General features: G+C 67.6%; 46 protein-coding genes and 1 tRNA gene (2 of these 47 running past the window's edge). 24 read left to right on the forward strand and 23 right to left on the reverse strand.

Features of this window, described 5'->3' with window-relative positions:
• On the forward strand, window positions 1-787 hold the 3' portion of the coding sequence (locus J2S75_RS11545) for a 2-isopropylmalate synthase (RefSeq protein WP_307019999.1). Its footprint begins 779 nt before the window's first position; 787 of the gene's 1,566 nt are visible here — the last part of the coding sequence; its start codon lies off the left edge, out of view; it ends in the stop codon at window positions 785-787.
• Between the two features lie 148 nt (window positions 788-935).
• Here the strand turns inward: J2S75_RS11545 and J2S75_RS11550 are convergent, their stop codons facing one another.
• The 4 genes from J2S75_RS11550 to pabB all read right to left on the reverse strand — a co-directional run bounded on the left by J2S75_RS11550 (window position 936) and on the right by pabB (window position 6,120).
• A complete protein-coding gene (locus J2S75_RS11550) occupies window positions 936-3,149 on the reverse strand; it encodes a DUF6600 domain-containing protein (protein ID WP_307020000.1) in 2,214 nt (737 codons plus the stop codon).
• Window positions 3,150-3,344: 195 nt separating this feature from the next.
• Window positions 3,345-4,127: an aminotransferase class IV gene (locus J2S75_RS11555; protein ID WP_307020001.1), complete on the reverse strand. Its 783-nt coding sequence runs from the start codon at window positions 4,125-4,127 to the stop codon at window positions 3,345-3,347.
• A complete protein-coding gene (locus J2S75_RS11560) occupies window positions 4,124-4,708 on the reverse strand; it encodes an anthranilate synthase component II (protein WP_307020002.1) in 585 nt (194 codons plus the stop codon). Before J2S75_RS11560 ends, J2S75_RS11555 begins: the two co-directional genes overlap by 4 nt.
• Entirely contained in the window at window positions 4,705-6,120 is a 1,416-nt protein-coding gene (gene pabB / locus J2S75_RS11565; protein WP_307020003.1) for an aminodeoxychorismate synthase component I, read from the reverse strand. The genes J2S75_RS11560 and pabB overlap by 4 nt, the downstream gene beginning before the upstream one ends.
• A gap of 214 nt (window positions 6,121-6,334) precedes the next feature.
• Between pabB and J2S75_RS11570 the strand changes: the two genes are divergently transcribed.
• The 7 genes from J2S75_RS11570 (at window position 6,335) to J2S75_RS11600 (ending at window position 11,363) form a co-directional block, all read left to right on the forward strand.
• On the forward strand, window positions 6,335-7,321 hold the full coding sequence (locus J2S75_RS11570) for a tripartite tricarboxylate transporter substrate binding protein BugD (RefSeq protein WP_307020004.1): 987 nt from the start codon (window positions 6,335-6,337) through the stop codon (window positions 7,319-7,321).
• A gap of 141 nt (window positions 7,322-7,462) precedes the next feature.
• Complete coding sequence (locus J2S75_RS11575; RefSeq protein ID WP_307020005.1) at window positions 7,463-7,954, forward strand: tripartite tricarboxylate transporter TctB family protein; 492 nt, start codon at window positions 7,463-7,465, stop codon at window positions 7,952-7,954.
• A gap of 12 nt (window positions 7,955-7,966) precedes the next feature.
• Window positions 7,967-9,466, forward strand: a complete 1,500-nt coding sequence (locus J2S75_RS11580) for a tripartite tricarboxylate transporter permease (RefSeq protein WP_307020006.1) — start codon at window positions 7,967-7,969, stop codon at window positions 9,464-9,466.
• Window positions 9,467-9,579: 113 nt separating this feature from the next.
• Window positions 9,580-9,655 (forward strand) — tRNA-Lys (locus tag J2S75_RS11585).
• A gap of 216 nt (window positions 9,656-9,871) precedes the next feature.
• Complete coding sequence (locus J2S75_RS11590) at window positions 9,872-10,084, forward strand: hypothetical protein (protein ID WP_307020007.1); 213 nt, start codon at window positions 9,872-9,874, stop codon at window positions 10,082-10,084.
• A gap of 95 nt (window positions 10,085-10,179) precedes the next feature.
• Window positions 10,180-10,416 carry a hypothetical protein gene (locus J2S75_RS11595; RefSeq protein ID WP_307020008.1) on the forward strand — a complete coding sequence of 79 codons (237 nt, stop codon included), beginning with the start codon at window positions 10,180-10,182 and terminating at the stop codon, window positions 10,414-10,416.
• Window positions 10,417-10,466: 50 nt separating this feature from the next.
• Window positions 10,467-11,363, forward strand: a complete 897-nt coding sequence (locus J2S75_RS11600) for a transglutaminase family protein (protein ID WP_307020009.1) — start codon at window positions 10,467-10,469, stop codon at window positions 11,361-11,363.
• Window positions 11,364-11,416: 53 nt separating this feature from the next.
• Here the strand turns inward: J2S75_RS11600 and J2S75_RS11605 are convergent, their stop codons facing one another.
• Window positions 11,417-12,514, reverse strand: a complete 1,098-nt coding sequence (locus tag J2S75_RS11605; RefSeq protein ID WP_307020010.1) for an alkene reductase — start codon at window positions 12,512-12,514, stop codon at window positions 11,417-11,419.
• Window positions 12,515-12,712: 198 nt separating this feature from the next.
• On the opposite strand from J2S75_RS11605, the gene pncB reads away from it, so the two are divergent.
• The 7 genes from pncB to J2S75_RS11640 all read left to right on the forward strand — a co-directional run bounded on the left by pncB (window position 12,713) and on the right by J2S75_RS11640 (window position 24,179).
• The gene (pncB, locus tag J2S75_RS11610; RefSeq protein ID WP_307020011.1) at window positions 12,713-14,005 is read left to right on the forward strand and encodes a nicotinate phosphoribosyltransferase; all 1,293 of its coding nucleotides are present in this window, start codon (window positions 12,713-12,715) and stop codon (window positions 14,003-14,005) included.
• 583 nt (window positions 14,006-14,588) lie between these two features.
• Window positions 14,589-15,662 (forward strand): SH3 domain-containing protein, encoded by a 1,074-nt coding sequence (locus J2S75_RS11615; RefSeq protein WP_307020012.1) that lies wholly within the window; start codon window positions 14,589-14,591, stop codon window positions 15,660-15,662.
• 128 nt (window positions 15,663-15,790) lie between these two features.
• A complete protein-coding gene (locus tag J2S75_RS11620) occupies window positions 15,791-16,798 on the forward strand; it encodes a Gfo/Idh/MocA family protein (RefSeq protein ID WP_307020013.1) in 1,008 nt (335 codons plus the stop codon).
• Between the two features lie 11 nt (window positions 16,799-16,809).
• Window positions 16,810-17,964, forward strand: a complete 1,155-nt coding sequence (locus tag J2S75_RS11625) for a DegT/DnrJ/EryC1/StrS family aminotransferase (RefSeq protein ID WP_307020014.1) — start codon at window positions 16,810-16,812, stop codon at window positions 17,962-17,964.
• Window positions 17,965-18,052: 88 nt separating this feature from the next.
• Entirely contained in the window at window positions 18,053-19,588 is a 1,536-nt protein-coding gene (gene murJ / locus J2S75_RS11630) for a murein biosynthesis integral membrane protein MurJ (RefSeq protein ID WP_307020015.1), read from the forward strand.
• A gap of 154 nt (window positions 19,589-19,742) precedes the next feature.
• Window positions 19,743-20,987: an efflux RND transporter periplasmic adaptor subunit gene (locus tag J2S75_RS11635; RefSeq protein WP_307020016.1), complete on the forward strand. Its 1,245-nt coding sequence runs from the start codon at window positions 19,743-19,745 to the stop codon at window positions 20,985-20,987.
• 15 nt (window positions 20,988-21,002) lie between these two features.
• Window positions 21,003-24,179: an efflux RND transporter permease subunit gene (locus J2S75_RS11640; protein WP_307020017.1), complete on the forward strand. Its 3,177-nt coding sequence runs from the start codon at window positions 21,003-21,005 to the stop codon at window positions 24,177-24,179.
• Window positions 24,180-24,679: 500 nt separating this feature from the next.
• Here the strand turns inward: J2S75_RS11640 and J2S75_RS11645 are convergent, their stop codons facing one another.
• Window positions 24,680-30,334, reverse strand: a complete 5,655-nt coding sequence (locus tag J2S75_RS11645; protein WP_307020018.1) for an apolipoprotein A-IV repeat region-like domain-containing protein — start codon at window positions 30,332-30,334, stop codon at window positions 24,680-24,682.
• Window positions 30,335-30,719: 385 nt separating this feature from the next.
• Here J2S75_RS11645 and J2S75_RS11650 point away from each other — a divergent pair, with 385 nt between their 5' ends.
• Window positions 30,720-31,040 carry a 2Fe-2S iron-sulfur cluster-binding protein gene (locus J2S75_RS11650; protein WP_307020019.1) on the forward strand — a complete coding sequence of 107 codons (321 nt, stop codon included), beginning with the start codon at window positions 30,720-30,722 and terminating at the stop codon, window positions 31,038-31,040.
• On the opposite strand, the gene J2S75_RS11655 is transcribed toward J2S75_RS11650, so the two are convergent.
• The 3 genes from J2S75_RS11655 to J2S75_RS11665 are packed head-to-tail and all read right to left on the reverse strand — an operon-like array spanning window position 31,031 to window position 34,098.
• Window positions 31,031-32,092, reverse strand: coding sequence for a YcjF family protein (locus J2S75_RS11655; RefSeq protein WP_307020020.1), 1,062 nt, complete (start codon window positions 32,090-32,092; stop codon window positions 31,031-31,033). The genes J2S75_RS11650 and J2S75_RS11655 overlap by 10 nt on opposite strands.
• Window positions 32,093-32,113: 21 nt before the next feature.
• Window positions 32,114-33,577, reverse strand: coding sequence for a YcjX family GTP-binding protein (locus tag J2S75_RS11660; protein WP_307020021.1), 1,464 nt, complete (start codon window positions 33,575-33,577; stop codon window positions 32,114-32,116).
• 2 nt (window positions 33,578-33,579) lie between these two features.
• Complete coding sequence (locus J2S75_RS11665) at window positions 33,580-34,098, reverse strand: SixA phosphatase family protein (RefSeq protein WP_307020022.1); 519 nt, start codon at window positions 34,096-34,098, stop codon at window positions 33,580-33,582.
• 177 nt (window positions 34,099-34,275) lie between these two features.
• Here J2S75_RS11665 and J2S75_RS11670 point away from each other — a divergent pair, with 177 nt between their 5' ends.
• Both J2S75_RS11670 and dksA read left to right on the forward strand, forming a co-directional pair.
• Window positions 34,276-35,142, forward strand: a complete 867-nt coding sequence (locus J2S75_RS11670) for a MipA/OmpV family protein (protein ID WP_307020023.1) — start codon at window positions 34,276-34,278, stop codon at window positions 35,140-35,142.
• Between the two features lie 221 nt (window positions 35,143-35,363).
• Window positions 35,364-35,780, forward strand: coding sequence for an RNA polymerase-binding protein DksA (gene dksA / locus J2S75_RS11675; protein ID WP_126280180.1), 417 nt, complete (start codon window positions 35,364-35,366; stop codon window positions 35,778-35,780).
• A gap of 110 nt (window positions 35,781-35,890) precedes the next feature.
• Here dksA and J2S75_RS11680 read toward each other — a convergent pair whose 3' ends face one another.
• Window positions 35,891-37,312 carry a flagellar biosynthetic protein FliO gene (locus tag J2S75_RS11680; RefSeq protein ID WP_307020025.1) on the reverse strand — a complete coding sequence of 474 codons (1,422 nt, stop codon included), beginning with the start codon at window positions 37,310-37,312 and terminating at the stop codon, window positions 35,891-35,893.
• A 258-nt stretch (window positions 37,313-37,570) separates the two neighbouring features.
• Here J2S75_RS11680 and cckA point away from each other — a divergent pair, with 258 nt between their 5' ends.
• From cckA to J2S75_RS11695, 3 genes are all read left to right on the forward strand, one after another.
• Window positions 37,571-40,096, forward strand: coding sequence for a cell cycle histidine kinase CckA (gene cckA, locus J2S75_RS11685; protein ID WP_307020079.1), 2,526 nt, complete (start codon window positions 37,571-37,573; stop codon window positions 40,094-40,096).
• Between the two features lie 31 nt (window positions 40,097-40,127).
• Complete coding sequence (pgi, locus tag J2S75_RS11690; protein ID WP_307020026.1) at window positions 40,128-41,771, forward strand: glucose-6-phosphate isomerase; 1,644 nt, start codon at window positions 40,128-40,130, stop codon at window positions 41,769-41,771.
• A gap of 115 nt (window positions 41,772-41,886) precedes the next feature.
• The gene (locus J2S75_RS11695; RefSeq protein WP_307020027.1) at window positions 41,887-43,515 is read left to right on the forward strand and encodes an alpha-D-glucose phosphate-specific phosphoglucomutase; all 1,629 of its coding nucleotides are present in this window, start codon (window positions 41,887-41,889) and stop codon (window positions 43,513-43,515) included.
• Between the two features lie 11 nt (window positions 43,516-43,526).
• Here the strand turns inward: J2S75_RS11695 and J2S75_RS11700 are convergent, their stop codons facing one another.
• The 7 genes from J2S75_RS11700 to J2S75_RS11730 form a co-directional block, all read right to left on the reverse strand.
• On the reverse strand, window positions 43,527-43,958 hold the full coding sequence (locus J2S75_RS11700; RefSeq protein ID WP_307020028.1) for a MarR family winged helix-turn-helix transcriptional regulator: 432 nt from the start codon (window positions 43,956-43,958) through the stop codon (window positions 43,527-43,529).
• Between the two features lie 357 nt (window positions 43,959-44,315).
• The gene (gene dps, locus J2S75_RS11705; protein ID WP_307020029.1) at window positions 44,316-44,804 is read right to left on the reverse strand and encodes a DNA starvation/stationary phase protection protein Dps; all 489 of its coding nucleotides are present in this window, start codon (window positions 44,802-44,804) and stop codon (window positions 44,316-44,318) included.
• Window positions 44,805-44,885: 81 nt separating this feature from the next.
• Window positions 44,886-45,842 carry an agmatinase gene (gene speB, locus J2S75_RS11710; RefSeq protein ID WP_307020030.1) on the reverse strand — a complete coding sequence of 319 codons (957 nt, stop codon included), beginning with the start codon at window positions 45,840-45,842 and terminating at the stop codon, window positions 44,886-44,888.
• Window positions 45,842-46,798 carry an agmatinase gene (gene speB / locus J2S75_RS11715; protein ID WP_307020031.1) on the reverse strand — a complete coding sequence of 319 codons (957 nt, stop codon included), beginning with the start codon at window positions 46,796-46,798 and terminating at the stop codon, window positions 45,842-45,844. The genes speB (J2S75_RS11710) and speB (J2S75_RS11715) overlap by 1 nt, the downstream gene beginning before the upstream one ends.
• 30 nt (window positions 46,799-46,828) lie before the next feature.
• Entirely contained in the window at window positions 46,829-47,605 is a 777-nt protein-coding gene (locus J2S75_RS11720) for a creatininase (RefSeq protein WP_307020032.1), read from the reverse strand.
• Window positions 47,606-47,636: 31 nt separating this feature from the next.
• The gene (locus tag J2S75_RS11725; RefSeq protein ID WP_307020033.1) at window positions 47,637-48,377 is read right to left on the reverse strand and encodes an SDR family NAD(P)-dependent oxidoreductase; all 741 of its coding nucleotides are present in this window, start codon (window positions 48,375-48,377) and stop codon (window positions 47,637-47,639) included.
• Window positions 48,371-49,129: an SDR family NAD(P)-dependent oxidoreductase gene (locus J2S75_RS11730; protein ID WP_307020034.1), complete on the reverse strand. Its 759-nt coding sequence runs from the start codon at window positions 49,127-49,129 to the stop codon at window positions 48,371-48,373. The genes J2S75_RS11725 and J2S75_RS11730 overlap by 7 nt, the downstream gene beginning before the upstream one ends.
• 139 nt (window positions 49,130-49,268) lie before the next feature.
• On the opposite strand from J2S75_RS11730, the gene J2S75_RS11735 reads away from it, so the two are divergent.
• Window positions 49,269-50,180, forward strand: coding sequence for a LysR family transcriptional regulator (locus tag J2S75_RS11735; RefSeq protein WP_307020035.1), 912 nt, complete (start codon window positions 49,269-49,271; stop codon window positions 50,178-50,180).
• Here the strand turns inward: J2S75_RS11735 and J2S75_RS11740 are convergent.
• The 5 genes from J2S75_RS11740 to J2S75_RS11760 form a co-directional block, all read right to left on the reverse strand.
• A complete protein-coding gene (locus J2S75_RS11740; protein WP_307020036.1) occupies window positions 50,177-51,250 on the reverse strand; it encodes a serine/threonine protein kinase in 1,074 nt (357 codons plus the stop codon). The two genes, J2S75_RS11735 and J2S75_RS11740, sit on opposite strands and share 4 nt — an antisense overlap.
• Window positions 51,247-52,680, reverse strand: coding sequence for a methylenetetrahydrofolate--tRNA-(uracil(54)-C(5))-methyltransferase (FADH(2)-oxidizing) TrmFO (trmFO, locus tag J2S75_RS11745; protein ID WP_307020037.1), 1,434 nt, complete (start codon window positions 52,678-52,680; stop codon window positions 51,247-51,249). Before trmFO ends, J2S75_RS11740 begins: the two co-directional genes overlap by 4 nt.
• A 151-nt stretch (window positions 52,681-52,831) precedes the next feature.
• A complete protein-coding gene (locus tag J2S75_RS11750; protein ID WP_244376008.1) occupies window positions 52,832-52,993 on the reverse strand; it encodes a DUF1127 domain-containing protein in 162 nt (53 codons plus the stop codon).
• A 273-nt stretch (window positions 52,994-53,266) separates the two neighbouring features.
• Window positions 53,267-54,559, reverse strand: coding sequence for an O-acetylhomoserine aminocarboxypropyltransferase (locus tag J2S75_RS11755; RefSeq protein ID WP_307020038.1), 1,293 nt, complete (start codon window positions 54,557-54,559; stop codon window positions 53,267-53,269).
• 145 nt (window positions 54,560-54,704) lie between these two features.
• The gene (locus J2S75_RS11760; protein ID WP_307020039.1) at window positions 54,705-55,145 is read right to left on the reverse strand and encodes a CoA-binding protein; all 441 of its coding nucleotides are present in this window, start codon (window positions 55,143-55,145) and stop codon (window positions 54,705-54,707) included.
• Window positions 55,146-55,412: 267 nt separating this feature from the next.
• On the opposite strand from J2S75_RS11760, the gene rplM reads away from it, so the two are divergent.
• On the forward strand, window positions 55,413-55,874 hold the full coding sequence (gene rplM / locus J2S75_RS11765) for a 50S ribosomal protein L13 (RefSeq protein WP_307020040.1): 462 nt from the start codon (window positions 55,413-55,415) through the stop codon (window positions 55,872-55,874).
• Window positions 55,875-55,876: 2 nt separating this feature from the next.
• Complete coding sequence (rpsI, locus tag J2S75_RS11770; protein ID WP_307020041.1) at window positions 55,877-56,353, forward strand: 30S ribosomal protein S9; 477 nt, start codon at window positions 55,877-55,879, stop codon at window positions 56,351-56,353.
• A gap of 130 nt (window positions 56,354-56,483) precedes the next feature.
• Here rpsI and glnA read toward each other — a convergent pair whose 3' ends face one another.
• Window positions 56,484-57,382, reverse strand: partial view of a type I glutamate--ammonia ligase gene (glnA, locus tag J2S75_RS11775; protein WP_307020042.1) — the 3' portion only. Its footprint extends 511 nt past the window's final position; 899 of the gene's 1,410 nt are visible here — the last part of the coding sequence; the start codon falls outside the window, past its right edge — the gene reads right to left on this strand; the stop codon is at window positions 56,484-56,486.

Below are 57,382 nucleotides of genomic sequence, written 5' to 3' on the forward strand. Positions count from 1 at the left end.
TGTGCTGCCCTATGCCACCGGCATCGAGAGCACCATGCTGACCCGCGCCTCCAAGCTGGTCTCGGCCGTCACCTCCTTCCCGGTGCAGTACAACAAGGCGATCGTCGGCCGGAACGCCTTCGCGCATGAGAGCGGCATCCATCAGGATGGCATGCTCAAGAACAACACCACCTATGAGATCATGACCCCCGACAGCGTCGGCGTGTCCAAGACCTCGCTTGTCATGGGCAAGCATTCCGGCCGCGCCGCCTTCCGCGACAAGCTGAAGGCGCTGGGCTACGAGCTGGGCGAGAACGCGCTGAACGACGCTTTCAGCCGCTTCAAGGAACTCGCCGACCGCAAGAAGGTGGTCTATGACGAGGACATCGAGGCGCTGGTCGATCACGAGATCGCCGCCGCCCATGACCGCATGAAGCTGGTGTCGCTCAGCGTCATCGCCGGCAGCCACGGCCCGCAGCGCGCCACCATGAAGATGAAGGTGGACGGCATCCTCGTCACCGAGGAATGCGAGGGCAATGGCCCGGTGGATGCGGTGTTCAACTGCATCAAGGCCATCGTCCCGCATGAGGCCAAGCTCGCGCTCTATCAGGTCCATGCCGTGACCGAGGGCACGGACGCGCAGGCCGAAGTGTCGGTGCGGCTGGAGGACGGCGACAAGGCGGTGACCGGGCGCGGTTCCGACCCCGACACGCTGGTCGCGTCGGCGCAGGCCTACATCATCGCGCTGAACAAGCTGGCGACCAAGCGCGGCAGTCTGAACGCGCAGGCGCAGCCGGCGGCGGAGTGAGCGGGCGCCGAAGGGCGTGATTTAAGGAAAGAGCCCCGGCACCGCCGGGGCTCTTTTGTTTGGAAGGCGTGCTTGTCGGGGCCGGCAGTCCCGGCAAGGTCCGCTGGCTCTTGCCGGGAATGTCCGTCGTCCCGGTCGAGGCTCGCGCTTACTGCGCGCCGGGCGGCACGGGCGGCTGACCGGGACCGCCGGGGCCACCCGGACCGCCCGCCCCGCCGCCGGGCGGGCGCGGCTGACCCTGCGGCGGACGCGCGGGCTGGTTCGGCCCGGGCTGGCCCTGCGGGGGACGGGCCTGCTGTGCCCCCGGCTGCTGCGGCGGCTTCTGCTGACGCTGCTGCATCTGCTGTTGCCTCTGCTCCTGCCGCTGCTGCTGAGCGTCCTGCTTCTGCTGGCGCTCCTGCTGGCGGGCGCGCTGCTGCTCCTGCTGGGCCTCCTGCTTCTGCTCCTGCTGGGCCTCCTGCTTCTGCTGCCGCTGCTGCTGGTTCTGCTGCTGTCTGGCGCGCTGCTGCTCCTGCTGGGCGTCCTGCTTCTGCTGGCGCTCCTGCTGCTGACGCTCGCGCACCTCCTGGTTCCGCTTCGCCCGGTCGGCATTGTTCTGCGGCGCCGGATTGGGAGCCGGTCTCGCCGCCGCCGGCGGTTGACCGGGAACGGGGCGTGGGGCGCCCGGCGGGCTTTGCACCGCGCCGGGGGCAGCCGGAGCATTGGGCGCGGCACCGGGCGCAGCGGGGCCCGGCTGGCCGGGGCCAGCATCGGGACCACTGTTCGGCCCGCCCGGCCGGGGCGGTGTCGTTGCCGGCGCAACCGGGCCGCCGGGCCGGCCGGGGCCAACATCGGGGCCATTGTTCGGCCCGCCCGGCCGGGGCGGTGTCGTTCCCGGCGCAACCGGGCCGCCGGGCCGGCCGGGGCCGGCATCGGGGCCATTGTTCGGCCCGCCCGGCCGGGGCGGCGTGGTTCCGGGCGCAGCGGGGCCCGGCTGGCCGGGGCCATTGTTCGGCCCGCCCGGCCGGGGCGGCGTGGTTCCGGGCGCAGCGGGGCCCGGCTGGCCGGGGCCAGCGTCGGGGCCGTCATTCGGACCACCCGGACGGGGCGGAGTCGTTCCGGGCGCACCAGGTCCGCCGGGCCGGCCGGGGCCAACACCGGGCGCACCAGGACCGCCGGGACGTGGGCCGGGCTGGTTTTCCACCCGGTCGACCACACGCTGCGCCTTGGCGCGCTGCTGCGCGCGCAGCTTCTCATAGACGGCGCGGCGCTGCTCCAGCGCCTCGCGCTGCTGACGCTGGAAAGCCTCGGCGCGCCCATCCGCCTGCCGCCGCTCCTCCAGCAGCCGGTCGGCCCGTTCGCGCTCCAGAAGCTGCACCTGCTGACGGAAGCGGTCGGGGTTCTCGAAGCGGCGTTCGCGCAGATCGCGCCGGTTGTCGGGGGTCAGCACGTTGAGCAGCGCCGCCGAGGGCGCGAGCCAGCCCGGCACGTCCCGGTCCTCGCGCACATATTGCCGGATCAGCGGCCGGCGGTCGGGCTCGATCTCGCGCACATAGCGCGGCGGCGGGCCGCGCCGGTCGCGGAAATCGAGGCGCGGCGCGAAAATGCCGAGCCGGCCGCCATTGTTGCCGTCGAAGAACATGTCGTCGCGATTGTCGACATAATAGACCTCGCGCGTCACCAGCCGCTCGCGCACCGGCGCGTCAAAGACGCGATAGCCGAAGCCGCGATTGACGTAATAGCCATCGTCCCAGCTCGGCTCATAGATGTCCGGGGCGGCCTGCAGATAGATGTTGATCTGCGGGATCGGCGCGACATGAACGGCGATATCCTCCGCCGCCATGTAGCGGTCCTCGATAAACACCCAGCTTTCCGCCACCGGCGGGGCATAATGCGCGGGCCGGCCGACGGCATAGCCGGGGCGATCCGGCGCGATCGGCGCCCAGCCGGTGCGCCCGCCGCCGCGCCGCCACGTCACCCAGGCCGGCGCCCAGGTGTCGCCCGGCACCCAGAACCAGCCATAGGCGGGGTCATAGCCCCAGCGGCCATAATGATAGGTCGCCCAGCCGAAGGGCTCATAGGATTCCCAGTACCAGCCATATTGCTCGGTCCACACCCAGCGCCCTTCCTGATAGGGGCGCCAGCCCGGGCCGACATCGCTGGGAATGAAGACATAATCGTAATCGGGATGGGCGACCCAGGTGCCGAAGCGGCCCAGCTGGTCGTAGAACAGGTTCACGTCCATCGTCGCGGCGCCGCCCTGCGGTCCGGCCTGCGCCAGCCGGATCGGCGCGTTCTGCGCGAGGGCGGGCAGGGTGGCGACGCCGGCGAGAAGGCTCGCGCCGATTCCGGCGGCGAGCAGGGGGCGTGTCAGGCGAAGCATGGGCACCTCCGGCAGCTTTGCGGTGCTCCTTAACGCCGCTGCGGTGCAATGGTTTCAAATAATGACGGCGTATCTTGGCCGGTCCAGCGAGGCAAAACGCAGCCGGGAAAGAAAGCGTCAAAAATATGATGTCGCCATGTCTGGCGCCATCTATCTCCAATGCAAGATGTCGCAAGGTGAGTGGCGCGGTTATTTTCAGCCGGTGGCTTGCCGCCAGATAATGTCCTGCAGGTTGCGTAAGGTGTCGTGGCGATCGCCCAGTGCAACGCCGTCCAGCGCCGTCACCGGGCGGAGGAAGCGCACGGAATTGGTCAGGAACACCGCGTCCGCCCCGGTGAGCGCCGCCGGCGCCAGCGGGCGTTCCTCAACGGCGAGGCCCAGCCGCGGGGCGGCCTCGATCACCAGCGCGCGCATGATGCCGGGCAGGCAGCCCTCGCTGAGCGACGGCGTCACCAGCCGCCCGGCGATGAGCGCGAACAGATTGGCGATGGTGGTGCAGGCGACCCGGCCCCGCGTGTTGAGGATCAGTGCGTCGTCCACCCCCGCCGCCGCCGCCTCCCGCGCGGCGAGGATATGGTCGAGATAGCCCAGCGTCTTGAGGTTGGCGGTGGGCGAGAATTCGTTGCGCCGCCCGGTGGCGGTGACCAGCCGCGCCGGCTGGCCGATGAGGGCAGGGGACCAGGGCGCGCGCGTCACCACGACGGTCGGCGCCCCCGCGCTCGCCGGCCACAGGCCCCGCGCCGCCATGCCGCGCGTCACCGTGGTGCGCAGAATGGCCGGCTCCGGCGTCAGGGCCGCGTCGAGCGCCGCCTCGACCGCCGCCGCCTCCAGCACGATGCCGATCCGCTGCGCCGCCGCCGCCAGCCGGCCGACATGGCGCGCGCGGGCGAAGACCGCCCCGTCCAGCGCCAGCGCGGTGTCGAACACCCCGTCGCCGAGGGTGAAGCCGCGATCCTCGACGCTGACGACCTCGCTCACGCCGCGCTCTCCCGCGCCCGCGCCAGCCGAAGGAAATTCCCCATCAGCTCGTAGCCCTGCGGGGTCAGCACCGATTCCGGGTGGAACTGCACGCCATAGGTCGGGTGGGTGCGATGGGCGAGGCCCATGATCTCGCCATCCTCGCTCCAGGCGGTGGCGATCAGCGGCGCGCCCTCGTCCAGTTCCACCGCCAGCGAATGGTAGCGCCCGGCCGGCAGCGGCGAGGGCAGGCCGGCAAACACATCCGTTCCGGCATGGCGCAGCAGCGAGGCGCGCCCGTGCATCGGTTCCTTCGCCCGCACCACACGCCCGCCAAAGGCCTGGCCGATGCACTGGTGGCCGAGGCAGATGCCGAGAATCGGCAGCATCCCCGAAAGCGCCCGCACCGCTTCCAGAGAGATGCCGGCCTCGTTCGGCGAACAGGGGCCGGGCGAGATCACCAGCGCCTCCGGTGCCCGCGCCTCGATCGCCGCGAGGTCCAGTGCATCGTTGCGGGCAACCTCTACCTCTTCGCCCAGTTCAGTGAGATAGCGCGCGACGTTGAAGACGAAGCTGTCGTAATTGTCGATCAGCAGGATCACGCCAGCGCCTCCGGTGTGAAAGCGCGAAACAGCCGTTCCGCCTTGGTCAGGCTCTCGGCGTGTTCGGCGGCAGGGTCGGAGAGGGTGGTGATGCCGCCGCCGACGCCGAAGCTGGCGCACCCGCCTTCCACCGTCACGGTGCGGATGGCGATGTTGAAATCCATGGCGCCGTCGAAGCCGATAGTGCCGATGGAGCCGCAATACACCCCGCGCGGCCGGCCTTCCAGTTCGCGGATGATTTCCATGGCGCGGATCTTCGGCGCGCCGGTGATCGAGCCGCCGGGAAAGGAGGCGGCCAACAGGTCCAGCCCGTCGCGGCCCTCCTTCAATTCGCCTGTCACCACCGAGACGAGGTGGTGGACATTGGCATAGGTCTCCAGCCCGCACAGGCGCGGCACCTTCACCGTGCCGGGCCGGCACACGCGCGAGAGATCGTTGCGCAGCAGGTCGACGATCATCACATTCTCCGCGCGGTCCTTCTCGCTGGCGGCGAGCGCACGGCCGCGAAAGGCGTCGAGCGTCGGCTCCACCGAGCGCGGCAGCGTGCCCTTGATCGGGCGCGTCTCCACTTCCTCGCCGACGAGCTTGACGAAGCGCTCCGGCGAGGAAGAGGCGATGACGCGGTCGTCATTGACGATCAGCGCGGCGAAAGTGGCGGGGTTGGCGCGGCGCAGCTGGTCATAGAGGGCGAAGGGGTCGAACGGACCCAGATCCGTTTCGAAGCGCTGGGTGAAATTGGCCTGGAAGATATCGCCGGCACGGATGTAGTCGATCACGCGGGCGACGGCGCGGCGATAGCTTTCCGCGTCGAAATTGGAACGCCAGTCGTGCGCGCGCACGGGGGCGCCGAGGGGGGCTTCCGGCGCATCCAGCCGGGCGCTGGCCTCATTGAGCCGCTCGCGGGCGCGGCGGGCGCGGCGGGCGGGGTCCGCCTCCGGCCAGCCGGTGGAAATGAGGAAGGCCCGTTCCGCCACAACGTCGAAGGCGGCGACGAGATCGTAGAAGCCGAGGTCGATTTCCGGCCCCTCGCCGGGCTCGGCCTGCGGGGTGGGGAAGCGGTCGAACAGCCGGCCGGCCTCATAGGCGATATAGCCCGCCGCCCCGGCCTGAAACCCGGCCTCGCCCGGCAGCCGGGGCTGGGCGTAGGTTTTCAGCCGGGCGCGCAGCGCCTCCAGCGGCGTTGCGTCTTCGCGCACCCCGTTCCAGAGCGCGACACCGCCGTCGCTGCGGAAACGACCGAAAGGTTCGGCCATGACATAGGACCAGCGCCCGAGCACGGGGTGGCGCATGGCGCTGTCGAGAAAGGTCAGCCCCGGCACCGGCACGCCATCGCGATGGCCGAGCCGGCGCGCGGCCAGCCAGGGCTCCTGCCAGGCGATTTCGACGACGAGGGGAGGCGGCTCCTGAATCATGCCGCGAATATGGAACGTCGCGCGCCCGGTTCCTAGGGCAGTGATGCGCCCGCCGCCCGCCAACCAGGGATATCTCTGGCGCGCCGTGTTTTCTAAGCCAAAGGGCCACTTGACGCTGGGTTGCGCGGGTGGTGGCCTAGTCTCCCAACAAACGGCGCCCGCGCGGCCGGGCGACCGGCATAGCAACAGGCTCAACACGTCTCGGGAGGGACACATGACGCGTTTCAAGGGGGCGGTGACCGCCCTGGCGGCGATGGCGGCGCTGGCGCTGCCTCTGGGCGATGCTCAGGCGCAGGATTATCCGAACCGTCCGGTGACGATGGTGGTGCCGTTCGCCGCCGGCGGGCCGACCGACACGGTGGCGCGGCTGATCGCGGAATCGATGTCGCGCACGCTCGGCCAGCAGGTGGTGGTGGAGAATGTCGGCGGCGCCGGCGGCACGCGCGGGGCCGGGCAGGTGGCGAAGGCCGCGCCCGACGGCTACACCGTGCTGCTGCACCATATCGGCCAGGCGACCGCGGCCACGCTCTACCGCAAGCTGCCTTACAACGTGCTCACCGATTTCGAGGAAGTCGGGCTCGTCACCGACGTGCCGATGACCGTCATCGGCAAATCGACGCTGGAGCCGAAGGATGCGGCCGAGCTGATCGCCTATGTGAAGAAGAACAAGGACGCGGTGATCTACGGCAATGCCGGCGTCGGCTCCGCCTCGCATCTGTGCGGCATGCTGTTCATGTCGGCGCTCGACACGCAGATGACCACCGTTCCCTATCAGGGCACCGGCCCGGCGATGAACGATCTGGTCGGCGGGCAGATCGACCTGATGTGCGACCAGACCACCAACACGACGGGCCAGATCAAGGCCGGCAAGGTGAAGGCCTATGGCGTCACCACCAAGACGCCGGTGAAGTCGCTGCCCGGAATCCCCCCGCTCGATTCCGCCGGCCTGCCCGGCTTCGAGGTGGCGGTGTGGCATGGGCTCTACGCCCCCAAGGGCACGCCCAAGGCGGAAATCGACAAGCTCAACGCCGCCCTCGTCGCCGCGCTGCAGGACCCCAAGGTCATCTCCCGCTTCGCCGATCTCGGCACCGAGCCGGTGGCGCTGGACCGCGCCACGCCGGAAGTGCACCAGAAGTTCCTTGAGGCGGAAGTCGCCAAGTGGAAGCCGGTGATCGAGAAGGCCGGCGTCTTCGCCGACTGACGCCGCCGCCGTTCCGGCGCGCCCGTGTGGCGCGCCGCTGTGGCGCGCCCGTTCCGCCCTGCCTCCTGCCCACCCAATTGCCTGCCGGCCTGCCGCTCACCCCGGCGGGCCGCTCCCCCATCCGGCCGCTGGACACATCCCATGACACGTTTCGTCAAAAGCCCGAAGGAGGTCGCCAGCGGCTTCCTGCTGGTGCTCCTCGCCGCCTTCTTCGCCTGGCAGGCGATGGACCTGCCCATGGGGCGCGCCATCCGCATGGGGCCGGGCTACTTCCCGATGATTCTGGCCGGCCTGCTCGGCTTTCTCGGTCTCATCGTCCTCCTCACCGGACTCACACTCCACCCGGTGGCGGAGGAGGATAAAGCGCAGGAAATCGGGCTGCGCCGCTGGCCGTGGGTGCCGCTGGGGATGGTGACGCTCGCGGTGGTTGTGTTCGGCCTCGGCATCCGCCCGCTCGGCCTCGGCCCCTCCATGGGGCTGGCGGTGTTTCTCTCCACCTTGGCCAGCCGCAAGTTCCGGCTGACCACCGCGCTGCTCTCCTCTGCGATCATGGTGGCGTTCTCCTGGGCCGTGTTCATCAAGGGGCTGGGGTTGCCGCTGCCCATGCTGGGCCCGTGGCTCGGCGGCTATTGAGGAGCGAAGCCCATGGAAATCTTCGACAATCTCGCCCTCGGCTTCTCCGTCGCCGTCACCTTCCAGAACATCTTCTACTGCTTCATCGGCGTGCTGCTGGGCACGCTGATCGGCGTGCTGCCGGGCCTCGGGCCGGTGCCGACCATCGCCATGCTGCTGCCCATCACCTTCGGCCTGCCGCCGGTTTCGGCGCTGATCATGCTCTCGGGCATCTATTACGGCGCGCAATATGGCGGCTCGACCACGGCGATCCTGATCAACCTGCCGGGCGAAAGCTCCTCCGTCGTCACCGCCATTGACGGCTACCAGATGGCGCGCCAGGGCCGCGCCGGCGCCGCGCTCGCCACCGCCGCGCTCGGCTCCTTCTTCGCCGGCTCGGTCGCCACCTTCCTGCTCGCCGTCTTCGCCCCGCCGCTCGCCGACCTCGCGCTGAAATTCGGGCCGCCGGAGTATTTTGCGCTGATGGTTCTAGGACTTGTGGCCTCCGTGGCCCTCGCCTCCGGCTCGGTGGTGAAGGCGCTGGCCATGGTGGTGCTCGGCATCCTGCTCGGCCTGTCGGGCCAGGATGTCTACACCGGCACCCCCCGTTTCACCTTCGACATGCTGGAACTCGCCGACGGCGTCGAGTTCGTCGCTCTGGCCATGGGCGTGTTCGGCATTGGCGAGATCGTGCGCAACCTGGAGGATGAGCATACCCGCACCGTGCTGGTGCAGAAGGTGAAGGGTCTGCTGCTGACCAAGGACGACATCAAGCGCATCCTCGGTCCCATCCTCCGCGGCACCTTCCTAGGCTCCTTCCTCGGCATCCTTCCCGGCGGCGGGGCGATCCTCTCCTCCTTCTCGGCCTATTCGATCGAGAAGAAGATTTCGCGCCATCCCGAGCAGTTCGGCAAAGGCGCGATCGAGGGCGTGGCGGGGCCGGAGGCAGCCAACAATGCCGGCGCGCAGACCTCCTTCATCCCCATGCTAACGCTGGGTATTCCGTCCAACCCGGTCATGGCGCTGATGATCGGCGCGCTCATCATCCAGGGCATCGTGCCCGGCCCGAATGTGGTGAACGAGCAGCCGAATCTGTTCTGGGGCATCATCGCCTCGATGTGGATCGGCAATTTCATGCTGGTGGTGCTCAACCTGCCGTTGATCGGCATCTGGGTGAGGCTGCTCACCGTGCCCTATCACATCCTGTTTCCGCTCATCGTCGGCTTCTGCTGCATCGGCGTCTACAGCGTCAACAACAACGCCATCGACGTCTACACCATGGCGCTGTTCGGGGTGGTCGGCTACGTGCTGGTCAAGCTCGACTGCGAGCCGGCGCCGCTGCTGCTCGGCTTCATCATCGGGCCGATGCTGGAGGAATATCTGCGCCGCGCCATGCTGATCTCGCGCGGCGACCCGACCGTGTTCTTCACCCGGCCGATCTCCGCCACCATGCTTGGCCTCGCCATGCTCGCCCTCATCATCGTCCTCCTGCCCTCCGTCCGCAAAAAGCGCGAGGAGGCCTTCCAGGAATAAGCGGGCGGCCCGCCGCGCCTGTGGATAGATCAGGAAGCGCACCTGACCCTATGGACACACCCCGGGGGCTCTGCTACACGACCCCCCGTCCGCAAGGCCACGGTCTGCGGCGGGGGCGCATAGCTCAGTTGGTAGAGCAGCTGACTCTTAATCAGCGGGTCCTAGGTTCGAGCCCTAGTGCGCCCACCAAATCCCGGTTCGCCGGCGACTGGTGGAAACCACGGCGAAATCTCTTCGCCACCCCCTCTTCTTGATATACCTCGCGTTGTTTGTTTGATCCCCTCGCGCGGCGAGGCTCGTCGCTGGGACTTTCTCTTCCCTATCGACCATGTGAAAGCACCGGGCGAAGCCGATCTATTGGCGGCCGCGCCGTGTGATCCAGGCCGCTTCGCTCGGGAGGGCGACATGATCGACCAGTCTTCCATGCTGTGTGCCCACTGTCAGCGCTGCGGGCGGCGCTCCGTGCTGGGGCGTGTCGATGCGGCCACTCTCACGCCGCCGGCGGAGGGCGGCAACGCGCCGCGCCTGCGCTGCGACATGTGCGGCGGCCGGCAGGTAAAGCTGTTCAACGCTCAGGGCCCGGTGGAAATGCTGGCCTTTCTCAACGGGCGCATGTGACGGATGCCGTCGCCGGCCCGCCGTGACGGCGGCGGCGAACGAATTGCGGCCTCGCGCGTTAGGCCTCGCAACAGCACAAGCAGGCGAGGCAGATCATGGAACATCCGAACAACGGCTATGGCGTATCGGGAGGAACCGGCGGCGCGAATCCGGAGCGCAAGCCGGAGGGATCGACGGCCCAACCCACTATGACGGGCACGACCACATCGAAGGGGCCCGGCGAGACCAGCAGCCGCTCGACCGGGTCGTTGTTCCCTCCGCGCCTTTATTCCTTCCAGGCGCTGGTCGCGATGGGCGTGCTAGGCTTCATGGTGGGCCGCATCTGCCGCTGAGGCCCCTCCCTGGTGCGGGGCGGCGTTTGCGCCGCTCGCTGGAATCGATCATGCAGACTTTGACCGTCCGACACGTCACCCATTACCGCTATGCAAACCCGGTCGTGTTTCACACGCACCGGCTGATGCTGCGCCCGCGCGACAGCCACGATCTGCGGCTGGTCGAGGCGGAACTCGTGCTCTCGCCTCACGGCACGGTGCGTTGGATCCATGACGTGTTCGGCAATTCCGTCGCCATCGTCGACTTCGCCGAGCCGGCCAGCGAATTGCGGATCGAAAGCGTTCTGACACTTGAGCGCTACGGCCTCGGTGGCCTCATTTTCGAGCTCGCCGAGGAAGCGCAGTCATACCCGTTCGTCTATTCGCCGGATGACCGGATCGATCTCGGCCGGATGCTTGAGCCGCACTATCCCGATCCGAACGGCGAGCTTGAGGCTTGGGCAAAGGGCTTCGTCGCCACCCGCCCCACGGACACGATGGCGCTGCTGACGGACATCAACAACAGCATCCATGCGAACTTCGCCTATAATCTGCGGATCGAGGAAGGCACGCAGCCGCCGCTGGAAACGCTGCGGCTCGGCACGGGGTCCTGCCGCGATTTCGCCCTGTTGCTGATCGAGACGGCGCGCTCTCTTGGCATCGCGGCGCGTTTCGTGACGGGCTATCTCTACGATCCCGCGCTCGATGGCGGGGAAACAGGTGTGGTCGGGGCCGGCGCCACCCATGCGTGGGCAGACATTTATCTGCCGGGCGCCGGGTGGGTCGAGTTCGATCCCACCAATGGCACCATTGCCGCTGACAATCTGATCCGGGTGGCGGTGACGCGCGATCCCAGCCAGGCAGTGCCGGTGGGCGGCGGCTTCACCGGTCTCACGGGCGATTATCTCGGCATGAATGTCGACGTGGCGGTGCGCACGGTTCAACCCGAGGCGCCACTCGCCGCCTGACTTCGGACTCTCCGGCAAAAGAAAAGGCCCGGCAGTACCGGGCCTTTTTTACGTCAGGCGCTCGCGCCCTCCAGCGTGGGATAGTCGGTATAACCCTTGGCGCCGCCGCCATAGAGATGGTCGCGGTCGAGTTCGTTGAAGCCGACGCCCCGGCGCAGGCGCTCAACCGCGTCGGGCGAGGAGATGAACGCCTTGCCGAAGGCGACGAGGTCAGCCCTGCCGTCCGCGATCACCTGCTCCGCCATCGCCTTGTCGTAGCCGTTATTGACCATCCACGCGCCGCTGTAGCGGGCGCGCAGCGCCTCGAAGTCGAAGTCCGGCGCAATGTCTCGCGGACCGCCGGTGGCGCCCTCGATCATGTGGACATAGACCGGGTGCAGGCTCTCCACCACATCCATCACATGGTTGAAGAGCGCCTGCGGGTCGCTGTCCGCGAGGTCGTTGGCGGGGGTGACGGGGGAGAGGCGCAGCCCGGTGCGCGCGGCGCCGATCTCGCCGATCACCGCCTCCAGAACCTCCTTGAGGAACCGCGTGCGGTTCTCGATCGACCCGCCATAGGCGTCGGTGCGCTTGTTGGCGCCGTCGCGCAGGAACTGGTCGACGAGATAGCCATTGGCGCCGTGAATTTCCACGCCGTCGAAACCCGCGCGGATGGCATTGGCCGCCGCCTTGCGGAAGTCGTCGACAATGCCCGGGATTTCCTCAAGCGCCAGCGTGCGCGGCTCGTCTACCTCGACGAAGCCGTTATTCACATAAGTCTTGGTGTTGGCGCGAATGGCAGAGGGGGCGAGGGGGGCGGCGCCGCCCGGCTGCAGCGAGCGGTGCGAGACGCGCCCGACATGCCAGAGCTGCACGAAGATGTGGCCGCCGGCCGTATGGACGGCATCGGTGATCTTCTTCCAGCCTTCGATCTGCGCCTCGGTGAACAGGCCGGGCGTGTCCTGATAGCCCTGCGCGGTGTCGGAGATCTGCGTCGCCTCGGTGATGATGAGGCCGGCGGTGGCGCGCTGACGATAATACTCAACCGCCAGCGGCGAGGGGACGAGACCCGCGCCTGCGCGGTTGCGCGTCAGCGGCGCCATGACGATGCGGTTGGCCAGGATGATGTCGCCGAGGCGATAAGTGTCGAAGAGGGATTTCGTGGCAGCCACGATGTGCTCCTGTGGAGAGGGGGCCCTGTGGTTCGGCAGGGCGTTGGAGCGCAGTTAATCATTGGATCGGCGGTTCCAAGGCCTGAAACGCACGACCTTCGTCGCAGGCTTCACCGTCACTGCGCTGCCGGCAGGCATGGCCTGCAATTTCGTGCGGCATGCTCTAGAAGGGGAGGCCGGGCAAACGGGGCCTACCGCATGATCGACATCGCGACTCGCGTCTATAACCACACGTGGAAGATCGACCCGATCGTCCGCTCCGTGCTCGATACGGACTTCTACAAGCTCTTGATGGCGCAGACGATTTACCGCCGTCACTTCCACACCCGCGTCACCTTCGGCATCATCAACCGCACCCATTGCGTGCGCATCGCCGATTTCGTCGACGAGGGCGAATTGCGCGAGCAACTCGACCATGTGCGTACCCTGTCGCTCACGCGCGGGGAATCGACCTGGCTGCGTGGCAACATGTTCTACGGCAAGCGCCAGATGTTCTCGCCGGACTTTGTCGCCTGGTTCGAGGGGTTCCGCTTTCCCGCCTACCACCTCGAAAAGCGGGACGGGCAATATGAACTGACCTTCGAGGGTCCGTGGATCGAGACCACGATGTGGGAAATCCCGGCGCTCGCGATCATCAACGAGCTGCGCTCGCGCGCCGTGCTGCGCAGCATGGGGCGCTTCGAGCTGCAGGTGCTCTATGCCCGCGCCATGACACGCGTCTGGGAGAAGGTGGAACGGCTGAAGGCGCTGAGTGGCGTCGGGGTCGCCGATTTCGGCACCCGCCGCCGGCACGGCTTCCTGTGGCAGGACTGGTGCGTGCAGGCGATGATGGAGGGGCTGGGCGAGCGCTTCCTCGGCACGTCGAACTGCCTCATCGCCCTGCGCCGCGAGGTCGAGGCCACCGGCACCAACGCCCATGAACTTCCCATGGTCTACGCCGCCCTCGCCGACAGCGACGCCGCCCTCGCCCGCGCGCCCTATGACGTGCTGGCCGACTGGCAGCAGGATTACGAGGGCAATCTCCTCGTCATCCTGCCCGATACCTTCGGCACCACGCATTTCCTGGAGAAGGCACCGGACTGGGTCGCGCGATGGACCGGAATCCGAATCGACAGCAAGGATCCGATCGAGGGCGGCGAGGAGGCGCTGCGCTGGTGGCAGGCGCGGGGGCAGGACCCGACGCAGAAACTCGCCATCTTCTCCGACGGGCTCGACATCGGCGACATTGAGCGCATCTACCGCCATTTCCATGGCCGCATGCGCATGGGCTTCGGCTGGGGCACGCTTTTGACCAATGATTTCCGTGGCTTCGCACCCGAGGGGCGACTGGACCCGATCTCCATCGTCTGCAAGGTCATCTCGGCCGACGGGCACCCGACAGTGAAACTCTCCGACAATCCGACCAAAGCCATGGGGTCGCCGGCGGAACTGGAGCGTTATCGCCGCATTTTCGGCGCCACGACCGCGCCGGCGCGGGCGGTGCTGGTGTAAGGGCGGGCGTGTTTCCCACAAGGCATTGCAGCTGTTGAGGTAATTTGACGAGAGGGGCGTGATGGCGGCCAAGAGTTGCCGCAATCTTTGTTCATAAGGAAATTTCCGGCATGTGACATTCTTGCATCAAGGGGCCATTTGCCGGTAAGTTGTGACCCGTCGCATACGAAGGCGGTTTACGGAACTCGGTCGCGGGCCCTAGGGCGCCGGCCCGAATGGACTGGAAGAACGCATGCGAAGTGGTCAGCGCCGCGCCCCTGAGCTGGCCGTCAGTGCTCCTCGGCACTGCCGGCATCCGCACCGTGCAGACGCTTTTGCCGTTTCGTCTTTCCCGTTCGCCCGCCCTTTCCTCGTAGCGTAGAGTTCCCGCGTCATGGCCACGGCATCGCAACAGTCGCGCGGAAACGGGCTCTCCTCCTCGTTGATTTCCGATTTCCGCTCCATTGTCAGCACGCTTGAGCAGGAAAAGGCGGGTCGCGACGGGAGCCAGCCCGACAGCGAGACGTCTGCGGCGGCGCGCCCCACGGCTGGCGAGGAGCGTTCCCTTGGCGATGTCCGCAGCCGCATCGCGGCTCTTGGCGACATGGGCGATGTGCTGGCCACCCGGCCGGCGTCGGCGCGGGTCGAGCCGGTGGCTCCGCCCGCCGCCGAGGCGGCGCAGGCCGCCCGCCGCCGCAGCTTCGGCAGCACGGCGCGCCAGCCCGGAGAATCGGAGGCGCGCCGCAAACGCAACGCGTCCAAGGATATCATCACCTGGCAGCGTCTCGGCGTGCTGGCGGTGTTCATGGCGGTGGTCGGCGGTGGGGCCGTCCTGCTGCAATCGCTTGCCGCCCGTGAGGAGGCGAAGGTCGCGCCTGAAGTGATCGGCAATGCCGCGGTGGCGAGCGTCGCGCCCTCCGCCCAGACCGAAGGGCAAGCGGCCGTTGCGCTCAAGCCGGTGGAGCTGTCGGGCGCGGCGATCGAGGCCTCGGTGCCGTCGTCCGCCTCGCCGGCCGTGCTGGCCCATGGATCGGCCTCGGATAATCTGCCCCCCATCGTGCTGAACGCGCGGGGACGCGCGAGCGATGTTCCCGATATCCCGCCGCTGGCCTCCGGCGTCACGGCCTTCGCGGCGCCCGATCCCGTGGTGGCAGCTGCTGGCGCCATCCCCGATGCGGCCGAAGGGGCGCCTGAGGCGGTCGAGGCCGTTGCCGCTGATGCAGAGGCCGATGCGCCGGCGCCGGCACGCGTGGCGGCCCTGCCGAAGCAGGCGCCGCTGCCGCCCACCCGGGCACCGCAGCGCGACGTCGCGGCGGCCACTCCTGCGGCGTCCGACGCCGACGCCCCGTCCTCGGCTTCCTCCGCTGCTGCGGCGCCCGCCGCGGCTGAACCTCTGCCTGCAGGCTTCGGCGGCGATCCGGTCGGCACGGCGGTCATGCGCAACCCGGTGACGATGCGGGCGGCGCCGAAGAAGGGGGCCGCTGCCATTGGCAACCTGCCGCGCGGCAAGCAGGTGCAGTTGGTGACCTGCCAGCAATGGTGCGAGATCATCGTCGATGGCAAGCGGGCCTTCGTCTACAAGAGCTTCGTCGATACTGGCGCCGTTGCGGCGAGCGCGGGCGCTGCGGCCGAAGAGGCCGGCGACGCGTCGGAGGCCGAGGCCGCCGCTCCCGAGTGAGGCCGTCGGTAACAGGTTGAAGCAAATAGTGAAGCCTTTGGTGCGGCTTTACGATTCGGCCTCTCTCGCCACGCTTCGGGGCGCGTGTTAGACCCCGGCAACCTATTCAGACGGAAGGATGTTCCCGAATGGTGAAGGACCCGAGCGGGGCTTCTAAGCCCGTTCGCGTCGGCGTCGTCGGCGTCGGCATCATGGGTTACAACCATGCCCGCGTGCTGATCGACCTGCCTGGCGCCGAGATGGTCGGCGTCGCCGATCCCGATCAGGGCCAGCGCGAGAAGGTGGCGGGGCTGCTGGGCTGCCGCGCCTTTGCCAGCATTGACGACCTCGTGGCGAACGGAGCCGAGGCGCTGGTCATCGCCGCCCCTACCCATCTCCACCACGAGGTGTCGTTGCACGCGATCGAGGCCGGCATGCATGTGCTGGTGGAAAAGCCGATCGCGCCCACCGTTGCCGAGGCTGAGGCGATCGTCGCTGCGGCGAAGGCGAAGGACGTGGCGCTGGTGGTCGGCCATGTCGAACGCTTCAACCCGGCGGTCGAGGCGGTGAAGAACGCGATCCGCGACGAGGAGATACTCTCCATTGGCATTACGCGCGTTGGTCCGTTCCCGCCGCGCATGTCGAATGTCGGTGTGGTGATCGACCTTGCCGTGCATGACATCGACCTGATCTGCCATTTCACGGGTTCGCACATCACCGAGGTGCAGCCGCAGGTGAAGGCGGCGGTGGCCGAGCGCGAGGATATCGCGCTGCTGCAGTTCCGCACTGCCAATGGCGTGCTGGCGCACATCAACACCAACTGGCTGACACCCTTCAAGGCGCGCACCGTGCATGTCGCCACCCGCAAGAAATACGTGATCGGCGACCTGCTCACCCGCCAGGTGACCGAGTACTTCGACTACAAGCCGGATGGCAGCTATTCCATGCGCCATCTTCCCGTCGCCTATGCCGAACCGCTGCGGCTTGAACTGCTGCGGTTCCTTGAAGCGGTGCGTGGCGGTTCGGCGCCGGCGGTGACGGGCGAGGATGGCGTGGCCGCCATTGCGGTCGCCATGCGCTGCCTTGAGGCGCTGGAGCCCGCGCCCGCCGCGCCGACATCCGCCGTGCCGTCGCCCCTGCGCGCCAGCGTGGCATGAAAGGAACACCGATGAATTCGCATGTGAAGACCGAGTTGGCGCCCATTCCTTTCATCGACATTGCCGCCCAGCGGGCGCGGCTTGGCGCGCGCATCGACGAGGCGGTGGCGCGGGTTCTCACGCATTGCCGGTTCATCAACGGCCCCGAGGTAACGGAATTCGAGCAGCAGCTCGCCGCCTTCGCCGGCGCCAAGCATGCGCTCGCCTGTTCCAGCGGCACGGACGCGCTGGCCATGATCCTCATGGCCTGGGGCATCAAGGCCGGTGATGCGGTGTTCTGCCCGGCCTTCACCTTCTGCGCGACCGCCGAGGTGGTGCCGTGGGTCGGGGCGACTCCCGTCTTCGTCGATATCCTCGAAGACACGTTCAACATGGACCCGGCCAGCCTGGAGGCCGCCATCGCGGTGGCGAAGCAGAAGGGGCTGACGCCGAAAGTGGTGGTGCCGGTCGATCTGTTCGGCCAGCCCGCCGATATGGACGCCATCGAGGCCATCGCCAAGGCGCAGGGTCTCAAGGTGCTGTGCGACACCGCGCAGGGCTTCGGCGCTACCTGGAACGGCCGGCGCACCGGCTCCTTCGGCGACGCCACCGCCACCAGCTTCTTCCCCGCCAAGCCGCTCGGCTGCTATGGCGATGGCGGCGCGGTACTGACCGATGATGACGCTCTGCTGCCGATTTTGAAGAGCGTGCGCGAGCACGGGCAGGGCGTCGACAAATACGAGAATGTCCGCCTCGGCATGACCGGCCGGCTCGACACCATCCAGGCGGCGGTTCTGTTGGAAAAGCTCGCCATTTTCGAGGACGAGATCGCCGCACGGCAGCGCATCGCCGACCGCTACAATGCGGCGCTGGCCGATGTCTGCACGGTGCCGGCGGTGGACCCGCGCGCCAGTTCGGTCTGGGCGCAGTACACGATCCGGCTGCCGCAGGGCGTGCGCGACGGTCTGGCGGCGGCGCTGCAGAAGGAAGGCGTGCCGACCGCCGTCTATTACCGCATTCCGATGCATCGCCAGCCGGCCTACGCGCATTATCCCGCCGCCGGCAACGGCCTGCCGGTGTGCGAGAAGCTGGCCGGCGAGGTGATCAGCCTGCCCATGCATCCCTATCTGGATGAGGCGGCGCAGGAGCGCGTCATCGCGGCGGTCCGCCGCGCGCTTGGCGCCTGAAGGCACGGCAGGACTGGCCGGGCGGGGGCGGGGAGGCTAGCTTTCCGCCCGCCGTCCGGTTCCGGCAGCCTCAAACGCGTCGGCTCCCATGATACGCAGCATCTTCACGGTCGGTGGCTGGACGCTCCTCTCGCGGCTGACCGGCTTCGTGCGCGACATCGTCATGGCGGCGGTGCTCGGCGCCGGGCCGATGGCGGATGCCTTCTACATCGCTTTCCGCCTGCCCAACCATTTCCGTTCCATCTTCGCCGAAGGCGCGTTCAACACCGCCTTCATCCCGGCCTATGCGCGGGTGAAGACCGTGGAGGGCGAGGTAAAAGCGCGCTGCTTCGCCGATGGCATCCTCACCGGTGTGGTGCTGGTGCAGCTGGCCATCCTCGCCATCGCCCTGCTCGCCACCGACTGGGTCGTCGCCACGCTGGCGCCGGGCCTGTCGGACGATCCCGGCCGTTTCACCCTCACCGTCGACTTCACCCGCATCACCTTCCCCTATCTCGGCCTCATCGCCGTGGTGACGCTGGTCGGCGGGGTGCTGAACGCCAATGACCGCTTCTGGGCGGCGGCGGCGGCGTCCATCCTGCTCAACGTCGCCATGGTCGGCACGCTCAGCGTCGCTGGTCTGTTTCCCTCCGCCGGCCATGCCGCGGCCTGGGGCGTGCTGATCTCCGGTTTCCTGCAACTCGGCCTGCTGGTGTTCGATGCCGAGCGCCACGGCCTCGGCCTGCGCTTCGGACGGCCGCGTCTCGATCCGGAGACGCGCGCCTTTCTCATCGCGCTCGGCCCGGCGATCATCGGCTCGGCCGGCGTCCAGCTGGCGATCTTCGCCGACACCATCATCGCCTCCTTCCTGCCGCAGGGGGCCGTGGCGGCGCTGTTTTATGCCGACCGCATCAACCAGCTGCCCATCGGCGTGGTCGGCATAGCGGCGGGCATCGTGTTGCTGCCGGAAATGTCGCGCCGTATCGCGGCGGAGGATTTCGACGGCGCGCGCTTCTCCCAGTCGCGGGCGATCGAACTGACGCTGCTGCTGGTGCTGCCCTTCCTCGCGGCGGCGCTGACCATCCCCGAGATCATCATGCGCGGGCTGTTCATGCGCGGCGCTTTCACGGCGGCGGCGGCGGCGGAGGCCGGCGCGACGCTGGCGGCCTATGGCATCGGGCTGGCGCCCTTCGTCGTGGTGCGGGCGTTCATGTCGCCTTTCTATGCCCGCGGCGACACGCGCACCCCCGTGCTGGCGACTCTGGGCGCGGCGGTGATTAATATCGGCCTGAAAGTGCTGCTGATGGGCACGTTCGCCCAGGTGGGGCTGGCCTTCGCCACCTCCGTCGGCGGCTGGATCACCGTCCTGGTGCTCGCTTTGCTGGCGCGCTGGCGCGGCTATGAGTGCGGCGATGCGCAATTGCTGCGGGCCCTTCCGCGCCTGGGGCTGATCCTCGCGGCGCTGGCGGCGACTCTGTTCGCGACGGCCACCGTCGCGCCGCCTTGGCTGAGCGTGCTGGCGTATGGCCGCGACGAGACGCTTCTGGCCTTGTGCGTCGCAGCGGGCGGAGCAGTCTATGCGGTTCTGGCGTTGACGCTTTTCGGTCGCCGCTACCTTGTCGGCCTGCTGCGCGGGCGGCGCTGAGGGGCGCGTTCGTTTACGTTTTATTGCTTACGCGGTGCAGCAAAACTGTGGTACGTCGCACCGGCGTCATGGGTTCCGGGCGGGGTGTCCCATGGCTTGCGACCCCAAAGGGACAGTGTCCCGACATGCCCGATGAGCCGTTCCGGAGATGTCCATGATCACCGCGCTGCCGCGTCTTTCCCTCGCTGCACTCTCGCTCGCCGCCCTCGCGCTGGCGGGCTGCTCCGAGCAGAAACAGGGCCAGCCGGCGGCCGCTCCGCCGCCGCCATCCGTCACCGTCGCCCATCCGACGACGCGCACCATTACGGATTACGACGAATATGTCGGCCGCTTCGCCGCCGTCGATCTCGTCAATGTCTATGCGCGGGTTTCCGGCTATCTGGAGAAGGTGGCCTTCACCGACGGTCAGCTGGTGAAGCAGGGCGACCTTCTTTTCACCATCGACAAGCGGCCCTTCCAGGTGGCGCATGACCAGGCGCAGGCCAATCTCCAGCGCGCCCAGGCCGAGCTCGATTTCGCCACCTCCGACCTTCAGCGCGCCCAGACGCTGATCGACGACAAGACGTCGAACGCCATTTCCAAGCAGGCCTATGACCAGCGCCTGCAGAGCGAGCGCACGGCGCGGGCGAGTGTGGCGGCGGCGCAGGCGGCACTGCAGGCCTCGCAGCTCGACCTCGATTTCACCGATCTGAAGGCGCCCGTGAGCGGCCGCATCGGCGACCGCAAGGTGTCGGTCGGCAACCTCGTCACCGGCGGCTCGGGCGGCACCAACACCAATACGCTGCTCGCCACCATCGTCTCGCTGGACCCGATCTATTTCGAGTTCACCTATGACGAGGCGTCCTATCTGCGCTACCAGCGCATGGCCAAGGAATTGGGCACCAAGGCGGATTCGATTCCGGTGAAGCTCGGGCTGATCGATGAGAAAGGCTTCCCCCATGAGGGCAAGCTCGACTTCGTCGACAATCGCATCAGCGAGGACACCGGCACGATCCGCGGCCGCGCCACCTTCGCCAACCCGGATGGCACCTTCACCCCCGGCATGTTCGGCCGCATCCAGATTCCCTCCGCCGCCCCGCACGAGGCGGTGCTGGTGCCCGATGTCGCGATCGGCACCGAGCAGACCCGCAAATTCGTCTATGTGATGCAGCCGGGCGACCAGCCGCAGGCGCCGCAGATGAAATATGTCACTTTGGGCCGCGCCTATGACGGCCAGCGTGTCGTCACCAGCGGCCTCGGCAAGGACGATCTCGTCGTCGTCAACGGCCTGATGCGCATTCGTCCCGGCGCGAAGGTGGTGGGCAAGATGGAAGCGCCGCCGGCTTCCCCCGCCGCCGGCGCGGCGGGCGATGCCAAGGCGGCCGACGGCAAGGCATCCACCACGACCACCGCCAACTGAGCGCGGAGCGGTCCCATGCGGTTTTCACACTTCTTCATCGATCGCCCGATCTTTGCCTCGGTGGTTTCCATCGTGGTGATGATCCTCGGCGCGGTCGCCTTCGTCTCCCTGCCTGTGGCGCAGTATCCCGATATCGCTCCGCCGGTGGTCAATGTCAGCGGCCAATATCCCGGCGCCAGCGCCGAAACGGTGGCTGACACGGTCGTCGCGCCGATCGAGCAGCAGATCAACGGCGTCGAGGGGATGCTCTACATCTCCTCCAACTCGACGGCGGACGGGCGCTTTTCCATCGCCGTGACCTTCGATATCGGCACCGATCTCGATATCGCGCAGGTGCAGGTGCAGAACCGGGTCGCCACGGCGACGCCGCGCCTGCCGCAGGATGTGCAGCAGATCGGCGTTACCGTCGCCAAGTCCTCGCCGGACATTCTGATGGTGGTCAGCCTGTTCTCGCCGGACGATTCCCGCGACTCCCTGTTCATCTCCAACTACGCCAATCTCCAGATCAAGGACCAGCTCCAGCGCGTGCCGGGCGTCGGCTCGATCACCGTCTTCGGCTCGCGCGACTACGCGATGCAGGTGTGGCTCGATCCCCTCAAACTGCAGGCGCTGAACCTGACGGCGGGCGACGTGACCGCTGCGCTGCAGGCGCAGAACCTCCAGGTCGCCTCCGGCGTGCTGAACGCGCCGCCGGTGCCGAACCAGATGGGCTTCCAGATCGCGGTGCGCACGCTCGGCCGCCTGTCGACGCCCGAGCAGTTCGGCAACATCGTGGTGCGGGAGACGGGCAACGCCGTGGTGCGGCTGCGCGATGTGGCGCGGATCGACATCGAGGCGCAGGACAATTCCTCGATCTCCTACTTCGATTCCAAACCCTCCGTTGCGCTCGGCATCTTCCAGCTGCCGGGTTCCAACGCGCTCGCCACCGGCGAGGCGATCGAAGCGGCGATCAAGGAAATCGCCAAGGGCTTCCCGCCCGGCGTCGCCTATTCCACCGCCTACAACCCCACGCAGTTCATCGCCGAATCCGTGCGGGCGGTGGAACACACCATCATGGAAGCCATCGTTCTGGTGGTGATCGTGGTGGTGCTGTTCCTGCAAAGCTGGCGGGCGGCGATCATCCCCATCCTCGCCATTCCGGTGTCGCTGATCGGCACCTTCTTCATCATGAGCCTGTTCGGCTTCTCGCTGAACAATCTCTCGCTGTTCGGCCTCGTGCTGGCCATCGGCATCGTCGTGGACGACGCGATCGTCGTGGTGGAGAGCGTGGAGCACAACATCTCCACCGGGCTCTCGCCGCGCGACGCGGCGTACAAGACCATGGACGAGGTGGGCGGGGCGCTGGTGGCGATCTCGCTGGTGCTGGCCTCGGTGTTCATCCCCTCGGCCTTCATCACCGGCATTTCCGGCGAGTTCTACCGCCAGTTCGCCCTCACCATCGCCGGCTCGACCCTGATCTCGCTGATGGTGTCGCTGACTCTGTCACCCGCCATGTGCGCGCTGCTGCTGAAGCCGCATAAGGGGCCGGACCATAAGCCGGCCTGGTACGCCCGGCCGTTCACCGGCTTCTTCTACTATTTCAACAAGGGCTTCGACGCGGTTTCGGGCGGCTATGGCTGGCTTACCAGCAAGCTGGTCCGTGTCGCCGTGGTGGTACTGCTGGTCTATATCGCCATCCTCGCCGGTGGCTTCCAGCTGTTCCGCACCACGCCGCAGGGCTTCATCCCGGCGCAGGACCGCGGCTATCTCATCGTCGCGGCCCAGCTTCCCGGCGGCGCGGCGCTGTCGCGCACGAATGAGGTGATGACCAAGGCCGCCAAGGAGGTTCTCGCGACCCCCGGCGTGGCGCATGTGGTGAACATTGTCGGCTTCTCCGGCGCGACCTTCACCAATGCGCCCAATGCGGGCGCCATGTTCGTCATCCTCGGCCCCGCCGCCGAGCGCGCGCAGCATCCTGGTCAGTCCGCCCCGGCGATCCAGGGCACGCTGTTCGGCAAGCTCGCTTCGGTGGAGGAAGCGCAGATGATCGTCGTCATGCCGCCGCCCGTCTCGGGCATCGGCAATGCCGGCGGCTACCGGATGATGATCGAGGATCGCGGCGGGCGCGGCTATCAGGCGCTGCAGGGCGCGGTCTACGCCATGATGGGTGCGGCCAACCAGACACCGGGTCTGAAGCAGGTTTATTCGCTGTTCGAGACCTCGACGCCGCAGCTGTTCCTCGACATCGACCGCACCAAGGCGCAGCTGCTCGGGGTCAACATCGCCGATGTGTTCTCGACGTTACAGACCTATATCGGCTCGTCCTATGTCAACGACTTCAACCTGTTCGGCCGCACCTACCGCGTGCAGGCGCAGGCCGACGCGCCTTATCGCCTGACCTCGGACGATCTGCTGCGGCTGCGGGTGAAGAATGCCGACGGCCAATTGGTGCCGCTCGGCTCCTTCACCACGGTGAACGACATCTCCGGCCCCTACCGCGTGCCGCGTTACAATCTGTACCCGGCGGCGGAGCTCGACGGCGACACTATGCCCGGCACCTCGCAGGGCCAGGCGATCCAGAAGATGCAGGAGATCGCCGCCCAGGTGCTGCCGGATGGCTTCGCCTTCGAGTGGACGACGCTGGCCTATCAGCAGGTGAGGGCGGGCAATACCGCGATCTTCGCCTTCGCTCTGGGCGTGGTGTTCGTGTTCCTGGTGCTGGCGGCACAGTATGAGAGCCTCACCTTGCCGCTGGCGGTGATCCTCATCGTGCCCATGTGTCTCATCGCGGCGGTGGTGGGCATCCAGATCCGCGGACAGGACAACAACATCCTCAGCCAGGTCGGCTTCATCGTCCTCATCGGCCTCGCGGCGAAGAACGCGATCCTGATCGTCGAATTCGCCAAGCAATTGGAAGATCGGGGGGAAAACCGCTTCGTCGCCGCCACCGAGGCCGCCAAGCTGCGGCTTCGGCCGATCATCATGACCTCACTGGCCTTCATCTTCGGCGTCGTGCCCCTCGTCATTGCCACAGGCGCCGGGGCGGAGCTGCGGCAAGCCCTTGGCACGGCGGTGTTTTCGGGAATGATCGGCGTGACTGTCTTCGGTCTGCTGTTCACACCGACCTTCTATGTCGTCTGCCGCTGGCTCGCCGGCTTTGGCGAGCGGCGCCGGGCCCGCAAGGGCGAGACGCCCGCCGCCGCACCGCACTGAACACGGCGCCGGCCATCAGCGGATGACCCATCGACCCCGCCGCTCCTCTGAGCGGCGGGGTTTTTCTTTGTCGCGAGATTTCACGATGCGGCTGGCGGGCCGTGGGGTACCGATCTCTGCGACGTTCGCGACCGCCTGCTTTCCCGGATCGGGTTCGACATGCACCGCCGGGACAGAGGGGCCCGGCCATCCGCCATCGCGTTGCGATGGGGGCCGTGGTCGTCCGCCCACGCTCTGCCACGCGTCACCGCCAAGGCAGTGGAGCCGCGGAGACGACACATCCCCAAGAGACCCACCGGGCGAGGCGCGCCCTGTGGAGCGCGCCCTTGGGCGGTGCCGTGGCGATGCCACAGCCAGCCGCTGCGGTTCTCCAATGGCTCGCTTCCCAACGATGGCCGTCGACGACGCTCGTTCACAGCCTGCCGCGCCTCGTCCAAAAGAAAACCCCCGCTCAAGGCGGGGGCTCTCATTCGGCGGGGTAGGGGGCAGGCCGTGCCGCGTCAGTCGAAGCGGCCGGCGGCGTGGGCGAGCAGGGTGTAGACCTTGCCCGTGTCCGAGGTGAGATAGGTTTTCGTCAGCTCCTGCCCGCGCTCGTCGCGCGAGACCTGCTCCAGCAGACGCTCGAATTCGCCAATGTAGCGGTCGACCGTGTCGCGGAATTCGAGGTCGCGCCGATATTTGCGGCGGATTTCCTCGAAGGTCTGCTGACCCTGCATTGTGTAGAGGCGGCGGGTGAAGACGTTGCGCTCACCCTTCTTGTAGCGCTCCCAAAGGTCGACCGCCGCTTCGTGGTCGATCATCCGGGCGATGTCCACCGACAGCGAGTCGAGCGACTCGATGGTGTGGTGCACCGGCCGCTCCGGCTGGCTCTGGCGCGGATCGAAATTGCGCGCAGGGTTGGCCGGGACGCTGCGGGGCATGGGGCCCACGGGCGCATTGCTCTCACCGTCCGAGGCCCGCGCCAGCAATTCCGACAGCCAGCCGCCCTTATCGGAACCGCTGCGTTCCGCGGCCGCCGGGGTGACATTGGCGCGGCGCTGGGGCGCGGGAGCCGCGTTGCCATTGCCGCGAGGGGCCTCGAAATAGGCGGGGGCTTCCGGCCGGGCGACCGGTTCAGGGCGCGGCGCTGCCGCCTGGGGGCGGGTGAGCGGCGCGCGCGCGGCGGGAGCCGGCGCTGCGGGCAACGGCTGCGGGCCGGGCAGCGGGGCGGCAACGCGCGTGCGGGGGGCCGCTTCCACGTCGAGCGTGCGACCGTGGCGCGAGACGATCTCGTTCAGCTCGGCCAGTGCCTTGATCTGCTCGGCGACGGTACGACGCATGGCCGAGGCATTGGCCTCGGTCTCTTCCGGCAGTTCCAGAATGCCGCGCTTCAGCTCCTCGCGGGTCGTCTCCAGCAGGCGCTGGATGTCCTGCACAGAGGTGCGCAGCGCCTGGGCGGTGCCCGAGAAGCCCTGATTGGCCTGACGCATCAGCGTCTCCACCTCGCGCACAGCCTGCTCATAGGTCTCGTGCAGCGCGGCCACGGTACGCTCGCGCTCGGCGTCGGTCGCTTCCCGCATCTCCTGCTGCTGGCGCACGATGGCCTCGGTCGAGCTGCCGGCGGCCGCCAGGATCGACTTGGAGATGGCGCCGACGCGCTCCTCGGCGCGGCCGAAGGTGCTCTCCAGCGTGGTGGTGTAGTGCGACAGCCGCTCGTCGAGCTCCGCCGTCCGCCCGTTGACCTGTTCCGCAAGCGCGAGCAGCGCTTCGTGACGGCCGCCGAGAGTGTCGTCCAGGTTCTCATGCGCATTGCCGAGCGCATTGGCGACGTTGGTGATGAGACTGGCCTGCTCGCTGAAGGAATGGCTGAGACGGGCCACGTCCTTGAGCACGTCAGTGGAGACGGAGCGCAGAGCGCGGATCTGCTCGTCCATGCGCGAGGAGGCGACGGCACTGGCCTCCTCGACATTGGCGACGGTGCTGCGGAAGGCTTCCAGACGTTCGCTGATCGTCTTCTCGGTGTCGGCGAGATTGCTGGCCGAGCTGGCGAGCACGTCCTGCAACTGCACGTTCACGTCGCCAAGGCGCTCCAGGAGGCTGGTGACATCGCCCTGCAGCGCCTCATTGGTGGCGGCGATCTCCGCCACCGCCGAACGGCCGCTGGCGGCGATCGCATCGATCAGGCCGCTGCCACGCCCTTCCAGCGCCGCCGCGAACTCTTCGGCCAGCCGGGCGAACTCCTCGGACGCCACGGTCGTGGCGCGGCGGGCGCTGTCGGTAAGCTGAGCGCCCTGGCCGTCGAACGCATCGACAAGGCGGGCGAATTCCTGGGAAGCCCCACCGGTGGCTTCGCGCACGCTTTCGACCAGCTGGCTGCCGCGCCCGTCGAACTCGTCGACGAGGCGGGAGAATTCGCTGGCGGCGAGGGCGGTCGCCTGGCGGGCGCTTTCCACCAGCTGGGCGCCGCGCCCGTCGAATTCGCTGAGGAGGACATCGCCGGCGGTGGCGATTTCCTGGGTGACCTGGCCGCCGATCTGCTGCAGCGAGGTGGAGACTTCGCCGGTGACCAGCTTGAGCTGGCTGTTGACGTCGCTGCCCACCGACTGAAGCGAAGCGGTGACTTCGCCGCCCGCCGCCTGCAGCGAGGCGGCGACATCGCCGGTGATCTGCTGCAGCGAGGACACGACATCGCCGCTGATCTGCATCAGCTGGTCGGCACGGCTGGTGGTCGCGCTGTCGAAGGCGGAGATAATGGCATCCGAACGGGCTTCCAGCGTGTTCAGCAACTCGTCGCTGGCGCGCATGATCTCGGTCACGGCGCCATTGCGCGTAGTGTCGAGCGCGGAAACCAGGTTCTGGCGATGATCGTCGATGGCCGTCAGAAGATCGGTGCTGGCGCGGGCGATCTCGCTGGTGATGGAGATGCTGCGGTCTTCCAGCGCCGTGAGCAGGCCGTTGCCGCGCTCTTCGACGATGCGGGCGATCTCATCGGTGCGCGAGTCGAACAGCGTCGTCACTTCGCCGGCGCGGTCGGACAGGGTCCGGCTGACATTGTCGACCAGCGAGGTGAGGCTGGTTTCGATCTCCGACGCTTCGCTGCGCAACTGACCGGCGACGGCGCCGATGCGCTGGCCGAGCAGGTCGGCCATCGCCGCGCCGCGCACCTCCACCGAGGTGGCGACATTGTCGAGACGGCTGATGACGGTCGCCTCGAAGCGGCCCACGCGCTCGTCGAGCGAGGTCGCGATATCCTGCGCGCGCGCTGCGAGGGTGCGGTCGGCCTGATCGATATGCTGCGACAGCTGGTCGGCGATGGTGCCGGCACGCTCGTCAAAGAAGCCGCTGAGCATGCCAAGCGACTCGCTCATCGCGTCATTGGCCTGACGCGCGCCTTCCGACAGCGTCTGGGCGAACTCGACGGTGCGGCTGCCAAGGGTCTCGTTGAGGCCTTCCACGCCCCGGTCGAGAACGCTTTCGATATTGGCGATGCGCTGGTCGAGCGCGGCGGCGACCTGTTCTGCCTTGTTCGAGACCTGATCGTCGAAGCCGGAGAGGTTGGTGTCGATCGCCCGGGTGACAGCGGCGACGCGGTCCGAAATGCGCTGGACCAGCTGGCCGCCATTGGTGTTGAGGACCGTGTCGAAGTCGCGCAGCCCGTCGACGATCTGACGGCCCAGCATCGCGGTGTCGACAGAGATGCGGTCGGCGATCTCGCCGCCGCGAACGCTGACGAGATCCTCGATGTTGCGGAACTGCTGTTCCAGATGGTCGCGCATGTTCTCGCTGCGCGTGGTGAGGTCGGAGGCGAGATAGTCGGCCGCCTCGCGGAACTGCTCGGTCACCCGCGCGCCGTTGTCGGCCAGCGTCTGCGCCGCTTCGGCGCCGACGTGGGCGAGCTGCTGGGTCAGGGCCTGGCCACGATAGTCGATATCCTGCGAGACCCGGCCCGCCGCTTCGGCGAGGGCATCGTGAATGCCGGTGCCGGCCTGCGACAGCTGGTGGACCACGCGCTGCCCCGTCTCGCCGAGCAGGCGCTCCAGTTCGGCGCCGCGCACGGCAACGGCGTCATAGATGCGGTTGCCGGTATCGGCGATGCGGTCGGCGAGGTCGTCGCCGCGCACGGTGATGGTGTCGGCCACCCGGTTGCCGGTCTCTTCCAGCTTGCGCACGACTTCGCCGCCGCGGACCGAGAGGTCGAGCACCAGCGCGTCGCCGGTGGTCTTGAGCGTCTGGTTCACCTGGCTGGCGCGGATCGCGATCTCGTCGGCGAGCCGCGTCCCGGTGCTCACCAGGGCATCGGTGATCTCGTCCGAGCGCGCGGTGAGCGTGCTGGTGAGGTTGATGGTCGTGGCCGACAGCTTGTCGCCCAGTTCCTCGGTCCGCAGATTGACGACATGCGACAGTTCGGAGGCGGTGCGCAGCAGGCGGTCGCCGATTTCATCGGTCCGGGCGGCGAGGGTGTCGGAGAGGTTCTCCGTGACGCCGGTCAGCTGGCGGCTGATCTCGTCGGTGCGGATCGACAGGGTGTCGGAGAGGTTTTCCGTGACGCCGGCCAGCTGGCGGCTGATCGCGTCGGTGCGGGTGGCCAGCGTGTCGGTGAGGTTCTCGGCGATGCCGGCAAGCCGCAGGCCGATCTCGTCGGAGCGAGCCGTCAGCGTCTTGGAGAGGTTATCGGTCGCGCCCGAGAGCTGGCGGCTGATCTCGTCGGTCCGCGCGCTCAGCGTTTCGGTCAGCTGGGTGGTGACGCCCGAGAGACGGTTGCCGATCTCGTCGCTCTTGGCGGCGAGGGAGGAGAGCAGGTGCTCGCTGGAATCGGACAGGTTGGTGTTGACCTCCGACCCTGTGGCCTGCAGCCGGTCGATCAGGTCGCCGCCCTTGTCGGACAGAGCCTCGATGATGGTGTCGCCGACGCGGCCGAGCGCGAGGGTGATGTGTTCGCCACGATCCGAAAGCGTCAGGGCCACCCGGTCGGCGGCCAGCGTGACGGTCTCGTTGATGCGGTCGCTGACATTGCCGACTTCCTCGGCAAAGGTGAATTGCGAGGCGGCGAGGGTCTCACGCACATGCTCGGTCTGGGTCAGGATCGCATCGCGCTCAAGCTGAAGGCGCTCGATCAGCTGATGCATCTTGCGGTTGTTGTCGTCATAGGCCTGGGCCAGTGCCGCCACTTCGCCGCGCACGAAGGCCTCCGCCTCGCTGGCGCGGGTGACCGCCTGTTCGAGCCCGGCATATTGGGCGAGCGTATCCGGCGAGACGCCTTCCGGCATCTGGATGGCCGGCAGGGCGGCGGCGGCCGCCGGCGCGATCACGGCCGGGGCGGGTGCAGCCGCCGGGGTCTTCGCCGGTTCGGCAAGGCGGATGGCGACCTGGGCCATGGAATAGGCCACGATCCGCATTTCCTGCATCCGCCGCACCATGGCGGCGAGCACGACGAAGAAGATCGGCGGGACGAGGGTCGCGGCAATGCCCGCGAGGAAGCCGGGCGCATTCACCAGGGCGGTGAGATTGCCGCCGACGGCCCCGAATTGCGCCTGCAGCAGCACGCCGCCGGCAACCAACCAGATCAGCGCGGCGAGGCTGGCAACGACATAGGGCGTGGAGGAGGGCCGGCGCTGCAGAGACGCCAGCAACTGCCCGATGCTCTCGCGATCGTCATTGGCGGCGGCACGGCGTCCCTTCGGCGGCGTGGCCGCCTCGACGGCGTCAGGCTCGCTGCGTACCTCACCGCGCGGAAGAACGGCTGCGGCGCCCGCCGCTGCCGCGCTTGCCGCCAAAGCGGGGGCAACCGGGCTCAACCCGGCATCGGCACCCGAGGAGGTGAAGTCGAATTTCGGCTCGCCCGCGCGAGCGAGGTCGGACGTGTCGGCGAGGTCATCTTCGGACAGCCGGAATTCGTCCTCGTCGAGCGACGCCGCGTCGAACTCGGCTGGTTCCGCCGTATCGCCGAACAGGTCGATCTCGTCGAGGAAGCGCGACGATCCGGCTTCGCCGGTGGCGCCGGCGCGGGTCTCGATACGCGGTCCCTCCGGCTCGCGGGCCGGGGGCAGCTCGAAGTCGTCCCCCGCCGATGCGGCGAAGCCGTCATCTGGCGTGTGGTCGAGACTGAGCGCCTCCTCGATGGCCGACAGGGCGGCCTCGGCGGGATCCTGCTCAATCTTCTTCGTGTTCGTCGACATCGGCGCCTGCCTCCGGTCCGTACTCTACTCCGACCGGCTCGCGCCGTCGGCCCGGGGTTTCGCGGAGTCATGGCATTCCCGTCCGTGGGAGAGTTCCGCACTTGACGAGAGGAACGCCAGTTCCCCGCAGCTTTATCCTACGCTCTTGACCATCAGAAATGGAACGGGGGTTAACGGGCTGATTTCAGTTATCGTTAACGCCCTGTTTACCACGCCGTGAAACCTGTGATTCACGGTCTTCCAAAAATCATCTCGGCACCTCTCGCTCCGCGAATCGCGCTGCGACCAAACTCCGGGGCCGAGGCACGAGCCGGCTGGTGTTCGGCGCGTCGCACCGTTATCTAGGGCGGACCTTCCTGAAGTCATTCCAAATCGCTGAAGCCCCATGCCCAAGATCACCTTTATCGACGCCGCCGGTACCGAGCGCTCCGTTGAGGCCGCCCTCGGCGCCACCGTAATGGAAGCGGCGATCCGCAACGGCGTTCCGGGAATCGACGCCGAATGCGGCGGCGCCTGTGCCTGTGCCACCTGTCACGTCTATGTGGACGAAGCATGGCAGGCCGCCACAGGCGAGCCGGGCCCCATGGAGGAGGACATGCTCGACTTCGCCTCCGACGTGCGACCGACCTCGCGTCTGTCCTGCCAGATCAAGGTGACCGAGGCGCTGGACGGTCTGGTCGTACGCACGCCGGAAAATCAGGGTTGAGGATTTCCCGGCGGGGGCTTTGGGCCCTCGCTCGCGGGCTCCTTCGTTGTGCTGCGGTTAATGAGGCCGGAAGCGACGTCGCTGAGCGCCGGCGCCGGCAGGGCGGCGAAGGGCAGGGGGCGTGTCACCTCAATAGCCGCTATGCCAAGCCGCGCGGTGAGCAGGCCGTTCACCACGCCCTCGCCCAGCCGGGCCGAGAGCTTGGCGGCGATCCCGTGGCCGACCACCTGCTGAACCAGCGAATCGCCCGCCGCCATCCCGCCGGTCACGGCGAGATGGGTGATCACCTGCCGAAAAAGCCGCACCATGCCGAGCGCGCCGGGGCGTCCGCCATAAAGCTGCGCCAGCCGTCGCACGAGGCCGATGGCGGTTACCAGTACGAAGATGAGGTCCACCGCCGCACGCGGCGAGACGGCGGTAACCACCGAGACGCGCTTGGCGGCGTTGGACACCAGCTGCGTCGCCTCGGCGTCGAGCGGGGCCATCAGCTGGCGCTCGGTGAGCCGGATCAGATCGGCGCCGTCGATGATGGCGTCGAGATGGCCTGACAGTTCGGTGCGGGCGCGAAACAGGCGCGGCGAGGTGGCGGCGATGGCCAGGAGTTCATTGGTCACCGATTCGGCGAGACGCCGGTCGTCCTTCGCCAGCGCTTCCGCCGCCTGTTCGCGCAGGTGATTGAGCGTGCGCAGGCGGATGAGCCCGAAGGCCTCGCGCGTCAGAATGGCGAGGCTGGCCAGCGCCAGAGCCAGCGCGAAAGCGAGGCCGACATAGCCGAGCCAGTCGGCACGGGCGAACAGGTCTTCGACCAGTTTCGTCACCGCCAGTCCGGCGCCGAGGCTGACCAGACCGCCGAGCCCCGTCCAGAACAGCTGGCCCCAGCGCGACGTCTTCGGCGGGGCCGGCGGCAGCGTGGCAATTTCCTCCTGCGCCTCGGCGGGGGCCGGCGTGACCACGACGGCGCCGCGCGGCACGGCGCGGCCGTCTTCGGCCAGCACGACGCCGGGATCGTCGAGACGGAAGGCTTGCGGGCGGCGAGGGGTGCTGTCGCTCATGAGGTCCGTGTCCAGCCGGCTTTATTTCAGTCGGTCGCCGAGGAGGAATTCCAGCGCGCGATCGAGACGAATATGGGGAAGCGGTAGCGCGAGAGTCTCCGCATTGCGTGTGACCAGCGGAGGACGGAAGCGCAGGAAGCGGAAATCGCCGCCTGCCGCGTCCGACAGACCGCTGAAGCCATGGGCGGGATCGAACAGGGCGGAAGGGTTTTCCGGCAGGTCACCGGGGAAAACGGCGGCTTCCGCCAGCCCGTCGAAATCGTCCGCGCCGTGCTGGCCCGCCTCCGGCACGCCGACAATGGCCGGCAGATGCGCCCGCCCGCGCTTCACCATCGCCTCGCGCGTCGCCCGCACGGCGGCGAGTGCCACCACGTCAATATCCGCCCCCGCGCTTTCCGCCCGCGCCAGCGCCCGCTCCACCAGCCGGCGCAGGATCGCCTCCAGCGGGTCGTGGCTGGTGTGGTGCAGATGGTCGGCCTTGGTGGCGGCGAACAGCACCTTTCCGATGCGATGGCGGAAAAGCGCCGAGAGCCACGAGTTCCGCCCGATGCGGAAGGCGGCCAGGATGCCGTCCAGCGCCGATTCGAGGTCGGCCAGCGCCGCCGGCCCGGCATTGAGCGCGGAGAGCACGTCGATGAGCACGATCTGCCGGTCGAGCCGGGCGAAATGATCGCGGAAGAACGGGCGGACGATGCGTTCCTTATAGGCTTCGAAGCGCCGCTCCATCATCGCCTGCAGCGAGCCGGAAGGGGCCTGGTTGCCTTCGGTAAGGTCGAGCGGGGCGAAGGTGAGGGCGGGCGAGCCTTCGAGGTCACCCGGCATGAGGAAACGCCCGGGCGGCAGCAGGCTCATCGACACGGTTTCGGCGCGGCACGCGGCGAGATAGTCGGTAAACAGCGCCGCGAGCTTCCGGGCCTCGGTCTCATCCGCCGGGGCGGACGGGTCCGTCGCCGCCAGCGCCGCCAGGAACGGGCCGGCGAGCGGACGGCGGGCGGGTGCATGGGCAAGGGCGAGGCTATGGCGGGCGAAATCGGCGAAGGACTGATCGAGCAGCGGCAGGTCGAGCAGCCATTCGCCGGGATAGTCGACGATGTCGAGGGTAAGCGTCCGGTGCCCGCCCCGCGCGGGGGCGTAGTCGATGGCAAGGCGCAACTCGCTGATGCGCCGTGTCGATTCCGGCCAGCGGCGGTCGTCCACCAGGGTTGCCAGATGCCCCTCATAGTCGAAGCGCGGCACTCCGTCGTCCGGCTGCGGTTCCAGCCTCGCGGAGGCGATGCGTCCCTCATGCATGGCCCGGAAGACCGGCAGCCGCCCGCCGCGCATCAGCGCATGGATCAGCGCGGTGGTGAACACCGTCTTGCCCGCCCGCGACAGGCCGGTGATGCCGAGCCGGAGCGTCGGGCTGGCGAGGTCCTCGGCGCGGTCGATGAGGGTTTGCGCGGTGAGGCGCGCCTCGTCGAGTAGCCAGTCAAGGCGGGAGGCCACGGCTAGTCCTTCTCCTTCGCCACCCCGAGCGCACGCGGCGTGACGAATCGTTCCAGCGTACCGATCCCGGGCTCGACATCGGCCCAGTTCGCTACCGGCACGTCGATGACCGCAAAGGCGCCGGTGGGAAATTTCGGTAGAACCTTCGCCCGCTGCTCGCGGCGCAGAAGCAAGGTGGTGAAATCCTCCATGCCGGGATTGTGCCCCACCAGCATCAAGGGCGACGCCTCGTTCTGCGCGGTGACGAGACGCATCAGATTGGCGGCGGGCGCCTCATAGATGCTGCGCTCATAGGCCGGTAGCGGGTGCGCCGGCCAGTCGCGGCTCACGATCTCCCAGGTTTCGATGGTGCGGCGCGCCGGTGAGACGAAGATGCGGGCGGGAAGCAGTTCTTCCTGCGCCATATAGGCGCCGATGGCGGCGGCGGCGCGCAGGCCGCGCGGGGCCAGCGGACGGTCGATGTCGGCGACCCCGTCCGGCCAGGCGGACTTGGCGTGACGCAGAAGGATGAGGCGCAGCATCGTAATCCATAAGCGGAGGAGGGGACGTAGCGGTCATATAGGTGCGAATTCCGGCGGTGCGAGTATCCGCACGCGTTGCCGCCTTAATGATTGACGGGCATTAAGTGACTTTTCGGCAACCACTTGCGTGCTAACCTGCTGTAAGGAAGAGGCTGTCGGTTTCATAGGATGGTTGCAATGCGGTCAGTCGGCTTCGCCAGTGTCGTGGTTGTTGCGGGAACGCTCGGCCTTACGGCGTCGATCGCCCATGCGGCCGACATGACCTATAAGGGCGACCCGGCCTACGCCCCGGCCGAATCGCGCGATCGCCAGTGGACGGTCACGCTCGGCGGCTATGTGATGGGCGTGCCGACCTGGATGGGCTCGGATGAGTATGAGTTCGGCTTCAAGCCGATCATCAGCATCAACCGCGCGGACCGCCTGAGCGAGTTCAAGAGCTTCAACGACAATCCGAGCATCGCGCTGTTCGATACCGGGGTGTTCGAGGCCGGTATCACCGGCACGATGACCTGGAAGCGGGACTCGTCCAGCTCCTACGCCCTGCGCGGCATGTCCAACATCGACTATGCCTACCAGATCGGCGGTTACGCCCAGTGGTTCCCGATGGACTGGCTGCGCCTGCGCGGCGATGTCCGCTATGGCTTTGGCGGCTTCGAGGGCGTGGTGGCGGACTTCGCCGTCGACGCCATTCATTTCAGCCCGGAACTCTGGGGCGTCACGCTGTCGGCCGGCCCGCGCATGACGCTGGCCAGCTCAGGCTATGTTGACACCTATTACGGAATCACCCCGGCCGAGGCGACGTTCGCCCAGGCGCTCGGCAATCCGCTGACGCCCTACAAGGCCGGTGGCGGGATCTATTCCGTGGGCTTCGGTGGGCAGGTGGTGAAGCGCTTCACCGAGAACATCACCGGCTCCATCTTCGCCGAGTACAAATATCTGATGGACGACGCGGCCGACAGCCCGCTCGTTGTGCAGAACGGCGATCGCAACCAGTTCCAGGCCGGCGTCTCGCTTGCCTATACGTTCTTCCTCGGTTTCGAGTAGTTGCGCGGGCCGGGCTACCGGCGCGCTTCCCCTTGCGGCGCGGGCACGGCTCCCGCTTGGGAGCCCTGGGCGGCTCCCTGCCTCGTTTGGGCGCTCAACCTGCTGAAAAATCCGGCATTTTGTGTCGAGCGCATGACGCTGTGAGGTGTTGTGTGGGGCGGAGCGTGGCGATATAAGCTGCCCCCGATAGGGGTGCCCCCGGAAAACGAGGACCAAGGCCGATGTCGGTTGAGATCGACCAAGAGTATCGCCCCCGCGAGGACGAGCCTTTCATGAATGAGCGGCAGCGGGAGTATTTCCGCCACAAGCTGCTGCAGTGGAAGGAAGACATCCTGCGCGAGGCGAAAGAGACGCTTCAGCACCTTCAGGACGAGAATCAGAACCACCCGGACATTGCCGACCGCGCGTCGTCGGAAACCGACCGCGCCATCGAACTGCGGGCTCGCGATCGCCAGCGTAAGCTGATCGCGAAGATCGAATCCGCGCTTGAACGTATCGATGATGGTTCCTACGGTTATTGCGAGGAGACCGGCGAGCCGATTTCGCTCAAGCGCCTGGAGGCCCGTCCGATCGCGACACTGTCGATCGAAGCGCAGGAGCGGCATGAGCGCCGGGAGCGCGTCTATCGCGACGACTAGAAATCGCCGGTCGTCCATCTGCCGTCATCATCACTGATCGGCGAGGGGATATGAAAAGGGCGGCCCGGGTCACGGGCCGCCCTTTTCCTTTGTCGCTATGGCGCCCGGCTTCAGGGGCGGCGGTTGCGGCCCAGGAGGCTCGCCATTTCCTCCTCGAACAGGTCCACGTCCTCCCCCGGAAGGGGTGCGGCGGCCTCGTCGGGCAGGCGGATTTCCGGGGCGAACATGTCGATCGCCCGGACCGACGCCGCGGGCACGGCGGGCGCATTCTCCGAATTGGTGTCCAGACGTACCTCCGGCGCCGCCGCATCGGCTGCCCCAACGGGCGGCTTGACGACTGGCGCGCCGGTCAGCGGTGCCCGCGCGGGCGGAACGGGCGCTGTTTCCGCCATGGGTCCCGCAACGGCCGGTGAGGAGGCGATGGGCGCCGAGGGCGCCGCATGGACAGGCATCGCCCCCTGAGAAGGCGGCGCCGCGTGGGGCGCCGGTGCGGCGGAACGCCCCGGCCGCTCGATCGCCTTTTCCAGCGCGCGTTCGAATGCCGGCGAACCAAGAGGCGAGGGGGCAACTTGCGGCCTGAAAGGCTCGGCGTCGGCCACGGGTGGACGCCGCAGCGTCTCTTCCAGATGCCCGGCCATGCCGGCAAACAACGGGTCGACCTTCACAGTGACTCGCGTGCCGGTGTCAGGCTCGGATGTGCCGAGAACAGGCTCGGCGCGGGGCGAGCCCGGACCGGCGCCGGGCGCGTGCGGCAGCGGGGCCAGCAGTGGCGACGTGCGGGGCGCCTCGGCCATCTCGGGCGCGCGCGGTTCCAGCGGGCGGCGGGCAAAGGGCGGACCGGCGACAGGCCCTTGCGACATTGACGGACCGGGCGGGAGGGGAGCCGGCTCCGCGCCGATATCGCGGGCCGGGCCGCGCGAGATCGTCGGCGGGCGGGGCTCCACCGGTCCGCGCGCTTCGGGGGGCAAGGGGGTGGCGCGCGGCGGACGCGCTGCGGTCGGGGAAGGCGGCGGTGCCTCGCGGGAGGGGCGCGGCTCGCGCAGCGGTTCCGTTCGCGGGGCGGGGCGGTGAAGATCGCCGGGCCGCGGAGGGTCGAAACGGTGAGGGTCGAGCGGCGGGTGGTCCGGGGCCCGCGCCGGCTCGGCGCGGAGCGGCTCGTGATGCGGGGCGGTGTCCGGCAGCCGTACCGGCTCGGGCGCGCGCGCCTGCTCGGCAGCCCGCGCGGCCAGGGGCGGGTGTTGCGGCGCCCGGGCGTGGACGGCGGCAATGCCGCTCTCCACCAGGAAATCGCTGCCCCCACCGAGCACGACCAGATGCTGAACATCGTCGCGCTGGATCAGCACGAGGCGGCGGGTTTGGTCGATCTGGATATGGTCGATGACGGCCAGCCGGTGACCGGCGACCATGCGCTGGCTCCGGTTGCGCCGTGTCAGGCGGCCCAGCCACACCACGAGGACCGCCAGCACGATCAACCCGGCAAGGGCGAGGATCGGTACGGTGTAGGGTCCAAGACCGGCCAGTACATCCATCATGCGCCACATCTCCTGCAGGGCGGGCCTGCGCTGGCGTCGCACAGGCCGATCACATACGTCCTTTGTGTCGCGTCAGGGCTCTCCCGGCAAGTCCCGGCCTCAATTCCGCCGTTCCGCACACGGCTTAGATCGCTGCGTGCGGCGGATAAGCCCAATCGGCCCTTGCTCCGGGGGAGCGGGTCGGGCACCAAGAAGGACAGGTTGAATCGCCTCGCTGCGCGGCGTCGGCGGCGGCAGCGGAAGGCTCCTGGCTTGAACATGGCGGACGGCGGACGCGACGATCCCACCCTGGACCGGACCGAGATCGGCGGCAGCATCCGGCTGGTGCTGCTGGTCGCGCTCGCGCTGGTCGGCGCGGTGGTGTCGCTGCTGCTTTTGGGGCGCGACCGGGCCGATCCGTGGATCATCGGGCTGCTCACCGTCCTTGCGGTCGTCGGCGTTTTCGCCCTGTTCGCCTATGCGGCGGGCCTGCTGCGCTTCGGCGCGCCGGACCTGCGCGACGAACTGGCGCGGCGAATCGTCGACAGCGGCCCCGAGGGCGTCAGCATCGTCGATACGCTCGGGCGCGTGCTCTATGCCAATCCGCGCTATTGCGAGATCACGGGCGCGGCCTCCCTACAGGAGGCGCGGCCGGTCGAGCGGCTGTTCACCAGCGACCCCGATGTCTCGGAGGCGGTCTACCGCCTCGCCCAAAGCGTGCGCGAGGGTCGCGCCTCCGCCGAGGAGGTGCGTCATGCGGTTCCCGGTCAGCCGGTGCGCTGGCTCCGCCTCGGCGCCCGCCCGGCGGCGGCGGGGAAGGGCGTGCGCTGTACCGTGTGGACGGTGAGCGACCTGACCCGCGAACGGGAGCGGCAGGAGAGCGCCTTTCTCGAACTGCAGCACGCCATCGATTATCTCGACCACGCCCCCGCCGGCTTCTTCTCGGCGGCGGGTGGAGCCATTCACTACATCAATGCCACGCTGGTTGACTGGCTCGGCTACGATCTCGCCGAATTCGGCCCCGGCGGGCTCACGGTCGGCGACATCGTGCCGGGGCCGGCGGCGGCGCTGCTCACCGGTATGGCGCCGCTTCCGGGCGGTGTGCGCACCGAGGTGCTGGATCTCGACCTGCGGCGCAAAAATGGTCAGCCACTTCCGGTCCGCCTCTGGCACCGCGTCGCCTATGCCTCCGATGGCACGCCGGGCGCCTCGCGCACGCTGGTGGTCAACCGCTCGCGCGAGGACAATGCCGCCGATCCCGCCCGCGCGGCCGAGGTGCGGTTCGCCCGGTTCTTCCACAATTCGCCCATCGCTATTGCCGAGGTCGACGCCGAGGGCCGCGTCGTCCGTGCCAATGCGATGTTCGCCCGACTGTTCGGCGGCCGCGAGGATGAGCGGCGGCACATTGTCGATTTCGTGCCCGAGCCGGCACGCGCGCCCCTGCGGGGGGCGTTGACGGCGGCGGTGCAGGGGCAGGCGCCGTCAACACCGCTCGACATCGTGCTGGAGCGCGAAGGTGGCCGGTCGGCGCGCTTCTATTTCGCTTCGGTGGAGGATGGCGGCGCCGCGCGCGAGGCGGCGATCGTCTATGTCATCGAGACCACCGAACAGCGGGCGCTGGAAGCCCAGTTCGCCCAGTCGCAGAAAATGCAGGCGGTCGGCCAGCTTGCCGGCGGCGTGGCGCATGACTTCAACAACGTGCTGACCGCCATCATCGGCTATTCGGACCTGCTGCTGGCCAATGCGCGCCCCACCGATCCGTCCTTCCAGGACGTGATGCAGATCAAGCAGAACGCCAACCGCGCGGCGGGGCTGGTGCGCCAGCTTCTTGCCTTCTCGCGCCGCCAGACGCTGCGCCCGCAGGTGCTGCGGCTCGGCGACGTGATGAGCGACCTCACCATGCTGCTGCGCCGCCTGCTCGGCGAGACGATCAAGCTGGAGGTGAAGGAAGGGCGAGACTTGTGGCCGGTGAAGGCCGACCTCAACCAGTTCGAGCAGGTCATCGTCAATCTCGCCGTCAACGCCCGCGACGCCATGCCGGCCGGCGGCACGCTCGCCATCCGTACCGCGAATGTCAGCGCCGCGCAGGCCGCTTCCTATGCCGAGGCCGGCCTGCCGGAGGCCGACCATGTGCTGGTGGAGGTGGCCGACACCGGCACCGGTATTCCGCCTGACATTCTCGACAAGATCTTCGAGCCCTTCTTCTCCACCAAGGAAGTCGGCAAGGGCACGGGCCTGGGACTCTCCACCGTCTATGGCATCGTCAAGCAGACGGGCGGCACGCTGCAGGTGGAGAGCGAAGTCGGGCGCGGCTCGGTGTTCCGTGTCTTCCTGCCGCGCCATGTTCCCGATGCCGCCGAATTGGCGCCCCGCGCGCCCGAGCCCGACGCCCCGGCGAAGGCCGCCGACCTCACGGGACGCGGCACGCTGCTATTGGTGGAAGATGAGGAGGCGGTGCGTGCCTTCGCCGCCCGTGCGCTGGCCTCGCGCGGCTATCACGTGCTGGAGGCCGGTTCCGGTGTCGAGGCGCTGGAAGTCATGGCGCAGCATCCCGGCGAGGTCGAACTGATCCTTTCCGACGTGGTGATGCCGGAAATGGACGGGCCGACGCTGTTGAAGGAGTTGCGCCCCAGCCATCCCGACATCAAGGTGATATTTATGTCGGGTTATGCCGAGGAGGCCTTCGCCAAGAATCTGCCGGAGGGCGCGGATTTCGGCTTTCTACCGAAGCCGTTCACCCTCAAGCAGCTGATCGAGGCGGTGAAGGCGAGCATGGGCCGGAGCGAGCCGGGCCGTATCGAGTAATGTCCCGCAAGGGGACCGTCTGGAGGATGAGATGAGCGCAGCGACCGAGGACGTCTTCAAGGCTCTGGCCGCCGACCATGCTTCCCGCGCCGAGCAAAAGGTGGCGGACCTCTTCGCCGCCGATGCCGACCGCTTCGCGCGCTTCTCTGCCTCTTTCGAGGACATGCTGCTCGATTTCTCCAAGTGCTCGCTGACCACGGACACGCTCGGCCTGCTCATCGAGCTCGTGCGTGCCGCTGGCGTCGAGGCGAAGCGCGAGGCGATGTTCTCTGGCGTGCATATCAATCTTACCGAGGACCGTGCGGTGCTGCACACCGCGCTGCGTGACCCCGGCGAGACGCCGCTGGTCGTCGACGCGCAGGATGTGCGCGCCGATGTCGCCTCGGTCCTCGCCGCCATGGCGAGCTTTGCCGAGGGCATCCGCTCCGGCGCCCTCAAAGGCTGGACTGGCAAGCCGATCACCGACGTGGTCAATATCGGCATTGGCGGCTCGGACCTCGGGCCAGTCATGGCGACCATTGCGCTGACGCCCTATCATGACGGCCCGCGCGCGCATTACGTCTCCAATGTCGACGGCGCCCATCTCTATGACACGGTGAAGGGGCTCGATCCGGCGTCCACCCTGTTCATCGTCGCCTCCAAGACCTTCACCACCCAGGAGACGATGGCGAACGCCGCCAGCGCCCGCCACTGGATCGTCGAGGCGCTGGGCGAGGCGGCGGTGGCGAACCATTTCGCCGCCGTGTCCACCGCGCTCGACAAGGTCGCCGCCTTCGGCATCGCGCCGGACCGGGTGTTCGGCTTCTGGGACTGGGTCGGCGGCCGGTATTCGGTGTGGTCGGCCATCGGCCTGCCGGTCATGATCGCCGTGGGCGAAGCGAATTTCCGTCGCTTCCTCGCCGGCGGCCATGCGATGGACACGCATTTCCGCACCGCGCCGCTGGAGAAAAACCTCCCGGTCCTGCTCGCCCTTGTCGGACTGTGGCACCGCGATGTGTGCGGCTACGCCACCCGCGCGGTCATTCCCTACGACCAGCATCTGGCGCGTCTGCCGGCCTATCTCCAGCAGCTCGACATGGAGAGCAACGGCAAGCATGTGACGCTCGACGGCAAGACCGTTGCGCATGACACCGGCCCGGTGGTGTGGGGCGAGCCGGGGACCAATGGCCAGCACGCTTTCTTCCAGCTGATCCACCAGGGCACCAGCCCGATCCCGGTCGAGTTTCTGATCGCCGCCAAGGGCCATGCGGAAGAAACCGAGCCAGGGCTGAAGCGCCAGCACGCCATGCTCGTCGCCAACTGCCTCGCCCAGTCCGAGGCGCTGATGCGCGGGCGCACGCTGCAAGAGGCGAAGGCGCAGCTTCTCGCCGCGGGCCGTGACGAGGCGACCGCCGACAAGATCGCGCCCCACCGCGTGTTCACCGGCAGCCGGCCCTCCGTGACCATCGCCTATGAAACGCTCGATCCCTACACGCTCGGGCGCCTCATCGCGCTCTATGAGCACCGGGTCTTCGTCGAGGGTGCGGTGTGGAACATCAACAGCTTCGACCAGTGGGGTGTCGAACTCGGCAAGGAACTCGCCAGCACCTTGCTGCCCGCCGTGGAAAGTGGCGTGGCGCCGGACAGCGTCTCGACCTCGGCGGCCGGGCTGCTGCGCCATCTCGTCGGCAAGTGACGGTCCACCCTGGCCCGGCTCCCTTTATCGGGAACCGGGCTTCTTCCCAAACGTCTAATGATCCCGGCACGGCTGCGGCTGTCGGGGATGGGTTGAGCAAAGTCCGGGAGCGAGCATGATCCGCGTCGTCGCCACTACGCCGTATGATGGCCAGAAGCCGGGCACGTCGGGCCTGCGCAAAAAGGTGCCGGTGTTCCAGCAGCCGCACTATATCGAGAACTTCGTGCAGGCGCTGTTCGACAGCCTCGATGCCTTCGAGGGCGAGACGCTGGTGATCGGCGGCGACGGACGCTACTACAACCGCGAAGCGATCCAGACCGTGCTCAAGATGGCGGCGGCGGCCGGGTTCGGCCGGGTGCTGGTGGGCAAAGGCGGCATTCTCTCCACTCCTGCCGCCTCCTGCGTCATCCGCAAGCACGAGGCGTTTGGCGGCATCATCCTTTCCGCCAGCCACAATCCCGGCGGGCCGGAGGGCGACTTCGGCATCAAGTACAATATCGGCAATGGCGGCCCGGCGCCGGAGCATGTGACCGACGCGATCTTCGAGCGGAGCAAGACGATCCGCGAGTACCGGATTCTCGATGGCGAGGATGTCGACCTCGACGCGCTCGGCATCACGCGCCTCGGCGACATGGTGGTCGATGTCATCGATCCCGTCGAGGATTACGCGGAGCTGATGGGCGAGCTGTTCGACTTCGACGCGATCCGCGACCTGTTCGCCTCCGGCTTCTCCATGCGCTTCGACGCGATGAGTGCGGTAACGGGTCCTTACGCCACCGCGATTCTGGAGGAGACGCTGGGCGCGCGCCCGGGCACCGTGATGCATGGCACGCCCCTGCCGGATTTCGGCGGCCATCACCCCGACCCGAACCTGGTTCATGCCAAGGAACTCTGCGACCTCGTCATGTCGGAGGAGGGGCCGGAGTTCGGTGCGGCTTCCGATGGCGATGGCGACCGCAACATGATCATCGGCCGGGGACGGTTCGTCACGCCCTCGGATTCGCTCGCCATCATCGCCGCCAATGCGCATCTCGCGCCGGGCTACAAGGCCGGCATCACCGGCATCGCTCGCTCCATGCCGACCAGCGGCGCGGCTGACCGTGTGGCCGACAAGCTCGGCATCACGTGCTACGAGACGCCAACGGGCTGGAAGTTCTTCGGCAATCTGCTCGATGCCGGGCTCGCCACCGTGTGCGGGGAGGAGAGCTTCGGCACGGGCTCGAACCATGTGCGCGAGAAGGACGGTCTTTGGGCCGTGCTTATGTGGCTCAACATCCTCGCCACACGCCGCCAGAGCGTCGCGGAAATCGTCGCCGATCACTGGCAGACCTATGGCCGCAACTACTACACCCGGCACGATTACGAGGAAGTCGACAGCGCCGCCGCCGATGCGCTGATGGCCGATCTGCGGGCGCGGCTGGAGACTCTGCCGGGCACCGTCATCAACGGGCTCACCGTGGAGCGCGCCGACGATTTTGCCTATCGCGATCCGGTGGATGGTTCGGTGACCACGAAGCAGGGCATTCGCGTGTTCTTCGAGGACGGCTCGCGGATCGTCTACCGCCTCTCCGGCACAGGGACTGCCGGCGCGACGCTGCGCATCTATCTCGAGCGTTTCGAGCCCGACGCCGCCCGTCACGATCTCGATACGCAGGACGCGCTTGCCGGCCTGGTGCAGATTGCCCGCGATCTGCCGGATATTGAGGGGCGCACTGGTCGCAGCGCGCCGACCGTCATTACCTGACGGGTGCTCGGCTAGCGCAGGGCGCCCGTCCAGTGCAGTTCCAGCCGCCGGAGGACACCGTAGGCGATGGCGAGCTCGTCACTCTCGTCGTCCTGCGCGGATTGTGAGCCGGTGGGCCGACCGTCATGTGTGGCGCGAATGGCGTCACACAGGCGCTGCGCCTTTGCCGTCAGCCGCAGCCGCGCCGAACGGCGGTCGCGCTGCGAGGCGGCGCGATGCACGTATTCCGCATCAACCAGTTGCTTGAGATTGTAAGACGCGTTCGAGCCCAGATAGTGCCCGCGCTCCAGCAGGTCGCGGACGGACAGTTCGTCATTGCCGATATAGAACAGCAGCATCACCTGCGACGGGCTGATGTCGTCCACGCCAAGGCGGGTGAGCTCGGCGCGCAGCACATCGAGGAAGCGGCGATGGGCCCGCTCGATCAGCCGCCCGATGTCCAAGGGGGTGACCGATGCGGATCCTGCGGGCCCATCCAATGAGGCGACCGCCGGAAAGCCCGCCTCCGGGGCGTCGGAGCCTTCGGCCGTTTCCGCTGCCTGGGCAGCTTTCCGTGCAGTTGACCTCATAGCTGTGTCCCCATCCCCGTAATCGATGACTGATGTCGTGACCGTCCCCGAACGGTCACGCAGCAGACGCCGATGATGTGGCCAGCAGATTATTGAGAAAATGCGGCGGTCGCCAACGGATTTATGAGAGGGATGCCCCGGTCCACGGAAAACCGTCGCTGTACAGAAACGGCATTGCATAGTGTTCCGGGGGAGATGGCCTCGTCCCCATGAGGACCGGGAATCGTAACCTCAGCGCGGGGTTTCGAGATGCGATTCGAGAAACCAAAGCGCTTTATCGAGGGAGCGCGAGGCGGCGGTGAAGATGTCGGCAGTGGTCGGGTCGCCGGCGTCATCGGACTCATTGATCGCCTTGCGCACATTGTTCGCCACCGTGCCGAAACGCTCGGCCAGAGCCGTCAGATGCTCGGGAATGGCATAGATGTCGGTCGGGTAGGCAATCAGCGGAGTGCCGTCCGCGACGGTTTGCGTGGTTCCCAGCGCCGTGCCGCCAAGCTGCACCACGCGTTCGGCCATGGTGTCGTTGTGGTCGTCCAGCTCGGTGCGGAAGCCGTCGAGCATCTCGTGGACCGCGATGAACTGCGGGCCCTTCAGGTTCCAGTGCGCCTGCTTGACCGCCAGCGCCAGGTCGATGCCGGCAGCGAGATTGGCGTTGAGCAGGTCGATGGCGACCTTCTTGGCATTGGACGGAACGTCATTCGCGGTCTTGTGGTCGGACATGGGAAAACCTCTTCCTGGGACGGCCCGGCAGCGGCACTGCCGGGCGCCAACAGGGAGTAGATTGGCCGCGCCGAACGGTATTCAAGAGCCCCTGTTGTGAAGAATCCGGCCGATGAAGTTGAGAAGCAACTGGGCGGCGAGGATGGAGGTGACGCCACCGGGGTCATACTCCCGCGCCACCTCGACGAGGTCGACACCCGCGACGGTGCCGCGTTTGGTCAGTCCGTCCAGCAGTTCCAGCACTTCGTAATAGGTGAAGCCACCATGGCTCGGCGTGCCGGTGCCGGGCGCGATGGAGGGGTCGAAGCCGTCAATGTCGATGGTGACGTAATAGCGCTTGCCAGCGGGAATGCGCGCCAGCACCGCTTCCGTGCCGAGCTTGCGGATCTGGCGCACGGACAGGATGTCCGAGCCCATGGCGCGCGCGGCCTCATAGCCCTCACGCGCGGTGGAGGAGACGTTGCGGATGCCAAGCTGGGTGAGGCCGGTGACATAGGGCTTTTCCGCTGCCCGGCGCAGCGGGTTGCCATGGCCGCGCCGCACGCCGTGGCGCTCGTCGACGAAGTCGAGATGAGCGTCGAACTGGACGATGTGGATCGGCTCCTGCTCCGAGAAAGCTTCGATGCAGGGAATGTTGATCGAATGATCGCCACCGAGCACGACCGGGAGAGCGCCGGCGGCGAGAATCTTGCGCACGGCCAGCTCGATATTGGCGTGGCTGCCCTCGGTGTCGGTGTGGATCATGTCGGCGTCGCCGATATCGACGATGCGGGTGGTCTCCGCCGCGAGATAGGTGACGTCATCCTCGTGATCGTAAGCACCTGCGTGGCCGAAGGAAAACAGTGTCGATGCCTCGCGGATGGCGCGTGGGCCCGAGCGGGCGCCCGAGCGCCATTGCGTGCCGAGGTCGAACGGGGCGCCGACGATGGCGACATCGGCGTCGATCTTGTCCCAGTCAAGCTGCAGCGGGTATTTGCCGAAGGTGCAGATGCCGACGAAGGGAAGATCGAGCCGGCCGCCCTCATAACCGTGAGCCATCAGCGCGCGCCCTTCTTTTCGACCACGCCGGCGAGGACGCAGAGCAGTTCGAACAGGATGGTGGCGCCGGTGAGGGCAGTGAGACCGGAGGGATCGAAGGGCGGCGCCACCTCGACGAGATCGGCGCCGATGATGTCCAGCCCGTCGAGCAGGCGCACCATCTGCTGCGCTTCGCGGGTGGAGAAGCCGCCGATTTCCGGCGTGCCGGTGCCCGGTGCCTGCGACGGGTCGATGCCGTCAATATCGAAGGTCACGTAGGTCGGCGCGTCGCCGACAATGGCGCGTGCTTCCGCCATCACATCGGCGACGCCACGCTCCATGAACTCCTCGATGAAGATGATGCGCACGCCCATTTCACGGGCGTAGTCATAATTGCCGGCGTCGGAGATGGCCCCGCGCAGGCCGATCTGCACGAAGCGCTTGGGGTCGACGAGGCCTTCCTCGATGGCGCGGCGGAACGGCGTGCCGTGGGTGTATTTCGAGCCGTTGAAAAAGGTGTCGTAAGTGTCGGAATGGGCGTCGAACTGGATGAGCCCGACCGGGCTGTCCTTGGCCAGACCGCGCAGGATCGGCAGGCTGATGAGATGGTCGCCACCGGCGGTCAGCGGCAGCGCGCCCACTTCCCGCACGCCCTCATAATGGGCGGTGATGATGTCGAGCGAGCGCATCAGGTCGAAGGGATCGATGATGACATCGCCGCAATCGGCAACGCGGGCGCGGTCATAGGGCGACAGCCCGGTGACATGGTGGACGCGGCGCATCAGGCTCGACTGGTTGCGCAATTCGCGCGGGCCGTGGCGGGTGCCGGCGCGGTTGGTGGTACCGAGGTCGAACGGCACCCCGATGATGGCGATGTCGACCTGCGAGGGTTCGGCCACCGGCAGGCGCATGAAGGTGGGAAGCCCGGCGAAGCGGGGAACGGTGCCGGAATCGAGGGGTTCGAAAGCGTTGGTCACGGTGGCGGAACCTGATGCGTTCGTTCGGGCCTAGAGCCCGAACTCCTTGCGGACGGCGGCGGCGATGTGGGTGACGTAATCGGCCATCAGCGCCTCGCCCTTGTCCACGGTCGAGCCGGTGGCCACCGCCAGCACGCCGGAGGGCGGCAGGCCGAAATCGTCCGGAACGGGGAAGCGGTCATAGGGCGGGAAGGTCGCCGGGCCGTCGGACGGTGCCTTGTCCATCTCCACGAGGTCGGGCCGCAGCACCAGCATCAGCGAGGTTTCCATCAGGCTGGCATGTTCCAGCTCGATGCCGGGGAAGCCGGCGGGAAAGATGCTTTCCAGCGTCGCGCGCTGGGCGAAGTCCCAATATTCCAGCCGCATCACGGTGAGATCGGTGATGCCGTCGCGGGCGATCTCACGCCGGGCGAGGTCGAGGCCCTCCACCGAGGGCCAGAGATTTTCGTAATGGCCGTTGACCACCACCAGCCGGCGCACGCCCTGGCGGACAAGGTTGCGGATCACGTCCCGCACGACCAGCGCGAAGGTGTGGGCATCGACGCTGAGCGTGCCGGGGAACTGCTCGCCGCCGCCGGAGCGGGGCATCGACTTGCAGCCATAGGGGACGGTCGGGGCGACAAGGCCGCCGACCTCGCGGGCGATGCGCTCGCATACGCCGGTGGGCAGCACGACATCGACATTGAGCGGGAGATGCGGGCCGTGCTGCTCGGTGGAGCCGAGCGGCAGGAACACCGGCGCGCCGGCGGCCATCTTCGCCGCGAATTCCGGCCAGCTGAGTTCGTCGAGACGTACGCTGTCGACCATGCGGTCCCCCTGAGTGTGATGGCGTGCCCGCTCAGTGCATCGCCGCGCCGCCATCGACGCTGATGCACTGGCCGGTGATGAAGGTGGTGGTGCGGCTCGCCAGGAAGAGAACGGCCTGCGCGACCTCTTCCGGCCGGCCGACGCGGCCGGACGGGTTGCCAGTTTCCAGCCGCTTCAGTTCCTCGCTGAGATTGGCGAAGCCGAGCAGCGGCGTGTCGACAGGCCCGGGCGCGATGGCGTTGACGAGAATGTCCGGCCCGAGTTCCCGCGCCCAGGAGCGGGTGAGGGTGAGTACCGCGCCCTTGGTGCCGGCATAGCCGGAGAAGCCGGCGCGGCCGAGATAGGCGAGTTCCGACGCGATGTTGATGATGCGCCCGCGCACCGGCCCCTCGCCGCTGAAGCGGGACAGCGCCTCGCGCGCCATCAATATGGGGCCGCGCATGTTTACCGCTGCCATGCGCTCGAAGGCGGCGATGTCGAAATGCGCCAGAGGCGTCTCAACGCATATGCCGGCGCAGTTGACGATGACGTCGAGGCCGCGCATTTCCCGGACCGCCGCCTCCATGCCGCCGATGACCGAAGCTTCGTCGGCCACATTGACGAGGATGGTCGGCCAGTGCGTCTCGTCCGGCGGAGGGTGCAGGTCGAAGCCTATGACCTTTGCCCCGGCGGCGCTGAGCGCATCGGCACAGGCGCGGCCGATGCCACTCGCCGCGCCTGTGATGATGACCCGCACATCCCGGTGCGGCTGCTGCTTGTGAGGGGCTACCATGGAAATTCTCCTCGATCGACGCCCAGACTCTGGCCGGTAATGTTGGCCGCCAGGTCCGAGGCGAGGAAGAGATATGTACCCGCCACATCTTCCGGGTCCATGAAGCCCGGCAAAATCTGCGCGGCGACGATTTCCTCCAGCAGCATTTCGGGTGCGAGGCCGGTGCGCGCGGCCATGGCGTGGAGCGAGCGCAGCGAGGCTTCCGTGCGCACCCAGCCGGGGCAGACGGCATTGACGGTAATGCCGCGCGGCCCGAGTTCCTTGGCCCAGGTCTTGGTGAGACCGATCACCGCGTGCTTGGACGCGACATAGGCCCCGAACAGCGATTCGGCGCCGCGCGACCAGATGGAGGCGGTGTTGATGATGCGCCCGCCATGGGCGAGGCGGGGCAGCAAAGCGCGGGTGACGAGAAACGTGCCGACGACGTTGATTTCCACCACACGGCGGAACACCGCTTCGTTGTCGGTGCTCATATCGTCCAGCGGGGTGACCCGCTCCAGCCCGGCATTGTTCACCAGCACGTCGAGATGGGGGATCGCTTCCGCCACCGCTGCCATCTGTTCCGCCGAGGCGATGTCGGCGCGGTGGCCGCGCGCGCCGAGCCGTTCGGCGGCCTCATGGATCGCCTCGTCATCGGCCAGCATATGCAGTTCCGCTCCCGCTGCAGCGAACGCGCGGGCGATGCCGAGGCCGATGCCGCGGCTGGCACCGGTGACCAGCACGCTGCGGCCGGAAATGCCGTCGAGGCTCATGGGCGGGACCGGGTGAGGCGAGGGAAGACGGGCACGGTGGGCTCCCTTTGGCCCCGCCATGCTGGCGCATCTTCACATCAAGAGAAATCGGAATTAATGGAAAGATACATCGGCAAAGCTCGATGTAAGTGGAGAGCGGATGCGCCGTCTCGACAATATCGACCTGCGGCTGCTGCGCGTCTTCGTCACGCTGGCGGAGGAGGGCGGCTTTCAGGATGCGCAGATCGCGCTCAACCTGTCGCAGTCCACGCTCTCCACCCATCTCGCGGCACTGGAGCGCAAGCTGGGTGGGCAGCTCTGCGAGCGCGGGCGTGCCGGCTTCCGGCTGACGCCGTTGGGCGAATCGACCCTCTCCGCCGCCAAGCGGCTGTTCGAGGACATCGACGCCTTTCACGGCCGCATCGGCCAGGACCAGCGCCGGCTAGTGGGGCGGCTGCGGATCGGCATCGTCGATGGCGTGGTGACCAACCCGCAGCTCGGGTTGCAGACGGCTTTGTCGCGCTACATGGCCTATGCGTCGGAGGTGTTCGTCGATCTCGAACTCGGCACGCCGCTGGTGCTGGAGCGGGCGCTGATGGACGGGGCGCGCGACCTCGTGGTCGGACCCTTCTCGCAGAAGGTGCCGGGCCTCACCTATGTGCCGCTCCATCGCGAGGCGCAGGCGCTCTATTGCGGGCGCGGCCATGGGCTGTTCGCGGTGGCCGGCAGCGATATCACCCATGCCCGCATCGAGGAGGCGCTGTTCTCGGTGCGGCGCTATCGTCACCTCGACGACCTCTATCGGGTCAACCATCCGCGCGCGAGCGGCGCCATCGTGCAGATGGAGGCGCAGGTGATGATGATCCTCTCCGGCCGCTTCATCGGCTATCTCCCGCGCCATATCGGCGAGGACTGGGTGGCGCGGGGAGAGATGCGCGTGCTGCGGCCCGAGGCCTATGGCTTCGAGACCACCCATTTCGCCGCCACGCGGCGGCTCAAGGGCGAGCAGCCGCTGGTCGATGCCTTCGTGCGCGAATTGAAGGCGCAGGCGGGCGGCGGCGCAGCCGGCTAGATACCGCCGCGCACGCGGTCGCTGAGGTTGCGGCGCTCGCGGACGATGACGGCCAGCGCCTCATCCTCCTTCGGCCCGCGCGGCAGCTGGGAGAGCTGATCGAGCTGGTTGAGCGCGACGAGGCGCAGCAGGTCGTCGCGGACCATACCGGAGGCGTCGCGGGGGAGGGCCGGCACGAGCTGGAAATGCTCGGGCGGCAGCAGGTCGGGCAGGCGGGCGGCGAGATGCGTGCGCAGCCCCTCCTCGGTCACGCCCTCCGCCTCGACGAAGGCGTAAAGGCCGAAGGAATGGCCGGCGGTGGGAAAGTCGCAGATATGCACCTGGCGCACGCCCGCGACCTCGCCCAGCGCGTTCGCGATGCGCGGGCCCTGCTCCATGGCGCGCGGGCCGCGCCCTTCGGTGTCGTGATAGTTCAGCAGGCGGCGGGTGACGAAATTGTAGATTTTCTTGCCGGTCTTCATCCACACGCGGGTGAACAGGCTCTTGCGGGCGAGGATTTTCTTCTCGCGCGCGGTCAGCGCCTCCGGGCAGTAGCTGCGTTTCTGCTTGAGGAAGTGGCGGATATCCTCATAGGCGGCGACGCGGAACGCCTTGCTGCGCCGGGAGAACACCATGGCGAGCTGGAAATCCATCAGCACCGCGCGCCCGTCGGCGGCGTAGAGCCAGTTCTGCGGCTTGGCCAGGTCGTTATGGGCGATGTTGCGCCGGTGTACCTCGCGCAGGCCCTTGCGGGCGGAGGCGAAGAAGGCGCGGTCGCCGCGCGGCCGGGCGATCTGCAACGGGATGCCGTCGACGAAACCGCGGACCAGATAACCCTCTTCCAGCGCATAGACCGGCACGGTGTGGCCGCTGCCTTCGGCACGCATCAGCGCGCGTGCCTCGCGGGCGGCAAAGTGGCGGGCGAGCGGTTTCACCCACCATTTCACCTCGGCGTAATTGCGCCGCACCGCCGGGTAGACCGTGCCGGCGGCATCGCGCCAGAAGCCACGCTCGATGGTGGAGAAGGTGTCGCGCTTGAGCACGGTGTCGAGCTCGAACACGCCGCCCTTGGCGGGGACCGTGAGGCTCACGCGGCGGCCTCGTTCGGCTCATCCGCGTGGGCCTTGGCCCAGGCGTCCATATCGGCGAGGGCGCGGGCGGCGAGCACCTGCTTCTTGGCCACCGTCTTCTGCGTGCCGCGCAGGCGGTTGCCCTCGGCGTCGCGGGTCGGGTTGGCGTCGAGCGGCGGGAACAGGCCGAAATTGACGTTCATCGGCTGGAAGGAACGGGGGCCCGCTTCCAAGCTCTCGATATGGCCGCCGGTGATGTGGTTGAGGAGGGCGCCATGGGCTGTGGTCGGCGGCGGCAAGACGGGGGCCTGCCCGCGCTGCTCGGCGCTGGCGAACAGGCCGGCCATCAGCCCCATGGCGGCACTTTCCACATAGCCCTCGCAGCCGGTGATCTGGCCGGCGAAGCGCAGGCGCGGCTCGGCCTTCAGCCGCAGCGTGGCGTCGAGGACGCGCGGCGAATTGAGATAGGTGTTGCGGTGAAGCCCGCCGAGCCGGGCGAACTCCGCCTTCTCCAGCCCCGGAATCATGCGGAACAGACGGGTCTGCTCGCCGTGGCGGGTCTTGGTCTGGAAGCCGACCATATTATAGAGCGTGCCCAGCGCGTTATCCTGCCGCAGCTGAACCACCGCATAGGGCTTCACCGTCGGATTGTGTGCGTTGGTCAGCCCCATCGGCTTCATCGGGCCGTGGCGCAGCGTTTCCGGCCCGCGTGCGGCCATCACCTCGATCGGCAGGCAGCCATCGAAATAGGGTGTGTTGGCCTCGAACTCGCGGAAGGGCACGGTGTCGGAGGCGACCAGAGCGGCGACGAAGGCCTCATACTGCTCCTTGTCCATGGGGCAGTTGATGTAGTCGGCGCCGCTGCCGCCGGGGCCTGCCTTGTCGTAGCGCGACTGGAACCAGCAGACGCTCATGTCTATGGAATCAAAGTGAATTATCGGCGCGATCGCGTCGAAGAAGGCGAGCGCCTGCTCGTCGGCGCGGGCGCGGATGGCGTCGGCGAGGGCCGGTGAGGTGAGGGGGCCCGTGGCGATGATGACGCTGTCCCACGCCTCCGGCGGCAGGCCGGCAACCTCGCCGCGCTCCACCGTGATCAGCGGATGGGCGGCAATGGCGGCGGTGACGGCCTCGGCAAAGCCCTCGCGATCCACCGCCAGCGCGCCACCGGCGGGGATCTGGTGACGATCGGCGCAGCCCATGATGAGCGAGCTGAGGCGGCGCATCTCGGCATGCAGCACGCCGACGGCATTGTTGGAAGAATCGTCTGATCTGAAGGAGTTAGAGCAGACGAGCTCGGCCAGGCTGTCGGTCTTGTGGGCATCCGTCCCGCGCGTCGGGCGCATTTCGTGCAGCACCACCGGGCTGCCGCGACGGGCGAGCTGCCAGGCGGCTTCGCAGCCGGCGAGGCCGCCGCCGACAATGTGAACCGGGCGCTTTTCGGTGATGCTCATATCCTGCCGCTGCTCAACACATCCGCGCGCGGCTTAGCACGGAACGGGGGCAAAAAAGAACGGCCCCGGAAAATTCCGGGGCCGTACGATCAGTGCAGTGAGGTGGACGATGTGTCCAGTTCAGACGTCCGCGTCCGGCCTCAAGGCCGCATCACGCCGCAGCGGCGGCGCGACGGGCAACGCTGGTGATTTCGCCACGCGACACGTTGATGTCGGCGAGGGTGCGGTCGTCGAGCTGGGAGAGCTCAACGAGAGTGCGGCGATACGCCTGGTAGCGGCGGATCTGCTTGGCAACGAGGCCCCAAAGCAGCATGTCAGTCTCCATCGGTTGTAGTTACCGGATCGCGGCCTCCGGGCATCCCCGGCAGCTGCACGTCCGTTAATCATTCCGATGCCTAGATATTCGACATCCTGCTTGTTTGGTAGGAAATATACCGCATCCCAGCCCTGCGGGGCGCGCATGCCACGCTCACAATTCATTCACGATCCGCAAGGTTGGCGAAACCTTGGTGTGAATCAGGCGCCCGTGGGCGCCTGATCGAGATCGGCCGGTGCACGCCCGCGGGCGCCCGTTCGCCAGCGGCCCTCAGGCGTTTGCCAGCGCCTGTTCGAGATCGGCAATGATGTCCGCCGCGTCCTCGATGCCAACCGAGAGGCGCACCACATCCGGGCCCGCACCGGCCAGCGTCTTCTGCTCGTCGGCGAGCTGGCGGTGGGTGGTGGAGGCGGGGTGGATGATGAGCGAGCGGGTGTCGCCGATATTGGCGAGGTGCGAGAACAGCTTCACCCCGGACACCAGCGCCACGCCGGCCTCGAAGCCGCCCTTGAGGCCGAAGGTGAACACCGCGCCGGCGCCCTTGGGCGTGTATTGCTGGGCGAGGTTGTAATAGCGGTCGCCCGGCAGGCCGGGATAGCTGACCCACGACACTTTCGGGTGGTCGGCGAGGAATTTCGCCACCGCCAGCGCATTGTCGCAATGGCGCTGGATGCGCAGCGGCAGGGTTTCGATGCCGGTGAGCAGCAGGAAGGCGTTGAACGGCGACAGCGCCGGGCCGAGATCGCGCAGGCCGAGCACGCGGGCGGCGATGGCGAAGGCGAAATTGCCGAAGGTCTCGCCGATGACGACGCCCTCATATTCCGGGCGCGGCTGGGAGAGGAAGGGATAGCGCCCTTCGCGCAGCCAGTCGAAGGAGCCGCCATCGACGATGACGCCGCCGATGGAATTGCCGTGGCCGCCGAGGAATTTGGTGGCGGAATGGATGATGATGTCGGCGCCGTGTTCGAACGGACGGATGAGGTAGGGCGTCGCCAGCGTGTTGTCGACGATCAACGGCACGCCGGCGCGCTTGGCGATCTTCGATATGGCGGCGATGTCGGTGACGATGCCGCCGGGATTGGCGATGGACTCGATGAAGATCGCCTTGGTGCGCGGCGAGATGGCGCGCTCGAAGGAGGCGACATCGTCCGAATCCGCCCAGACCACGTTCCAGCCGAAGCTCTTGAAGGCGTGGTTGAACTGGTTGATCGAGCCGCCATAGAGCTTGCGCGCGGCGATGAACTCGTCGCCGGGGGTCAGCAGCGTCTGGAAGGTGAGCAACTGCGCGGCATGGCCGGAGGCGACCGCCAGCGCGGCGGTGCCGCCTTCCAGCGCCGCGACGCGCTCTTCCAGCACCGCATTGGTGGGGTTGCCGATGCGCGTATAGATGTTGCCAAACGCCTTCAGCCCGAACAGCGAGGCGGCGTGGTCGACATCGTCGAACACGAAGGAGGTGGTCTGGTAGATCGGCGTCGCGCGCGCCTTGGTGGTCGGGTCGGGCGCGGCGCCGGCATGCACGGCGAGGGTGGCGAAGCCCGGAGCGGGGGTGGTGGCGTCGGTCATTGGCGTTCTCCTGTCGACGGCTCAGCGGCCGCGCGAGCGGTGCGCGGCGGCGGGCGTCTTGGGAGGCAGTGTCGCGCCTTGGCTAAAAAACGCAACGGGTCTGGAGAAAGAATTAATCAGCGAGTTATTGCTGTTGATATCGACTTTAGCCGAGGCGAGGGAGCCGCAGCCGGGGAATCTCGATGGCGGGGCAGCGGTCCTGAATGACGGCGATGCCCTGCGCCTCGGCGGTGGCGGCGGCGGCATCGTCGCGCACGCCGAGCTGGCTCCAGATGAGCTTCGGGCGGGGCGCAAGGGCGAGCGATTCCGCCACCACGGCGGCGAGATATTCCGGCGCGCGGAACACGTCCACCATGTCGATCGGCTCGGGCACATCGGCGAGGCGGGCATAGGTGGGCAGCCCGGCGATGTTGCGCCCGGCCTGGCCGGGATTGATGGCGAACACGGTGTAGCCGTGCAGGGCGAGAAAGCGGGCGACCCCATGGCTCGGGCGGGCCGGATTCGGGCTGGCGCCGACCACGGCGATGGTCCGCACGCGGCCGAGCCAGCCGGCGATGAAGGCGTCGTCATAGGAATCGTGGTTCACGGGGGCTCCTCGGCGGGCGGCGGTGGTGAAGCCGGCCATATGGTGCGCCGGTGCCGGTCCGGCGAGGGGGTGCACATGGCCGCGAGCGGCGGGCGGGGAAGCGGATTTCAAGGGGTTACGACGTGGTATTAAAATACCTAAATCGTAACTCATTGATTTGTAAGCTATATATCCGATAAGGCGGGATTGACGTTGCATGGGCACTCGTCTAGAACCCCGCCACGAGAGAGGTGCGGGTACTCCGCGCCCTTGCATATGGATTTTCCCATGAAGACGTTTTCGGCAAAACCCGCCGATATCCAGAAGAAGTGGGTGGTGATCGACGCCACCGGCCTCGTGGTCGGTCGTCTCGCCACCATCATCGCCACCCGCCTGAAGGGCAAGCACAAGGCGATCTACACCCCCCACGTCGATTGCGGTGACAACATCGTCGTCATCAACGCCGACAAGGTGGTGCTGACCGGCCGCAAGCGCGACGACAAGGTGTATTACCACCACACCGGTTTCCCCGGCGGCATCAAGGAGCGGACCGCGAAGTTCATCCTCGAAGGCCGGTTCCCGGAGCGGGTCGTCGAGAAGGCGGTGGAGCGCATGCTGGCGCGCGGCCCGCTCGGCCGCAAGCTGATGGGCAATCTGCGTGTCTACAAGGGCGCCACTCATCCGCATGAGGCCCAGCAGCCGGAGACGCTCGACGTCGCCGCGCTCAACCGCAAGAACGTGGGTATCTGATCATGGCTGAGCTCATCCAGTCGCTCGACGGGCTCGAAGCCCTGAAGTCCCAGGCCAATGAGGCCCCCAAGCATGTCCAGAAGCTGGACAAGCAGGGCCGCGCCTACGCCACCGGCAAGCGCAAGAACGCGGTCGCCCGCGTGTGGGTGCGTCCCGGCACCGGCAAGATCCTGGTCAATGAGCGCGACGTCGAGGTGTATTTCGCCCGTCCGGTGCTGCGCCTCATCATCCAGCAGCCCTTCGCCACCGCCGCCCGCACCGGCCAGTATGACGTGGTCTGCACCGTTTCCGGCGGCGGCCTCTCCGGCCAGGCCGGCGCGCTGCGCCACGGCATCTCCCGCGCGCTCACCTATTATGAGCCCGAACTGCGCGGCCCGCTGAAGAAGGGTGGCTTCCTGACCCGCGACTCGCGCGTGGTCGAACGCAAGAAGTACGGCAAGGCCAAGGCCCGCCGCAGCTTCCAGTTCTCCAAGCGCTGATCGGCGCTTCGGCTTCCAATGCGAAAGGGCGGGTCCTGCGACCCGCCCTTTTTGTTTGCCTGGTGGACATGCCGGCACGAAAAAGGGGCGCCTCGCGGCGCCCCTTTCCGTTGGTCGACCGGCGTGCCGATCAGACCGAATAGTACATCTCGAACTCGACCGGGTGCGGGGTCATTTCGAACCGCATCACCTCGACCATCTTCAGCTCGATATAGGCGTTGATGAAGTCGTCGCCGAACACGTCGCCCTTCTTGAGGAACTCGCGGTCCTTGTCGAGCGAGGCCAGCGCCTCACGCAGCGAGCCGCAGACGGTCGGGATCTTCTTCAGCTCCTTGGGCGGCAGATCATAGAGGTCCTTGTCCATGGCCGGACCCGGATCGATCTTGTTGAGGATGCCGTCGAGGCCGGCCATGACAAGCGCGGCGAAGGCGAGATAGGGGTTCGCGCCGGGGTCCGGGAAGCGGGTCTCGACGCGCTTGGCCTTGGCCGAGGTGGTGTAGGGGATGCGGCAGGAGGCCGAGCGGTTGCGCGCGGAATAGGCGAGCAGCACGGGCGCCTCATAGCCCGGAACCAGCCGCTTGTAGGAGTTGGTCAGCGGGTTGGTGAAGGCGTTCAGCGCCTTGGCGTGCTTGATGATGCCGCCAATGTACCACAGGCATTCCTGGCTGAGGTCGGCATATTTGTTGCCGGCAAACATCGGCTTGCCGTCCTTCCAGATCGACTGGTGCACATGCATGCCCGAGCCGTTGTCGCCGAAGATCGGCTTCGGCATGAAGGTGGCCGTCTTGCCATAGACATTGGCGACCTGATGGATGCAGTACTTGTAGACCTGCAGCTGGTCAGCCATCGTCACCAGCGTGTCGAACTTCAGACCCAGCTCATGCTGGGCGGAAGCGACCTCGTGATGGTGCTTCTCGACCTTGGCGCCCATGCGGGCCATGGCCGCGAGCATCTCGCCGCGCAGGTCCTGGCAGCTGTCGACCGGCGGCACCGGGAAATAGCCGCCCTTGGTGCGCACGCGGTGGCCGA

Origin of the sequence: Ancylobacter polymorphus (assembly GCF_030813495.1) — a bacterium.
Taxonomy (GTDB): Bacteria; Pseudomonadota; Alphaproteobacteria; order Rhizobiales; family Xanthobacteraceae; genus Ancylobacter; species Ancylobacter polymorphus.

What these genes read in the sequence shown, in the direction of transcription:
- murJ (WP_307020015.1), top strand. Translation starts at nt 18,053, where the DNA reads ATGATACGCAGCATCTTCACGGTCGGTGGCTGGACGCTCCTCTCGCGG.
- rpsI (WP_307020041.1), top strand. Translation starts at nt 55,877, where the DNA reads ATGGCTGAGCTCATCCAGTCGCTCGACGGGCTCGAAGCCCTGAAGTCC.
- J2S75_RS11650 (WP_307020019.1), top strand. Translation starts at nt 30,720, where the DNA reads ATGCCCAAGATCACCTTTATCGACGCCGCCGGTACCGAGCGCTCCGTT.
- J2S75_RS11575 (WP_307020005.1), top strand. Translation starts at nt 7,463, where the DNA reads ATGACACGTTTCGTCAAAAGCCCGAAGGAGGTCGCCAGCGGCTTCCTG.
- pabB (WP_307020003.1), bottom strand. Translation starts at nt 6,120, where the DNA reads ATGATTCAGGAGCCGCCTCCCCTCGTCGTCGAAATCGCCTGGCAGGAG.
- J2S75_RS11750 (WP_244376008.1), bottom strand. Translation starts at nt 52,993, where the DNA reads ATGCTGCTTTGGGGCCTCGTTGCCAAGCAGATCCGCCGCTACCAGGCG.
- J2S75_RS11570 (WP_307020004.1), top strand. Translation starts at nt 6,335, where the DNA reads ATGACGCGTTTCAAGGGGGCGGTGACCGCCCTGGCGGCGATGGCGGCG.
- J2S75_RS11695 (WP_307020027.1), top strand. Translation starts at nt 41,887, where the DNA reads ATGATCCGCGTCGTCGCCACTACGCCGTATGATGGCCAGAAGCCGGGC.
- J2S75_RS11615 (WP_307020012.1), top strand. Translation starts at nt 14,589, where the DNA reads ATGGGCGATGTGCTGGCCACCCGGCCGGCGTCGGCGCGGGTCGAGCCG.
- J2S75_RS11590 (WP_307020007.1), top strand. Translation starts at nt 9,872, where the DNA reads ATGATCGACCAGTCTTCCATGCTGTGTGCCCACTGTCAGCGCTGCGGG.
- J2S75_RS11665 (WP_307020022.1), bottom strand. Translation starts at nt 34,098, where the DNA reads ATGCTGCGCCTCATCCTTCTGCGTCACGCCAAGTCCGCCTGGCCGGAC.
- J2S75_RS11625 (WP_307020014.1), top strand. Translation starts at nt 16,810, where the DNA reads ATGAATTCGCATGTGAAGACCGAGTTGGCGCCCATTCCTTTCATCGAC.
- J2S75_RS11730 (WP_307020034.1), bottom strand. Translation starts at nt 49,129, where the DNA reads ATGAGCCTCGACGGCATTTCCGGCCGCAGCGTGCTGGTCACCGGTGCC.
- J2S75_RS11640 (WP_307020017.1), top strand. Translation starts at nt 21,003, where the DNA reads ATGCGGTTTTCACACTTCTTCATCGATCGCCCGATCTTTGCCTCGGTG.
- J2S75_RS11620 (WP_307020013.1), top strand. Translation starts at nt 15,791, where the DNA reads ATGGTGAAGGACCCGAGCGGGGCTTCTAAGCCCGTTCGCGTCGGCGTC.
- J2S75_RS11735 (WP_307020035.1), top strand. Translation starts at nt 49,269, where the DNA reads ATGCGCCGTCTCGACAATATCGACCTGCGGCTGCTGCGCGTCTTCGTC.
- trmFO (WP_307020037.1), bottom strand. Translation starts at nt 52,680, where the DNA reads ATGAGCATCACCGAAAAGCGCCCGGTTCACATTGTCGGCGGCGGCCTC.
- rplM (WP_307020040.1), top strand. Translation starts at nt 55,413, where the DNA reads ATGAAGACGTTTTCGGCAAAACCCGCCGATATCCAGAAGAAGTGGGTG.
- J2S75_RS11720 (WP_307020032.1), bottom strand. Translation starts at nt 47,605, where the DNA reads ATGGTCGACAGCGTACGTCTCGACGAACTCAGCTGGCCGGAATTCGCG.
- J2S75_RS11680 (WP_307020025.1), bottom strand. Translation starts at nt 37,312, where the DNA reads ATGATGGATGTACTGGCCGGTCTTGGACCCTACACCGTACCGATCCTC.
- J2S75_RS11670 (WP_307020023.1), top strand. Translation starts at nt 34,276, where the DNA reads ATGCGGTCAGTCGGCTTCGCCAGTGTCGTGGTTGTTGCGGGAACGCTC.
- pncB (WP_307020011.1), top strand. Translation starts at nt 12,713, where the DNA reads ATGATCGACATCGCGACTCGCGTCTATAACCACACGTGGAAGATCGAC.
- J2S75_RS11725 (WP_307020033.1), bottom strand. Translation starts at nt 48,377, where the DNA reads ATGGTAGCCCCTCACAAGCAGCAGCCGCACCGGGATGTGCGGGTCATC.
- speB (WP_307020030.1), bottom strand. Translation starts at nt 45,842, where the DNA reads ATGGCTCACGGTTATGAGGGCGGCCGGCTCGATCTTCCCTTCGTCGGC.
- J2S75_RS11655 (WP_307020020.1), bottom strand. Translation starts at nt 32,092, where the DNA reads ATGAGCGACAGCACCCCTCGCCGCCCGCAAGCCTTCCGTCTCGACGAT.
- dps (WP_307020029.1), bottom strand. Translation starts at nt 44,804, where the DNA reads ATGTCCGACCACAAGACCGCGAATGACGTTCCGTCCAATGCCAAGAAG.
- J2S75_RS11755 (WP_307020038.1), bottom strand. Translation starts at nt 54,559, where the DNA reads ATGACCGACGCCACCACCCCCGCTCCGGGCTTCGCCACCCTCGCCGTG.
- J2S75_RS11635 (WP_307020016.1), top strand. Translation starts at nt 19,743, where the DNA reads ATGATCACCGCGCTGCCGCGTCTTTCCCTCGCTGCACTCTCGCTCGCC.
- J2S75_RS11600 (WP_307020009.1), top strand. Translation starts at nt 10,467, where the DNA reads ATGCAGACTTTGACCGTCCGACACGTCACCCATTACCGCTATGCAAAC.
- pgi (WP_307020026.1), top strand. Translation starts at nt 40,128, where the DNA reads ATGAGCGCAGCGACCGAGGACGTCTTCAAGGCTCTGGCCGCCGACCAT.
- cckA (WP_307020079.1), top strand. Translation starts at nt 37,571, where the DNA reads ATGGCGGACGGCGGACGCGACGATCCCACCCTGGACCGGACCGAGATC.
- J2S75_RS11645 (WP_307020018.1), bottom strand. Translation starts at nt 30,334, where the DNA reads ATGTCGACGAACACGAAGAAGATTGAGCAGGATCCCGCCGAGGCCGCC.
- dksA (WP_126280180.1), top strand. Translation starts at nt 35,364, where the DNA reads ATGTCGGTTGAGATCGACCAAGAGTATCGCCCCCGCGAGGACGAGCCT.
- J2S75_RS11595 (WP_307020008.1), top strand. Translation starts at nt 10,180, where the DNA reads ATGGAACATCCGAACAACGGCTATGGCGTATCGGGAGGAACCGGCGGC.
- J2S75_RS11580 (WP_307020006.1), top strand. Translation starts at nt 7,967, where the DNA reads ATGGAAATCTTCGACAATCTCGCCCTCGGCTTCTCCGTCGCCGTCACC.
- J2S75_RS11550 (WP_307020000.1), bottom strand. Translation starts at nt 3,149, where the DNA reads ATGCTTCGCCTGACACGCCCCCTGCTCGCCGCCGGAATCGGCGCGAGC.